Here is a 43497-nt window from a genome sequence, read left to right as displayed (position 1 = left end):
TTTACGGCTTATGCCGTGATCTCCCCGGAGACGAGTTCTTGGTTGACTCCGTCGCTGCCGTTCAGCTCTCGCCTACCCGACAGCTTGACACCTGCAACGGGTGCCAGGACCACACGGTTTTGCCGTACGCTCATCCACGCCATCGTCTCAGCGTAAACCAGCGTCCACCGCAACCCGTCCAACGTCCGTGACGACGGCCGACGCCCTCTGAGTGGGACGGGATGGCGATAGATGCGCACTGATTTGGGTCGACCGACAACAGAAACATTTTTGATTTACAGAAACTTTCTGCTTGACACGATTTCCGCAAATCAGAACTGATTTGCCCGTCGGGTCGTTTTGTCGCGGCCAGCCGTCAACATGAACGGAAGGGAATGGGCTCGCTCGCATCAAAAACCCACAAACAAATCAGATTAAAAACACACAAGGAAATCAGATTGCACCCGCCAACCAAAATACCGCGGGAACAATCCGGTCCTGTCGGCATTATCGTCAACGCTTCGAATTCCGGGAGACTTCCATGAAAACGGCAAAGATCATGCTGGCTGGACTGGCCGCCCTCACCTTCGTTTCGGCGGCCTCAGCCCAGCAAGCGATGACGGGAACGGTCACGCGAATTGACCGGACCGACGGGACGATCGCAATCCAGCTGCACCGGACTCCAACGCAGAGCGGTACCGTCGGCGCCAGCACCAGCGGCGCCAAAACAGACGGTCCGGCCGAAGAGCTCAAGACCAAGATCCAGGGCAATCTGTTGAACATCCTGCACGCCGGTGACCGGGTCAAGTTTACGCTCACCGACGCGGGTGGCAGCAAAACCATTACCAACGTCGAACGACCGTAACTGACAGGGCACGCACAGCCAGATCGAAACGCAAAAAGGGCCGCGGCAAAACCGCGGCCCTTTCTCCTGGAAGGGTCTGTCGTTACTCGGTGCAGACCTTGGTCGTCTTCATGCCGGTTTCGGCCTCCGTCTTGGTCTTGAAGATGCCGTTGTCGACGATGGTGGTGGTCATGCTGGTCGGCTTGGTTTCGACCACCGTGCACTTCTTCGTGGTGCTGTCGCGAACCACGTAATATTCGGCAGCCATCGCGGTCCCGGCTACGCTCGTTGCGGCAAACGCCAGCGCGCCGATCATCAGAAATTTCTTCAAGGTATGCTCCTCCGAGTTCTTAGTGATGCCATCAGCAACCCGCGGAGAAACCGGATGTTCCACTTTTTCCCGAATGGTTTTCAGCTCCCGGATTCCATTACGGTCTATGCGCGGCGGGCAGCTCGGAAACAGGTCGGGAATAGTCGGCAGTACCGCCCAGTAAAGACCTCAGTCTTTCCGGGGCCCCGGAACAAACATAAGACCGGGAACTTATCGACGTGATCGCAATCATGCGATGGAGGACGACTGCATGAGACGCATTGCATTGATTGGCTGCGCGCTGCTGCTGGCAATGACCGCATCCGCTTCCGCCAGGCTGGGAATTGCGCCGCTCACCGTGTCGGATGACGGGGTGACCCAGGTCAAGCACGGACGTGGGCACGGTCGCGGACATCGCGGGGGCCGGGGTCACCACCGTGGTTGGGGCCGAGGTCACCACCGTGGTTGGGGCCGCGGTCGCGGACACCATTACGGCTGGCGTCATCACCGTCGCTTCTACTGAAACTCTGATTCGTCTTGTGCTGCTTTCATCGATCCATTGCCCCGACGAAAGCAGGCAACGGCGGTATGGACGGTCGCGCCCAACAGGCGCGGCCAGTTCAGTTTCTGACACCGGTCAGCCCAGTTCCATCTCGACGGCGATCCGGATCAGGTCGGAATGGTTCTTGGCGCCGAGTTTCTGCTTCAGCAGCGAGGTGGTGTTGGCCACGGTCTTGTAGGAAATATCGAGCGCGTCGGCGACTTCGACGATTTTGTCGCCGCGGCCCAGCAGGCGCAGGATTTCCAGTTCGCGCGCGGTCATTTGCGAGGCCGGATTGGCTTTGATGGAGGCGCCCGAGAACGTCACCGCCTCCGCCAGTTGCGGCGAGATGAAATTCTCTCCCGAAGCCACCTTGCGGACGGCCTTTACCAGCGTCCGTGGATCGTCGCCCTTGGCGACGTAACCCTGCGCGCCCATTTCCACCGCGCGAACCACGAAGGCCGGGTCGTCATTCATGCTGAACATGATGATTTTCGCGTCCGGATCCTCCTTCCGGATCCGTCGCATCAGCTCAAATCCCGAGACGTCGGGAAGTTTGATATCGATGATTGTGACATCCGGCCGTCGCGTCATAAAGGCCTTGTGACCGGATTTTGCGTCCGCAGCCTCGTCAATTTTCACCGTCGCGTCCGAAGCGAACAGCGAACGGCATCCGGAAACGACCACTGGATGGTCGTCGACGATCAGGATCCTGGTTGCCGATTTGGCGATGTTCTGCATCCTTGCCGCCCCTTTTGGGATAAATAGGCATTTCGCGATGATTGAAAAGTGAAACCTGCGCTACGGGAGTTAGAATAGTCCGAATGTGGCAGAATCTTTCCCTTCGCATGCGGCTGATTCTTCCGCTCGGCACCATGTTCGTGGCCGCGCTGCTGCTCGGGGCCGTCTCGCTGCAGCTTTTCGCGCGGACCCAACTTAAGGATGAAAGCGAGCCGGCATCGCGATCGGCCAAGGTGGTTGCCGAGGCGCTCAACAGCGCGCTGCTGACGTCCGCCAACCCGCAGCAAACGCTCGACGCATTTGTGCAGGCGATGGGCTCATCCGAAGCCATCCGCTTCCGCCGTACCGGCACAGAGACGACCACGCCTTCGCCGGCGGAGACACACACTCCCCTTGGACGCGTGCCGCACTGGTTCGTCCATCTTCTCGGCCTGCCGGAGATTGGCGCCTCGTTTCCGGTGAGGATCGATGGAACGCAGGTCGGCGACATCCTGTCTTCACCCGATCTTTCAGCCGACATCTACGAGAAATGGGTCGGCTTTCTCGCCCTCGTTTCATCCGTCATCGCCCTGATGCTCGTGACCGGCATTATCGCCTATTTGACCGCAGGCACCGTGGTCGACGCACTGCGGAATCTGGGCGAAGGCCTGACCCGGATGCGGACGGGGGACTACCAGCACCTGATCGCGGCGAAGGGTCCGCCGGAGATACGCAAGAGTTCCGAATTGGCCAATGAACTCGCACGCACGCTGAACCAACTGAGCCAGGACAATCGCAGCCTGCTGCGCAAGGTCGTGTCGCTGCAGGACGACGAGCGCCGCGACATCGCGCGCGACCTTCATGACGAACTCGGGCCATTGTTGTTCGGGATCCGGGCCAACGCGGTGGCGCTACAGGATGGCGCGGCACAGCGCAGGAAACTCGGCGCTTCGGTCGAGGCGATGCTTAAATCGGTCGAGGCCCTGCAACTGGCGAACCGCCGTATCCTCGACCGGTTGCGGCCGCTTCATATCCAGGAGCTCGGGCTCGAGAAGAGTGTCCAGACCCTGCTGCAGTATGCGCGATCGCAGGCGCCCGGCCTCAAGCTGAATGTGCGGATCGATCCCCGTCTGAACGACGTCGATGGGCTGCTTTCCCAAACCATCTACCGGGTTATCCAGGAGGGCGTGACCAATGTCCTCAGGCACGCCAATGCCAGCGCGACAAGCGTCGAGGCGACGATCGAAGGAAACCAGGTATTGGTGGAAATTTCCGACGATGGTGTTGGATTTACACCGGACCAGCCCTTTGGCCGCGGATTGACGGGAATGCACGAGCGTGTCCGGGCCCTGAGCGGGACATTCGAATTCAAGCGGCAGAACAGTCGGACCTACGTCCGGTGCCGTTTGCCGGCTGGCGTGTGAGGCGCACCGCTGGGCCAGGGATGCAGCGGAGGATGCAGCGGAGGATGCAGCGCGAAAGAACATCAGGTTGAAAGCTGAAGTAGCGACCGCGTCGTCACCATGCGCGATCCCGCGCGCCAGCGCCATCCCGCGCCGTTGCCGGCGCGAACGGAGCGCAGCGGGTTTGCAGAATCTTCCCGGAAGCGTCAAACGTGAACACAATGCGAACGGGCTTGCCTTCGGAGTTCAGGTAATCGAGCATGACCCCGTCAGCAGCAGGCGTAATTTCTTCCAGTCCAAAGGCATTGGGCGAGAACGCCTGGAGCCGGGGCCGCCAATACGATTCCAGCGCAGCCCGGCCCGCATAAATGTTTGCGCCGTCGCAGTCACATTCGAGGCTTGCCTCGGACGCGTACAGGTCGAGCAGCGGGCCAAGCTCCTGTCGCCGGCAGGCATCGAGCCAATCGACGACAACAGCCACCTGATCGATATCGTTCGCGATATCCTTGGCGGTATCCTTGGCAGTATCTTTGGGCAGATTCGACATGTCCATGGGCCGCACTGACCGGTTAGCCGCAATTCAGTTTGGAACCAAAAACAAATTGGGTCCACGGAAGTTCCAGGCACGAGGGTGGTCAACCGTGCGTCACCCCGACACTCGGCGCGCTGCGTTTTCCGCGCGGGGCCGCGGCAGATGCCCGATCAGCTGATTCAGACAACCGTGCTTTCGAGCCAGCAATCTCTGGTAGCGACAATCCGTGCAAACGGTGAGCCCGCGGATGCAAGCTTGGCAGCGCGTTTGCATCGCCACTATCCTTGCAGCTCCGTCGCCTGCATACGTCCCGCGTCCGCATACGCTACAATGCCGATTGACTAGCCTCCGACGCCGCGCCCATAATCCCGATGCAAGGGGCTTTATGCACGTAGCGACCACAAGAGTCGTGACCAATCAGTGCAAAGGCGGGGGTAACAGGCTTGTCGGCATCGCGGCGTCCAATGTTCGGCGAGCAACAGCGGTTCATGCTGTTTCTCATTGCGCCGGCGGCACTTCTGATGCTGCTGTTTCAGGTGCTGCCGATCGTGATCGGCGCCAATGCCAGCTTTCGCGACTGGGCGCTCTATAACCCGAAGAAGATCTGGGTCGGCTTCAGCCACTATTACGCGGTGCTGTCGGATCCGGCGTTTCTCTACACGGTGCTGCCCAACACCTTCCTGTTCATGATCCTCAGCGTGGCCGGGGCGCTGGTGGCGGGACTGGCGCTGGCGCTGCTGCTCAACCGCCCGTTTCGCGGGCAAAAGCTGGTGCAGACCATCCTGCTGGTGCCGCTGATGGTGGCGCCGGTCGTGGCCGCGATCATGATCCGCTGGATGTTCAACGACCAGTTCGGCATCGTCAACACGGTGCTGGAGGCGATCGGGCTGGAAGGCCAGCCCTGGCTGGTGCAGCGCTGGAGCGCCTTCGGCATCATCCTGCTCACCGACATCTGGCTGTGGACGCCGTGGTTCACGCTGCTGCTGCTTGCCGGATTGCAGAGCCTGCCGAAAGAGCCGTTCGAGGCCGCCGCGATCGACGGCACCACGACCTGGCGCGTGTTCAGGTTCCTGACGCTGCCGATGCTGCGCCCTGTCATCGTGGTGTGCGTGGTGATCCGCGCCATTGATGCCTTCCGAACCTTCGACATCGTGTGGACGCTGACCGGTGGCGGACCGGGCCGCTCGACCGAGCTGTTCAGCCTCTATGCCTATGTGCACGCGTTCCTGAACCTCGATCTCGGCCGCGGCTCGGCGGCGGCGATCATTGGCGGGCTCATCATCCTCGTGATCGGCGTGGTGCTCTACCGCCTCGTCGACCGCATCGCAAAGGCATGAGCCAAGGAAATATCCCATGCCGATCGTAACCCGCCCCGATTTCCTGCCGGGATTGCCGAAATGGAGCCGCAAGACGCTGTTCGCGCTGGCGCTGTTCGGCATCTGCTTTGCGTTCGCGTTTCCGGTGCTGTGGCTGATCCTGACCTCGCTGCGGCCGGAATCCGGCGTCTATTACGTCCATCGCGGCACCGAATTCACGCTGGCCAGCTTCGCCGAGGTGCTGACCGACGACCGCATCGTGTCGGCCTTCCTCAACAGCGCGCTGATCTCGACGCTGGCGACCATCTTCTCGCTGCTGGTCACCGTCTCCAGCGGCTACATGCTGTCGCGCTTCACCGGACCGGCGTCGCGGATCTGGTTCGGCACCATCTACGTGTTCCGCTGCATCCCCTATATCTCCTGGGTGCTGCCGCTGTACTTCGTGACCCAGAGCTGGGGCCTCTACGACACCTATACCGGCCTGCTGCTGCCGCATGTCGCGGTGCATATCTGCTTCTTCTCATGGCTGATGAAGGGGTTTTTCGACGGCATCGATCCCAGCATGGAATACGCGGCGATGATCGACGGCTGCACGCGGTGGGGCGCCTTCATCCGCGTCGCCATACCGTCGGCGCTGCCGGCGATCTCGGCGCTGGCGGTGCTGTGCTGGCTGTTCACCTGGAACGAATTCCTGTTCGCGCTGATCCTGACCGGAAACCGCGTGCCGATGATCACGGTTGTCATGGCGCAGTTCGTCACCGAGATGGGGCTGCGCTGGAATTTGATGGCGGCGACCGCCGTGATGGCGCTGGTGCCGGCGTTCCTGGTGGCGCTGTTCGGGCAGAAATATGTGATCCGGGGACTGCGTATCTAACAACGACGGGGACGCTTAATACGACGAGGAAACAACACCAAAAACGAGGGAGGGAAGCGATGAAGCAACTGACCAAACTGGCTGTCGCAACGACGGTGGCCCTGTGGGCGGCCGCGGGAAGCGCGAGCGCCCAGGTGAGCGAACTGCGGATCGGCTACCAGCCGAGCCCGATCCAGGACAATTCGATTGCGATGTTCGAAGCCTGGGGCGCCAAGAACGGCGTCAAGATCGTCAAGGTGCCGAACTCCTACGGCGTCTATGTCGAGAAGATGACGGCGTCGCTGACGTCGAACTCCGATCAGTACGACGTGATCTGGCACAATGACGATTGGGGCCAGACCTGGGCGCATCTGCTCGAGCCGATGGATGACGTCGAAGCCAACAAATTTGCCTCCAAGTGGAGCATGTCACCGATCGTGTTCGGCAACGACAAGGGCCAGAACACCGTCGTGCCGATGGGCCAGACCTTCAGCGTGTTCTTCTACCGATCCGACCTCGTCAAGCCCGAGGAGGTGCCGAAGACGCTGGATGAACTCGTCACCGTGAGCAAGAAGCTGCAGGCTGACGGCAAGGTGAAGTTCGGCTATGTCGCCGGCGCGTCGATGAACAACTCCTGGTTCACCTGGTTCTGGTCGATGTGGGGCAACAATTGCGACGTGCTGCTGCCGCCCTATGAGCGCGACAACAAGAAGCTCGCCGCGAACGGCTGGAAATCGGGCATGACCGAGCCCTGCATGCAGAAGAACGTCGAATATTGGTGGGATGCGATCAACACCCACAAGATCGTGCCGCGCGGCATGCCGGCCTATGACCGCAACGAAGCCAACGCCGTGTTCATGGCCGGCGACGCCGCGTTCACGGTGGCGGATTCGCTGTGGTGGGGCACGTTCAACGATCCCGCCAAGTCGAAGATATCAGGCAAGGTGGCTGCCACGCGCTTCCCGCTCGGTCCCGACCGCGCCAAGCCGTTCGCCTGGGACGACATCTGGGGCTGGGCGATCCCGAAGTCAATCTCGCCGGAGCGTAAGAAGAAGGCCAAGGAAATGCTCAACGCGATGATGCTGGACAAGGAAGGCCAGAAGAAGCTGTTCAAGGCGACCGGCGCGCCGCCACCCAACACCGAGTTCTGGGCGGAAATCGCGGCGGAAGACGCCTTCATGAAGCTCTTGAAGGAATCGGTGCTGGATTCGCCGGACAAGGTGCGCGGCGCCTATTACTTCCCGCAATGGCCCGCCGTGCACAAGGCGTTCAACGACACCGTCACCAAGGCCGTCACCGGCAAGCGCGAGGATATCGCAAAGGTGCTGGCCGACGGCGCGCCGCTGGTCAGCAAGGCGGCGCAATAAGTCGAAAGCAATATCCCGCCGCGGGAAATCGCGGCGGGATTATTTTGGGTCAACAGGTCTTTTCCTTGACGCGTTTTCTTCACGCGAACCGGTATCCACTTCGCTCGAAAACGCTCTAGTACGGTAACGGCGGGTAAATGGCAGCGATTTCACTCAGCAAGCTCAACAAGCATTATGGCTCGCTGTTCCACGCCGTAAAGGACGTCGATCTCGAGATCGCCGACAAGGAATTCGTGGCGCTGGTCGGCCCGTCCGGCTGCGGCAAGTCGACGACGCTGCGCATGATCGCAGGGCTTGAGGACATCAGTAGCGGCGACATCCGCATCGGCAACCGGGTGGTCAACGACCTGCCGCCGCGCGACCGCGACATCGCGATGGTGTTCCAGAATTACGCGCTCTATCAGCACATGAGCGTCTACGACAATCTCGCCTTCGGCCTGCGCAACAAGAAGACGTCCGAAGCCGAGATCAAGGCTGCGATCGACCGCGCCGCGGGCATGCTCGGGCTGCACGAATTGCTGGCGCGCAAGCCGAAGCAATTGTCCGGCGGACAGCAGCAGCGCGTCGCGCTCGGCCGCTGCATCGTGCGCAATCCGGAAGTGTTTTTGTTCGACGAGCCGCTGTCGAACCTCGACGCAAAACTGCGCGCGCAGATGCGGATCGAGATCAAGCGCCTGCATGCCGCCATTCCGACCACGTCTGTGTTCGTGACCCACGACCAGGTCGAGGCCATGACGCTGGGCGACCGGGTCGTGATCATGCGCGACGGCCGGGTGCAGCAGGTCGGCACGCCGCTGCAGGTCTACGGCAAGCCCGCCAACAAATTCGTCGCCGGCTTCATCGGCGCGCCCGCGATGAACTTTGTCAGCGTCACCGTGCGCAGCGATGGCGGCGCGACGACGGTCGAGGCTGATGGCCTCAAGCTGACGGTCGGCGGCGCCGATGCGCGCGCGCTCGCGGCTTACAACGGCAAGCCCGTGATCATGGGCGCGCGGCCCGAACATCTCGCGCTCGGCGAAGGTGCGCCGGGCGCCAGCTTTGACGCCCACGTCGAAGTCGTCGAGCAGCTCGGCTCCGAGATCCTGCTCGAAACGCGTGTGGGGAGCCACGGCATCACGGTGGCCCGGGTGCCGGCAGAAACGGTGATCGCGCGCGGCGATCAGGTCCGTGTCTCGGCACAGCCCGGCCGGCTGCACTTCTTCGATCCGGAAACGGAATTGCCGATTACGACTTCGTAGGGTGGGTTAGGCGAAGCCGTAACCCACCGTGATGCCAAGAACGAAGATGGTGGGTTACGCTTCGCTAACCCACCCTACAAAGCTCACCGCTTCACCGCGCCGGTCGGACTGGCAAACCCTTCCATGGTCCGGATGCGCTTTTCGAGCCACCAGCCATATTCGGGCGCCCAGTCCTCGAATCGGCGGTTGATGCCGAGATCATGGGCCCAGTGATGGGCGATGTTGGGATTGTACTGCGATTGCCGCCCGACCGCGATCAGATCCGCCTGGCCCTTTTCCAGCACCGCTTCGGCCTGCTCGGCCTCGAGGATGATGCCGACCGCCATGGTGGCGATATCGACTTCTCTCCGAACGCGCTCGGCGTAAGGCACCTGGAAACCGAGGCCGCGCGGCACTTGGGCGGCCGTCGCCGAGCCCGAGATGCCGCCGGAGGAGCAGTCGACCACGTCGACGCCGCGCGCCTTCAATTCATGCGCCAGCGCCACCGTGTCATCCATGTTCCAGCCGTTCTGCGCGCCGTCGACCGAGGACACGCGCACGAACAGCGGCATCGTATCAGGCATTTCGCGCCGTACCGCCTCGACGATGTCGAGCGGCAGCCGCATCCGCCCCTGGCGGTCGCCGCCATACTCGTCGTTGCGGGTGTTCGAAATCGGCGACAGGAACGAGGCCAGCAGATAGCCATGGGCCATATGAACCTCGATCACGTCGAAGCCGGCCTTGACCGCGTTCTTCGCCGCGTGCGCCCAGGTCTTCACCATGGCGCGACAGTCTTCGGCGGTGAGCTGGCGCGGCGTCAGCCATCCCGGCGCCACCGGCTCGCTGGTCGGGCCGACCGGCTGCCACAGCTTGGCGCCCGCCTTGATCTCATCTTGTGTGAGCGGCCCCATGCCATTCATCGCCTTTTGCGAGGACGATTTGCGGCCGCCATGCGCGAGCTGAATTCCGATCGCGGTGTTCTCGCGCCTCATGAAAGCGATCAGCGGCTTGAAACTTTCGACCTGGGCGTCGTTCCAGATGCCGAGATCGAACTCGTTGATCAGGCCGATTTCCTCGACGCCGGTGGCCTCGACAAAGACAAGACCAAAACCGCCGAGCGCGTAACGACCGAGATGCACCTGATGAAACATGCCGCAGGTCGCCCCGGGATCGGCGCGGTAATGCACCATCGGCGGCACCACCAGGCGGTTCTTCAGCGTCAGATCGCGGATCTTGAAGGGCTGGAACAGCAGGGGGCGTGCGGGATCGGCGGAGGGCGCGTCGGACATCGGTGGCCTGTGGTTGAACTGCGGGTAGCGAATGATCCATCATTTGAAATCCACGGTCCAGCCAGCCCTTGCATGTCATGCATGCAGCAACGCTTCGGCCCCCTAGTCGCCACCGACATCGACATCGAGGCCGGCGGCCTTCAGCGAGGCGACGGTCGCCTCAAGATGGGTCCGGTCTCGGGTTTCGATGACAACCTCAAGCACCACCGCCTTGGCTGGCAGGTCGGTGAAGATGCGTTGATGCGACACCTCGACGATATTGGCGCCTGCCTTGCCCAAAACGGCGACGACCATGCCGAGCTGTCCGGGCCGATCCACGATGTCGAACTTCAGCTTCGAAAGCCGGCCTTCCCTCGCGAGTTGACGCGTCAGCACACCGGACAGCAGCCGCGTGTCGATATTGCCTCCGCTCAGCACGAGGCCGAGCGAACGGCCCTTGAAGCGGGCCTGATCGGCGAGTACCGCCGCCAGGCCCGCCGCCCCCGCGCCCTCGGTCACCGACTTCTCGATGGTGATGAAAAGGCTCAACGCGTGCTCGATCTGCTGTTCGGTGACGAGTACGATATCATCGACAAGCGCGCGCACGATGTCAGACGTGATCTGGCCCGGCGCCTTGACGGCAATGCCCTCCGCAAGCGTATCACCGCGCATCGCAAGATGTTCCCCCTTGATGAGGTTGTACATCGAGGGATAAAGCGCGGCCTGAACGCCGACGATCTCGATATCCGGCTTGAGGGTCTTGGCCGCAACGGCGATGCCGGATATCAGGCCGCCGCCCCCGATTGGAACGATCAGGACGTCGAGATCGGGCACCGAAGCCAGCATCTCGAGCGCGATGGTACCCTGACCCGCGATGATCAGCGGATCGTCATAGGGATGGATATACGTCAAACCCTGTTTTCGACCGTAGTCGGTGGCGAGCGTGGCGGTGTCCTCCAGCGTCGCCCCACCTTCGATCACGGTCGCACCGTGCCGGCGCGTGTTCTCGATCTTCACCATCGGCGTGCCCACCGGCATGAAGATGGTCGCAGGGATCGAGAGGCGGGCCGCGTGATAGGCCACGCCCTGTGCGTGGTTGCCCGCCGAGGCCGCTGCCACGCCGCGCTGCCGTTCGTCGACTGACAACGCAGACAGCCGATTGAGCGCGCCGCGCTCCTTAAACGTCGCCGTAAACTGCAGGTTTTCGAATTTCAGCCATATGTTCGCGCCGGTGATGTCGGACAATGTACGGCTGGACTCGAAGCTCGTCCGCTTCACGAAGCCGGCGAGCACGCCTGCCGCCGCCTCGATATCGCCAAGGGTAACCGGCAGGTGCGCGAGGGAGGCTTTCAACGTCTCGGTCATAATCATCTAATCTCTGCCGACCCGCTCCACGCAGTAAGGGCGCGGACGGCGGGTTACGCTACGCCAACCCACCCTATGAGCTATTTCAGGAAAAAATACAGCAGGAGATACAGCAGGGATACCGCGAGGATCACGAGAGATATCCGGCTGAGGATATCTCCGAGGGAGCTCGGAGCACGATCGGGGCGGGACAACTTTGTCCCCCGGTTGCGATCTGGCGGGAATACCCATGAGCTCATTCAGGTAAAGGACGAAGATGGTGGGTTACGCTTCGCTAACCCACCCTACGACACCACGAAGCTACGAAGCTGCGCTCCGCCTTTGCGCGCGCCACCACACGCCGAAGGCGATCACGACCGCCGCCGCCAGGCTGAACCAGGTGATGGCGTATTGCATGTGGTCGTCCTTGAGATGGACATTGAGCGGCCCCGGTTTCGGGATGCCGCTCTCGGGCACCGGTGATTCCAGATCGATATAGAACGGCGCGACCGCCTTGCCGCCCTCGCCCCAGCCGAGCGCGCGCCCCATCGCAAGATGATCGCGGGTGAACCAGAGCCGCTTGGCGATATTCTCTGACGGCGTCAGCGTGCCGGCGGCTTCGGGAAAACGAAGATAGCCGGTGAATTTGACCGGCTGGCCGGTGACGAGACGGCCGACCGCGCGATCCTGCTGCGCGCGATCCTGCATCGTGTTCTGCACGAAGCCGGTATTGACCGCGACGATTGCCCCATCGGCGCTTTGCGCCGGCAGGAACGCCCAGGTGCCTGGACCGGACACGTCGTTACGGACCGAAGAGCCGGAGCTATAGACCATCACATCGGGAAGCCGCTCGTAAGTTCCGGTGAAGCTGACGCGGCGGAATTCGTCTTTGGCTGGTGTCAGCGTGCCCCATTGCGCCTGCTCCGGCAGCGCCTTGGGCACATCGGCCAGCCTTTCGTTGAGGGCCGCGATCAGCGCGTGCTTCTGGACGCGCCGCTGCAATTGCCAGATCCCAAGGCTCAGGCAGGTCACGATCATCACGAGCGTAAAGATGGCAAAGCCGAGCGTACCACGCCGCCGCGCAACAACGCCGGTCATTTCGGCTCGCGGTCGATCAGGCGGCCGGGTGCGGCCTTGTGATGGTATTGCAGCGCGATCAGCAGCGACTTCATCGAGCGTAGCGGCAACAGCGTGGTTGCGAGAATTAATGGCAGCCACAACGCCGCATGCAGCCAGAACGGCGGCTGGTATTTTATCTCCACGACCAGGGCCGATCCGACGACGATCGCACCGGCGATCATGATGATGAAGATCGCCGGCCCGTCACCGGCGTCGATGAAGGCGTAATCGAGCCCGCAGGCCTCGCAGCTCGGCCGCAAATTGATGAAGCCCGCGTAGAGCTTGCCCTTGCCGCAGCGTGGGCAGCGGCAGGCGATGCCGCGCAATGCGCTCTCGGTCAGCGTGGGGAGTGCCTCGTCCATTTGCGTCCTCGCGCCACCTTCTCCCACAGGGGAGAATGCGCACTCCATAGCGCTCTACGCAGCCCCACGCAACCCCACGAAGTGATTGTAATTACTCAGTTTATTTCGGCTGCACTACAGTGGGATGCATATTCCTCCCACTCCATGTCCGGGACATTTTGGCGGACACCATGGCCCGCCAGGCGCGTTCTGCATGACTGGAGAATCGCACGCTGCGCGCCTTCGAGGCGACTGCCCGACGCGGCACAAGGGGAGGTGTGCGTGGCTTTAAAGGATGGAGATGTTGGAGAACTCAGTACCTTGCAACAACGGGACCACCAAACCGGTACGCTAGTCCTACCATTCCAACGTGCGTATTGAGTTTCAAATCCGTGGCTACCGTTACAACTGAAACACCGGGGGATACCAGCACCAGCGAATTGCTCCACGTTCCGAAGTCCGAGTAACGATACTCCGCACGAAGCATCCAGTTTGCGAAGATTTTGGCGTCGATGCCGACTCCGGCCGTCCAGCCCGTTCGGGTGGTGCTGTTCGTCGCCGTCGTAAGAAGCGGGATCGGCGTTGGTCCGCAAAGCGGATCCGTAAAGCTGGTCTCGCAGGTGATCGAGTTGGAGAAGTTCTGGAACGCGATACCGCCGGTCCCATAGAGCAGAACATTGGGAGTTACCAGAAATCCGAGCCGGCCCCGCACGTTCGCATCCCATCTGGCTCTCACGCTCGATACATCGAGGCCGGGGCCCGGGACACCCAAAATGCAAGTGACCGTGCAGCCGGGCGCGCCCACCGTCGTGACGGTGCCGTTAAAATACGCGGCATCGAGGACAATGCCTGCAACCCATTGAGGCGCGAACTGATAGTCGTATCCGGCAAAGCCGCCGAAGCGACCGCTTGAGGGGCTAAAGCGTCGAGGCGAGCTACCGTCTACGGTTGGGGGAGGAATTACAAAGCCCGGCGCGACAACGCCAATCGACGTCGTGGTCCAATCGGCGTTGGCCTGCTCGCCGCCGAGCGAGGCTCCAACATAAAAGCCTGTCCAGGTCGAAACCGCTGCTTCAGGCGCGTAGCGAGGAGCTTTCACAGCCATGTCGGCAGCGGACGCGCCGATTGCGCTGGACGCGAGAACGGATATTGCCAAAGCAAGTTTTTTCATAGAAAGCCCCAAGCACTCGTGGAACGGCCCGGACCAGAGCTTAAACGGGTTCATCGTGCCCAGATGTATCGTCCAAGCCACAGTCGAGACATTTCGGACTTACATGTGGAACCCTGTTCCGCGCTTGCAGCCGGACCGGCAAGGCCGTGCGGCTGCACCCCTTCCGGTAGATCAAGTCCAACGCCGACAGATCCGGAAGGCTACGGATGATGGCGGTTTGCCGCCCGTGGTGGAGCGGCCACAGGACCAGCATCAGCCTTGAGGAGCAATTTGGAGCAGCCTGAATGAAATTTCCAGGAAGCACGGCTCGAAGCAGCGGTGGCGCCTCGCAAGAATCGCCCCGACGGTCAAGTTGAGCGTCATCCGATCATATCAAGTCGCTTTGCAAAAAGCCCTTGCCGTGTAAAAAAACCGCCTCGCGCCGTGATACCACCACCCCACTCTTTCGAAGAGAAATCTGGATTCTCTTTTCGAAAGGTGAAGTATCTTCTCGTTGACAAAAACCTTGTGCGGATTTCTGGGGGCGCCATTTGTTTCGACAGGAACAAATTCGGCATCATAAATCAGCCCATGCAACTCCGCGAAGATCATGGCTTCGATGGCCAATATATCGATAAAGTATTTTTTATATTTATCATCACCACGAAATTTCGTGCTTTGCGGATGATACTTTCTGGTTGCCAGCCACGCATAGATTGCTCCTGAATCAAACAGGAAAGCGGCGGCGGCTTCCATGCCGCCCTTGTCTTTTACCGCCAGCGCGAAGGCTTTCCGACGACGGACGCCATTCTCGATGAGTGCCTCTGCAATGCTCAGCGGGGCATAACTCTGCGCACCATTGCTGGTAAGATTGCTCTGGTAAAACCTACAAAAGTCGGACGCCGAGATATCTTCTATTTTAGCTTGTTCCAATGCTGTTCTGTATCTGGTTCTTCCGTCTCTTGAGATGGCTTTCAGTACCTTGTCTCTGGCTTGTGCATACGCGTCGCGCTCATATTTTTGTTTGCTGGGTGGACGGACGTATTTGGGTATTTTGATACATTCAAACCCGGCGTTGATGAACGCATCGCGAATGATGCCTGAATCATCATCCAGGATGAATTGGCAGTGACCAATCGATCTGGGAAGCTGCTTTATGATATCGGCAATCGCGCCCCGCTTCTCTTCATCACTAATGTGTTTGTCGAGAAAGACGAATGAGCTGAGGCGTCTCCAGTTATCTAAACTTGTTATCCTTGGAAAAATGCCCAGTACGTTTGTTTGGCAATATGGAAACTCGCATATTAGCTCGCCGGTTTTGTTGAACGCTTTGGCTACCCGGTGCTCCTTCCTGTACGCAATATCCACGAACCAGGGCTGGGAAAAAATCGATACCTCGTCCGGGTGCGCGCCCGCAATCCAATCGCGCTTGCTCCGGCTCTTCGGCACGAGCGTCGCCGCCAAAAGGCTGCTCCTTCAATTCTCGAAATTCGCGATATTCAATATCGTCCAACGTTTTATCGTTCAGTCTATCGGCACGCGCGGGAACTTCCCCGACCGTCCCGGCAACCTGTTCAGAGTATTCGGAGGGCGACGCAAGAGTGAGTGCGCAGAAGGATTACCCAAACCGGCAAGCCGCTCCGGCCAGTGGTGAAGGTCTCCATGCCGTCACGATCCGAGACTTCGCCCGTCGGCGAGCGCGTCAGCATGAGGATGGTTAACGCCCGGCGACACGCATCTTGATCGTTAAAAGGCAAAGCTAAGAAAAAGGGCGGCCCAGCGGCCGCCCTTTTTTACACGTGCAGTCTGCGATCAATGCCCGGCGACGGGTCCGGCGCCGCGGAACCAGACGTAGATGCAGATGAACAGGAACAGCCACACCACGTCAACGAAGTGCCAGTACCAGGCGGCGAATTCGAAGCCGAGATGCTGGGTCGGCGTGAAGTGTCCGGCATAGGCGCGGAACAGGCAGACCAGCAGGAACACGGTGCCGACCAGCACGTGGAAGCCGTGGAAGCCGGTCGCCATGAAGAAGGTCGCGCCGTACATGTTGCCGGAGAACGCGAAGGTGGCGTGGGCGTATTCATAGGCCTGCACGCAGGTGAACAGGGCGCCAAGCACGACGGTGAGGATCAGGCCGTATTTCAGGCCCTGCCGGTCGTTCTCCAGGAGCGCATGGTGCGCCCAGGTCACCGTGGTGCCCGAGGTCAGCAGCAGCAGCGTATTCAGCAGCGGCAGATGCCAAGGGTCGAAGGTCTCGATGCCCTTCGGCGGCCAGGTGCCCGGCACGCTGCAGGCGCCCGCGGCCGTGCCGGGGCCGCAGCCGAACACCGCGTCGCGGGTGGCGTGAATGGCATCGGCCGGAAACAGCGCGGAGTTGAAGAAGGCCCAGAACCAGGCGACGAAGAACATCACCTCGGAGGCGATGAACAGGATCATGCCGTAACGGTGGCTGATCTGCACCACGCGGGTGTGGTCACCCTTGAACTGGGCTTCGCGGATCACATCGCCCCACCAGCTCGCCATGGTGTAGAGCACGCCGATGGTACCGACGCCGAACACGATCGGTGCCGCCGCATACATATGGTGCATCCAGCCGACCGCGCCGACGGCCATGATGAAGGCCGAGATCGAGCCGACGACCGGCCACGGGCTCGGATCGACGAGGTGGTAGTCGTGATGCTTCGCGTGCGCCGTAGCCATTGCGGTCTCTCCGTTAGCGGTGCCGCATCCTTCGGCACATCTTCGTCTCAAAAATCAAGGTCAGGAATTTCGGAAGGCCGAAATCCCGGAGTTACAGGCTTCCCTTGCGCTTGTCCGACTCGCCTGAAGCCACCGGCTTCGGCGCCGGATCGCGCACGGGATAGAAGGTATAGGACAGCGTGATGGTGTTCAGTCCGTCATTCTCGCTGTCGGCGACCAGCGCCGGATCAACGTAGAACACGACCGGCATCTCGCGCTTCTCGCCCGGCGCCATGGTCTGTTCGGTGAAGCAGAAGCAGTTGATCTTCTGGAAATACGCGCCGACCGTCAGCGGGGTCACGTTGTAGGCGGCCTGGCCGACCGTGGCCCGCGCCGCCTGGTTGGTCACAGTATAAAATACGGTGACGACCTCGCCGATCCTGACCTCGATTTCGTTCTGCTCGGGCTCGAACTTCCACGGCAGGCCGGCGCCGACATTGGCATCGAACCGCACCGAGATCTTGCGCGCCAGCGGGCCCTGCGAAGGCGCCGAGGTGGCGACCTGGGTGGTGCCATTGAAGCCGGTGGCGCGGCAGAACCAGTTATAGAAGGGAACGGCGGCATAGGCTGCGCCGACCATGAACACCACGACGAAACCACAGATCGAGGCCACCATCGCATCGCGCGTCAGGGCGCGGCGCGAAGCCTTGCGGCTTGCCTCCGGTTCCCTTTGCGCGATCGGTTGGTCTGCCATCTCCACCACCCTAAATTCCCAGCCTACATTTCCAGTTTACATGGGCCGAACTAGAACGGCCGGCCCCTTGACCATGGTGACGGCGAAGAACAGCACGACGAGCACGAGGAGCGCGAGCGCAATCGCGACCGACCGCTGGCGCCGGCTTCTTTTCTGCGCCTCGGTGAGGACGATTCCATCTGGCATCTGCTTGTCGTCCATTCCGGTCCCATGGGCCCCCTACCCGATCGCGGCCATGACGCCGCGCACGACAACCTCGAGCAGCAGCGTGGCGAACAGCGCGAACAGATAAAGGATCGAGAAAGCAAACAGCCGCCTGGTCGCACGCAGCGCCGCGCTACCCTCGCGGCGGCGGTAGACGTTGATCGCGAGCACCATCATGCCGGCGCCGAGCACCAGCGAGGTGATGCCATAGATCGCGTCGAAATAGCCGAGCGGCCAGGGGGCGACGGCGATCGCGACCAAAACGACCGTATAGAGCAGGATCTGCAGCCGGGTCGCGTCGGGGCCGGCAACGACCGGCAGCATCGGCACGCCGGCGCGGGCATAGTCGTCGCTGCGGAACAGCGCCAGCGCCCAGAAATGCGGCGGGGTCCAGAAGAAGATGATCAGGAACAGCAGCACCGGCTCCATCGACAGCGAACCGGTCGCCGCGGCCCACGCCACGACAGGCGGCAGCGCGCCGGCGGCGCCGCCGATCACGATGTTCTGCGCGGTCCAGCGCTTCAGGAGCATGGTGTAGATCACGACGTAGAAGAAGATCGTGAACGCCAGGAGCCCGCCCGCAAGCCAGTTGACGAGGATGCCGAGCGTCATCACCGAGAAGAACGCGAGGATCAGCCCGAACGCGGTCGCCTCTTCGCGGGTGATGCGGCCGCGCGGGATCGGCCGGTTGGCGGTGCGCGACATCTTGGCGTCGATATCGCCCTCATAGGCCATGTTCAGCGCACCGGAGGCGCCGGCGCCGACCGCGATGCAGAGGATGGACGTGAACGCCAGGATCGGGTGGATATGGCCGGGCGCGATCACGAGGCCGACTAGCGCGGTGAAGATCACCAGCGACATCACCCGCGGCTTCAGCAGCGCGAGGTAGTCGCCGACCTCAGCCTCGGAAATCCGGGGCAGTTCGATGGCGTTGTGATCGACGACCGACAAGATTGATCTCGCTTGGTTCTAGGCCGCGGCGCGCCCGCAAGAGCGCGCCGCGAGTTACAAGGTTTACTGCACCCGCGGCAGCACTTCGAACTGGTGGAACGGCGGCGGCGAAGACAGCGTCCATTCCAGCGTGGTGGCGCCGGGGCCCCACGGATTATCCGCCGCCTGCTCTTTCTTGATGAAGGCGTCGACCACGCCATAGATGAAGATCAGCACGCCGAAGCCCGAGATGTAGGAGCCGAGCGAGGACACCAGGTTCCAGCCGGCGAACGCATCCGGATAGTCGATGTAGCGGCGCGGCATGCCGGATAGCCCGAGGAAATGCTGCGGGAAGAACACCAGGTTGACGCCGATGAAGGTGACCCAGAAGTGCAGCTTGCCGATGGTTTCCGAGTACATGTAGCCGGACATCTTCGGGAACCAGTAGTACCAGCCGGCGAAGATCGCGAACACGGCGCCCAGCGACAGCACGTAGTGGAAGTGCGCGACGACGTAATAGGTTTCCTGCAGCACGCGGTCGACGCCGGCATTGGCCAGCACGACGCCGGTGACGCCACCGAGCGTGAACAGGAAGATGAAGCCGATCGCCCACAGCATCGGCGTCTTGAACTCGATCGAGCCGCCCCACATCGTGGCGATCCAGGAGAAGATCTTCACCCCGGTCGGCACCGCGATCACCATGGTGGCGGCGACGAAATAGGCCTGCGTCGCCGAGGACATGCCGACCGTGTACATGTGGTGCGCCCACACCACGAAGCCGATGCCGCCGATCGCGACCATGGCGTAGGCCATGCCGAGATAGCCGAACACGGGCTTGCGCGAGAAGGTCGAGACGATCTGGCTGATCATGCCGAAGCCGGGCAGGATCAGGATGTACACTTCGGGATGGCCGAAGAACCAGAACAGATGCTGGAACAGCAGCGGGTCGCCGCCGCCGTCGGCGGAGAAGAAGGTGGTGCCGAAATTGCGGTCGGTCAGCAGCATGGTGATCGCACCGGCGAGCACCGGCAGCGACAACAGCAGCAGGAACACGGTGACCAGGATCGACCAGACGAACAGCGGCATCTTGTGCAGGGTCATGCCCGGCGCGCGCATGTTGAAGATCGTGGTGATGAAGTTGATGGCGCCGAGGATCGACGAGGCGCCGGCCAGATGCAGCGACAGGATCGCGAAATCGACCGCCGGTCCCGGATGGCCCGAGGTCGACAGCGGCGCGTAGATGGTCCAGCCCGCACCGACGCCGTTGGCGCCCGGCTCACCCTCGACGAAGGTGGACATCAGAAGCAGCGCGAACGAGGCCGGCAGCAGCCAGAACGAGATGTTGTTCATGCGCGGGAACGCCATGTCGGGCGCACCGATCATCAGCGGCACGAACCAGTTTCCGAAGCCGCCGATCATCGCCGGCATCACCATGAAGAAGATCATGATCAGGCCGTGCGAGGTCACGAACACGTTGTAGGTATGGGCTTCGTGGAACAGCTGGACGCCGGGATACATCAGCTCGATGCGGATCGCGATCGACATCGCCGCGCCGATGACGCCGGCGATGACCGCGAACACCAGGTACATCGTGCCGATGTCCTTGTGGTTCGTCGAATAGACGAAGCGCCGCCATCCGGTCGGATGCGCGTGCGCGTGGTCATCATGGGCGTGATCGTGGTGTGTCGCTGCGCCTGTTGCCATGTTCAAATCCTGCCTTGCAGTCCTTTTGTCGGACCTTGCGGTCCTGTCGCCCTTTTCGGACCTTGCGGTCCCGTCGCCCTTGTCCCTTGCGCCTAAGCCTTAAAGCTTGCCTGAGCTTTGCGGCTTACTGCGCCACCGCGCCACCAGCCGAGGCGTACGAATTCGCCGGGTTGGTCGCATATTTCTTCTTCGCGGTTTCCACCCAGGCCGCGAATTCCTGATCGCTCACGACCCGCACCGCGATCGGCATGAAGGCGTGATCCTTGCCGCACAGTTCGGAGCACTGGCCGTAGAACATCCCGGTCTTGGTGGCCTTGAACCAGGTCTCGTTCAGGCGGCCGGGGATGGCGTCGATCTTGATGCCGAAGGCCGGCACCGCGAAGGCGTGGATGACGTCGGCGCCGGTGGTCAGAACCTTGACCACCTTGTTGACCGGCACCACCATCTCATTGTCGACGCCGAGCAGCCGGGGCTTCTTGTCCGCCGCCATCAGCGAATCGAACTCGAACTTGCCGTGATCGGGATAGGCATAGCTCCAGTACCACTGCTTGCCGGTCGCCTTGATGGTGAGATCCGCCTTCGGCACGTCGAGCTGCAGAAACAGCAGCCGGAACGACGGCACCGCGATCGCGACCAGAATCAGCACCGGGATCAGGGTCCAGGCCACTTCGATCAGGGTATTGTGGGTGGTCTTGGAGGGGACCGGGTTGGCCTTGGCGTTGAACTTGACGACGACCATGACCAGCAGCACCAGCACGAACAGCGTGATGATGGTGATGGTGGCGAGCAGCCAGTTATGGAACCAGATGATGTAGTCCATCACCGGCGAGGCCGATTCCTGCAGGGTGTATTCCCACGGCGCCGGCTGTCCCAATTCGGCTGACGCCGTACCGCCGGCGACAAGGGCCATGCCCGCCACCGCAAACCCCAGCAACCGCCGGCCAATCTGGCCCTTCGACATCTTCATGCCGCTCGCGCTCCCTTGATAAATCCCCAAAGCATCCCCACCGGATGGCCGGAAATGCCGCACGATCCGCCCCTACAAACAGCCCGCCGGAGGTGGCTTGGGAGCACACCTCAAAATTACCGGGGCCAGATCGCTAGAACGCTTCGAAATCCAGCCTCTCAAACCATAATTCGCAGGCTCTCGCAATGCAGTAGTGGGGACCAAAGCCATGCGTCACCGGCTAATCTCTGCATGTCAGGTTTTCCCGCTAAATCAGGCAAAAGCCGCCTTTTTGTCCGGCCGCGCCGCTTGACAGGCGGATTACCGGATGTACGCACAGGCAGGGTGCGCCGCGGGGACCTGATTCGCCGCTGAGGCGCTTCGAGATTTGGCGAAAGACCGCCTTCAAGGCGCCGTCATTACGTATCAGTCCGAGTAATCATTCAGAGGATCGACCCGGATGAGGCGTTCAAAACATCAGGCAGGACGCAAGCCAGGGCCAGGCCGCTGGCTGGGCGGACTGCTCGCCACAGCCTTCCTGCTCGGCCTGACCGAGGCTGCCAGCGCCCAGGGCGCGGTGCGCTCGGTCCATGGCGACTGGCAGATCCGCTGCGACACCCCGCCGGGCGCCCAGGGCGAGCAATGCGCCCTGATCCAGAGCGTGGTAGCCGAAGACCGCTCCAACGCCGGCCTCACCGTGATCGTGCTGAAGACCGCCGACCAGAAGAGCAAGCTGATGCGGGTGGTAGCCCCCTTGGGCGTACTGCTGCCCTCCGGGCTCGGCCTGAAACTGGACAACCAGGACGTCGGCCGCGCCGGTTTTGTCCGCTGCCTGCCCAATGGCTGCGTTGCCGAAGTCGTGATGGACGAAAAACTGCTCGGCCAGCTCCGCACCGCCAAGACCGCGACCTTTATCATCTTCGAGACCCCGGAAGAGGGCATCGGCTTCCCGCTGAGCCTGAACGGGATCGGCGAGGGGTATGATAAGTTGCCGTGAGGCACCGGGCGCCGCCTCAACATCCGCTTCGCTTAGTTACGCGCCACGGCACTTGCATAATAGTCGAACAACCGGCGCGCCTCGATCGAGAGCCAGTCGGCTTCACCCGTGATGTAGCCTTCGACTTGCCCGGTGACGCCGAGCAGGAAGCTGATCGGCATGCCGTAAAGCGCGAAGGGCGTGTCGACACCGTCGCTGGCGCCGGCGCGTCCCACCAGTCCGCCGGGGTCGAAGCCGATCGTAAGATGGCGAAGCTTCAACTTCTTGACGAACGGCGCGACCACCGATCGATCGCGATCGGTGGTGATGGCGACGACGGCGAGGTCGGCGCGGCGGCTTTCCGCGAGTTGATCCAGTATCGGCAGCTCCGTGCGGCAGGCCGCACACCAGGTCGCCCAGAAATTGACGAGCACCACCTTGCCGCGGAAAGACGCCAGATCGAGCGCACCGCCGCCGAGACGCGGGATCGTTACCGGCGGGACCGGCCGTGCGCCGCGAACCAGCGTGAACTGATGCCGGGCTGTTGCGAATGGCGGCGGCCCGCCGGCCGCGGCACGTCCCGGCAAGGGCGGGATCGCAAGCGAGGCGGCCGCGCCCATGACCCCCGCGACAAAGGTGCGGCGGGTCGGGCCGCGAGGCGACGTCATGTCGGATACTCCGCTGTGCAGTTTTGCATCCAGGTTCTGAATCCAAATATCACGATCGGATGTAGGACCAGCCGGCTTCCTGCAATTCGATGATGCGCCCCGGCCCGCTCGGCACGATATCGACGCCATCGATCAGCGTGACCGGACGTCCCTCCTGGCGCTCCATACCGAGCTTGGTGGCATCGCAGACCACGAAGCGGATGTTCGAATTGACCGTCCTCAGGATGCGCAGCATGTCCTTTACCGGCGAGGTGTCGGCGCGCAGCATGTGAACACCGGCGTTGTAGGCGACCACTTCGATCGTGAATGCCTCGTTCCGCTCCTGGTAGTATTTTGGAAGGTTGAGCGCGGTCGAGATCAGCGCCCGCATCGTGGTGGGATCATCGGTGTTGATCGGCAGCACCAGCCGATGCATCGCGACCGGAGCGGCCTTCGCCTGCGGCTTTGGGCTCGCCGCCTCCGATCCTGTCAGCAACAGGGTCACGGTCAGCGGCACTAGGAAGGCCAGGATGAGGCCCGCGGCAATCGTCCATTCGCGGCGAGAAAGGCGCATGGCAGCGGCCTCACAAATGCTTGTTCACAAGTGCCTGGCAAGCGATGCGATCTGGTCGCGCTTCGCATAGGCGACGATGGCGCTCAGTGCCAACAGCACCAGCGCGGGCACGGCCGAGCCGCCGACCACAAAGAGATGCGTGACGGTCGCGCCGATCATGATGCAGATCAGCAGCACGGCGCCGACGGCCGCCAGCGACGGCGTGAGGATCAGGAAAGCCCCGAGCAATTCGAGCGCCCCGGTCGCATAGCGGAACCATTGACCAAGTCCGATATGCTGAAATGACTCAACCAGCATCGGCACGCCATAGAGCTTGGCGCCGCCAGCGCCTGCAAAGGCAAGGGCCAGCAATCCCCTGACGATCCACAGACCGGCGGACTTCCAGCGCGGCGGCGCCGAGGCAGCAGCAAGTGACATTGTTAGCTCCCGATATGTTCCAGCGGTTCAGACCGAGCCCGCGAAGGCTTTCGAGACACAAAATTCGGGAGTAAGATGAAAAGTACAAGTAGGATGCTTTTTGTGAGGTAGTATGAAAAAGATGACTATTGCAGAAAGCAAGGATATTGCCGCCCCGGAACCATGCCAGCGCGGGGTGCTGGAGCAATTTCATCGTGCGCTGGGCGTTCTGGCTGGAAAATGGAAGGGCGAAATTCTCTGGCAATTGGTCCAGCGCAAGCACCGGTTCGGCGAATTGCGCCAATCGATCCCCGGCGTCACCCAGCACATGCTGACGACGCAGCTACGCGATCTCGAGGCCAATGGACTGGTGAAGCGCACGGTCTATCCCGAGGTGCCGCCGCGCGTCGAATATGAGATCACGCCCTCGGCGAGGGCCCTCAAGCCGGTGTTCGATGAACTGTTTCGCTGGTCGCAGGAGCACGGCTTTCCGCCGGCGGCGCAGCCCAAGGCTTCTTCCGCCGACAAAAAGGAGCAGCCAAAGTAGGTTTCCCGAGCCACCGGGTCGCGCGAATGCGCGCCCGATGGCTCGCAATGACGCGGAACGACACCGTGACCTCCCTCACAGCCAAGGCGACCGCCATCCTGCCAAAGGTTTCTCCATCAACGCGGAGGAGACCGCCATGACCAATGACCGTACGTTCGGGGCCCGTGCAGACGCTGCGAAAAGCGAGCTGACCGGGGAGCAACTCGACATCGTATCCGGCGGCAAATGGTTTGAAATCGTGCGCGCCGAGCACAGTGTGAAGTCCCCGCGAGACGCGGCGTCGGGATTGGCGACCGGGCGTCGCCAGCACCTCCCCTGATTTGATTGGGCGCCGTCAGGTTTTTCGGCCTGCCGCTAGAACAGCAGCCCCATCAAAATCAGATTTTCGTGCTTGCCATCGACCAGGATGGCCTCGCGCTGCACGCCTTCGATCTCGAAGCCGACTTTCTTGTAGAGCGCGATCGCGTTCACGTTGTTTTCCCGGACCGTCAGTTCGACCCGCTGCAGCCCGAAGGCCTGTGCGGCGCCGAGCGCCTGCGCGATCAGGCGCTTGCCGATGCCCCGGCCCCGGAATTGCGGCAAAAGGCCCATGCCGAGAACGCCGTTATGGGCATAAATCGGCCTTGGCTTCGGGGTCACGTCGCACCAGCCGACGACCTCACCGCCCGACAGCGCGACGAATTGCGGGTACCCCTGCTCGATGATGTCGAGAATGAACGCCCGCGTCGCCTCCAGCGGCGGGGCCTCCAGGAACGATAGATAGCGCCGCTCCCGCGCCACGATATCGAGGGTCCGGTGAAAGCTGTCGATATGACCCTGCGTTATCGGAACAATTTCGATCGTAGCCATCGTGCCTGCAACGTGTTGATCCAGCCTCTCGCGAAACTACGAGGAAACAACTATCTTGGTTGCACCCCTCCGACAACGGACTGAATGTAATGACCAACTCCCCCGCTACAACCTCCCTGATCGACCGCGCCAATCTCGACCGCGATTCCGTCCGCCGGGAGATCGCGCGCGGGCTCGAAGGCGCCGACGACGGCGAATTGTTCCTGGAATATGGCCAGACCGAAGCGCTGATGTTCGACAATGGCAGGCTGAAGCAGGCGACCTACGACACTTCGCAGGGTTTTGGGCTCCGCGCGGTCAAGGACGACGCGGTCGGGTACGCGCATTCCTCCGACGTCTCGCTGCCGGCGCTGATCCGCGCTGCGGACGCGGTCGCGGCGGTCCGTGGCGGCTATTCCGGCAACTTTGCGGCGGCGCCCGCTCACACCAATGTGAGACTCTATGGCGACGGCAATCCGCTGGATGCGCCGGGTTTTGAAGCCAAGGTGAAGCTGCTCGCCGAAATCGACGCCTATGTGCGCGACAAGGACCCGCGGGTGCGGCAGGTGACGGCCAGCCTCAGCGCCACCTGGCAGGTGGTGGAAATCCTGCGGCCCGACGGCGAAAGCTACCGCGACATCCGCCCGCTGGTGCGGGTCAATATTTCCGTGGTCGCCGGCCAGGGCGACCGGCAGGAAAGCGGCAGCAAGGGTTATGGCGGCCGCGAGGGCTATGCGCGCTTCATCGAGACCAAGGCCTGGCGCGATGCCGCCGACGGCGCGATCCGCGAAGCGCTGGTCAATCTGGAATCGGTTCCCGCGCCCGCCGGCGAAATGGACGTGGTGCTGGGGGCCGGCTGGCCCGGCGTCATGCTGCATGAAGCTGTCGGACACGGGCTCGAGGGCGATTTCAACCGCAAGCAGACCTCGGCTTTCGCCGGCCTGATGGGCAAGCAGGTCGCCGCCAAGGGCGTCACCGTGGTCGATGACGGCACCATGGCCTCGCGGCGCGGTTCGCTCTCCATTGACGACGAGGGCACGCCAACCAACCGCACCGTGCTGATCGAGGACGGCATTCTGGTCGGCTACATGCAGGACCGCCAGAACGCCCGGCTGATGAACATGAAGCCGACCGGCAACGGACGGCGCCAGAGTTACGCCCATGTGCCGATGCCGCGCATGACCAACACCTACATGCTGTCGGGCCAGCGCGATCCCGCGGAAATCCTCGCCTCGGTAAAGAACGGCATCTATGCCGCGAATTTCGGCGGCGGCCAGGTCGACATCACCTCGGGCAAATACGTGTTCCAGTGCACCGAGGCCTACAAGATCGAGAACGGCAAGATCGGCGCGCCCTTGAAGGGCGCGATGCTGATCGGCAACGGTCCGACCGACCTGCATCGCATCACCATGGTCGGCAACGACCTCTCGCTCGATACCGGCATCGGCACCTGCGGCAAGAACGGCCAGGGCGTGCCGGTTGGCGTCGGCCAGCCGACGCTGCGGATGGAGCGCATTACGGTCGGAGGAACCGGCTAGTGACCAGCGAGAACGAAACCACGGTCGCAAAACCTGCGGCAAAACCCGCAGGCTGGCGCGCGCAGGTCGCTCAACTCGCCGCCATCGTGATGGTGGTGTTCGTCGCCAAGGGCGCCTTGGCCGAACCGTTTTACGTTCCGTCCGGTTCGATGGAGCCGACGCTCCTGATCGGTGACGCGCGCTGCTGGCGTCAAAATTTCCCTATGGCTACGGCGCGGCGTCGCTGCCGATCCAGATCACGCTGCCGGAAACCGGCCGCCTGTTCGGCGAGACGCCCAAGCGCGGCGACGTCGTCGTATTCCGCTGGCCCGGCGACCGCTCGCAGGCCTGGGTCAAGCGCGTGGTCGGGTTGCCCGGCGACCGCATCCAGATGCGGCAGGGCCAGCTCTTCATCAACGACCATGCCGCGACCTTGAAGCCGGATGGCGTGGGTGAAGCCGAAGACGACCGCGGCGGCAGCAGGCCTATCGCTATGTCGAGACGCTGCCGAACGGGGTCACGCATGCGATCTTCAAGATGCGCGACAGCGGCCGGCTCGACAACACGCCAGAGGTAACGGTGCCGACGGGAAAACTGTTCGTGCTCGGCGACAACAGGGACAATTCCGCCGACAGCCGCGTCGCCGTGCGCGACGGCGGAGTCGGCCTGCTGCCGACGAGATGCTGATCGAAAGCCAACCGAAGCTGTTTTACTTCACCGACCACTATCGAGATTATCCAATCGTGCTGGTTCGCCTGTCGAAGGCCAAACGCGGCATCGTCGAGCCGCTGTTGCGCCGGCACTGGCGCACGCTGGCTTCGAAGAAGGCGGTGAAGGAATTCGACGAATCATAGATCATCCCGTCATTGCGAAGCAATGACGTGGAAAGAGCATCCATGACCCAAGACCAATTCCTCAGCCTTGCGCTGCGCAATCCCACCAATAAAATAATCGCCGAAAAACTGTTCGAGCTAAAGCTGCCGGATGCCTGGATCGTGTCGGGATGCCTGGTGCAGACGGTTTGGAACGTGCTGACCGGGCGCGCCGTTGATTACGGCATCAACGATTACGACGTGTTCTATTTCGATCCCGATACATCCTGGGCGGCCGAGGACGCCGTGATCCGCCGCCTGCACGGCGCGCTCGGCCATCTCGACGCCAGGGTCGAGGCGCGCAACCAGGCGCGCGTCCATCTCTGGTACGGCGAAAAGCACGGCCTGCCCTACCCGCCGCTGCGCTGCTCGACCGAAGGCATCGATCGGTTTCTGACCAGGAATACGCAGATTGGCATCCGTCGCATGCCTGATGGCTACGACGTCTATGCGCCCGATGGTTTCGACGATGCCGCCGGGCTGATCGTGCGGCCCAATCCGGGTCCGAATTTCTCCGCGGCGAATTATGAAGTGAAGGCCGCGCGATGGAAGAAGCTGTGGCCGGAGGTGACGGTGCTGGCGGTGGAGTAAATTTCAACCGTCGTCCCGGCGAAGGCCGGGACCCATAGCCACAGGGCATCATGAGTAAAGGAGGTCGTCGACCAGCACCCTTAATCAGAACGGCCGCGGCGTATGGGCCCCGGCTCAAGGCCGGGGCGACAAGAAAAGCTACCGCACCACGCCGGAGGTAAACCCGGCCTTGCGCCGCGGCGGCTTGATGTCTTTTTTCAGGAAGCAATGGCCTTCCTTGCCGGCGTAGCCCGGCCGCGCATAGGTCCAGGCCCGGCATTTGTTGTCGGCGGTGCAGGCGGCCTTGCAGGCGTCATCGCCGTCCTTGCTCTTGACGTCGAAATTCTTGTAGTCGCCGCCGAACCGGTCGATCGAGGTTTCGATCACGCTGTTCCTCGGCTCGACCACGCCGGCGCCGCGCACCCCGGAGACGCAGCAACTGTCCTGGACGCGTGCCGGAACGTTGCTCTTGAGCCAGCACACCGCGCCGCTGGTCAGGTCGGTCGGATAGTTGAAGCTCCACGACCGGCAACGCTTGTCGCGTTCGCACACCAGCGCGCAGTCGGCCGGATCGCCCGAGATCACCGGCGAGCTCAGATAATCGCCGCCGGGGCGGTCGAAATTGGCCTGCGCCGCAGCCTGGCGCGCGGGTGCTGCCGCCGCCAAAAAGGCGAGCGTCACCAAACACGCCCTGACGAGGCGGCCTATCCCCATGTGATTGCTTTCGAATGCGCGCGTTCCGAAGATTGCCATTGGAGCGGCATCAACCTGTACGGCGGATGAACGGCCCGGGAATGCGGCAACGAACCGAGCGTGATGATCCCATCACGCTCTATCCTTTTGTTTACGCATGATCTTTTCGGCAAAGCCGGGCACCCACCCCGCATCAAACGCGGGGCATGCTTTACCGGATCGTGCGTTAGAACGCGTATTCCTTGTAGGCCGGTTCCACGGAGCCGCCCCAGGCGCCGTTGAATTTCTCCAGCATCTCTTCGGCCGGCGTGCGGCCGGATTCGAGGATCCGTTCCAGGGGTTCGAGGTGACGGCTTTCGTCGCGGCCGAGATGATCGACATGACCACGCCGCCGCAGGCCGGCATGGGACAGCTTCAGGCATTCCTTCGCGATCTCGAACAGATAGCGGTCGCGGATCCGGGCCTTGAAGCCGAAGCGCGGCACGTCGTCGCGCAGCGCCTGACGCTCCGCCGCCGTCCAGTGCTTCACGAGATCCCATGCCGCGTCCAGCGTGGTGTCGTCGTACAACAGGCCGACCCAGAACGCCGGCAGCGCCGGCAAGCGGCCCCACGGCACGCCGTCGGCGCCGCGCATTTCCAGATAACGCTTCAAGCGCACTTCCGGGAAAATCGTCGAGAGATGATTGGCCCAATCCGACAGCGTCGGCCGCTCACCCGGGAGCGCGTTACTCTTGCCGTCGAAGAAGGCGCGGAACGACGAGCCTGACACGTCGATATAGCTGTCGCCGCGCTTGACGAAATACATCGGAACGTCGAGCGCATAGTCGACCCAACGCTCAAAACCCATGCCGTCCTCGAACGCCCACGGGATCATGCCGGAACGCGCATTATCGGTATCGCGCCAGATTTCGGAGCGGAACGACAGGAAGCCGTTGGCCTTGCCTTCGGTGAACGGCGAATTGGCGAACAACGCGGTCGCGATCGGCTGCAGCGCCACCGATACCCGCAGCTTCTTGACCATGTCGGCTTCGGAAGAGAAGTCGAGATTGGTCTGCACGGTACAGGTCCGATACATCATGTCGAGGCCGTACTGGCCGACCTTCGGCATGTAATTGGTCATGATCCCGTAGCGGCCCTTGGGCATCACAGGGATTTGCGACCGCGACCATGACGGCGTCATGCCGAGGCCGAGAAAGCCGATGCCGAGCGGGGTCGCGATCTCGCGCACCTGCGCCAGATGCGCCATCAACTCCGACTGTGTCTGGTGCACGGTCTCGACCGGCGCGCCCGACAATTCGAACTGCCCGCCGGGCTCCAGCGAAATCGCGCCGCCGCCGGTGACGTCGTACAGCCCGATAATGTTACCGCGCTCCATGATCGGCTCCCAGCCGAGCAGGAGCTGCATGCCCTCCAGCAGCGCGCCGATGCCGCGCGCGCCTTCATATGGCACGGGGTGATAGCCCTCGAGCGTGAACGGGGTCTTCTCGTGCTCGGTGCCGATGCGGAACTCCGACGGCGGCTTCACGCCGGCCGCCAGCCACGCCACGAGTTCGTCGCGCGATTGCAACGGCGTCATATCGATTTGGTCACGCGCCATAAAAAACCCGGATCTTTGGCGATTCGACCGAACGCGCCGTGTGGCAGGGAGCATTGCGGACAGCGTTATCCGCAAAAACGATAAGATGAAGGCGTATCATCGGGCGGGAACGCCGTCTCGCACAGCGGCCGCCCTGACCTCGCTGCACGAGCAGCCCAGCCGGTCGAGCAAACCGCAGAGCTTGATGGCGTCGGTGTCGGACAGTTTGGAGCCGACGTGCTTTTCGATCGCGGCGGAATAGGCGCTCCACATTTTCTTTTGCAGCTCGCGTCCCGTCTCGGTGATTTCGACGAACTGGCCGCGCTTGTCGATCTTGCATTCGCGCCGCGCCGCCAGCCCTTCGTCGACCAGCCGGTCGATCAGGCGCGAGGTCGAGTATTGCGGGATCAGCATCTGCTTCTCCAGCTCCACGGGACGCATCTCGCCGGACGGCGCGCGCGACAATTCCAGTAGCGCGTCATACCAGGCGAGCGGCGGGAAGCCCGCCTTCTTCAGATCCTGCTCGACGGCGTCGAGCACCCGGCTCTGCACCCGCATCAGGCGGATCCAGGCGTTGGTCGCCTCGGTCGATGGTTTGCGTTTCATGGTCTGATCCGTATCCGTCACAGGTCCGTGTCTGTCACAGGTTAGTGTACCGCACTAAATGCAGCTGCATCAATCTTGACTATTACATGCAGATGCATTTAGTCGTTCCGCGGCCCCAAGCCAAGGTTTCCAAAGACAAGAACTTCCAAAGGGAGAAAATCCAATGAAATTGTACTATTCGCCAGGCGCCTGCTCGCTGTCTCCCCATATCGCGCTGCTGGAGGCCGGTCTGCCCTACGATCTGGTCAAGGTCGACCTGCGCGCCAAGAAGCTGGAAAACGGCGACGACTATCTGACGGTCAATCCGAAGGGCCAGGTGCCCGCACTGGCGCTCGACTCCGGCGAATTGGTGACCGAAGGCCCGGTCATCGTCCAGATGATCGCCGACAAGGCCGCGGACAAGAATCTTGCCCCCAGCCGCGACCATGCCGATCGCTACAAGCTGCAGGCCTGGCTCACCTATATCAACAGTGAACTGCACAAGAACCTCGGCCCGCAATTCGCCCCGGCGCTGTCAGATGACGCCAAGGCCTTCTTCAAGGATCGGGTGATGGGCAAGTTTAGGTATGTCGATGGCGAGCTCGCCGGGAAAGACTACCTGATGGGCAAGCAGTTTTCGGTCGCCGACGGCTACATGTTCACGATGCTGTCATGGGCCGAACGGATGAAATGGGATCTCGCCGATCTCTCCAACCTGATGGCCTACAAGGCCCGCGTCGGCGCACGCCCGATGGTGCAGGAAGCGTTGACCAAGGAAGGTCTGCTCAAGGCGGCGTGACGTTTCGATACATAAAATGAGAACGGGGCCGGATCGATGATCCGGCCCTTTTTATTTTCGATTTGATCGTCGATCAACAAAATCGTCCGTGACGTGGCGATCGTCCAGGCAGACCGGAACATTGGCCGGGCTGATGAGTAAGTCTCCGGTCGAGAACGTGTTGCGGGTTCCGACCGCCGGCAGAGTGGTTCCGTAGTGACGGTGCTTTGGTCATCCGGAGTCTCTGCGCGAAAAACGTCACAAGAAAATCCCGAAAAAAAATCCCGAGAAAAACTCCAGAGGCACCATACCAATGGACAACTGGCTTTCGTACGTCCTCGCCCAGATCGAGCGGATTCCATCCTGGGCGATCCTTGCCGCCATTGCCGGCGTCGCGATCCTCGCGGCGCTGGCGGCTCACCGGCTGGTGTTCTTTTTGCTCGAACGGCAGTTGCGCGACAGCGAACGATTCGCATGGTTGCTGATACTGAAGAAATCGAAGGCACCGTCAGCTTTTGCCGCCGTCATGGCGGCGCTGAGCCTCTCGCTGCAATTGGGTCCGATCAGCGGAACCGCGGCGACCGGACTTACGGCATTGATGCAGATCGCATTCATTACCCTGCTCACATGGCTTGCCATTGTCACGACCGAGATATTCAGCTCCGTCTATCTCGGCCGCTTGCAGAGGGACCTCGAGGAAAACCTGCTCGCGCGAAAGCATGTGACGCAGATCAGAATCCTGACGAGGGCGGCGGTGCTGATTATCGCGCTGATCGGCCTTGCATCCGCGCTGATGAGTTTCGACGCGGTGCGCCAGTATGGCGTCAGCCTGTTTGCCTCCGCCGGCGTCGCCGGCCTCGCCATCGGTCTTGCAGCACGGCCGCTGCTTTCAAACCTGATCGCGGGCGTTCAGATCGCAATGACGCAGCCGATCAGGATTCAGGACAGCGTGATCGTCGAAGGAGACTACGGCACGATCGAGGAGATCAACTCGACCTACGTCGTGGTGCAGCTTTGGGATTGGCGGCGCCTGATCCTGCCGCTGAACTATTTTATCGAAAAGCCGTTCCAGAACTGGTCGAGGGACAGCGAGTCGATCATCGGAAGCGTGATGATCTATGTGGACTATTGCGCCGATGTCCCGGCGATCCGGAAAAAGCTCGAACAGCTCGTGAAGACGATGCCGTTGTGGGACGGCAAGGTGGTCAACCTGCAGGTCAGCGATGCGACGGAGACCTCGATGCAGCTGCGCATTCTGGTCAGCGCGCGAACGGCGGCATCTGCCTGGGACCTCAGATGTCTGGTCAGGGAAGCCTTGATCAGTTTTGTGAGCAAGGAACTCAGATATTCTCTGCCGCAACCGCGCCGCCAGATCGCCAGTCACGTCTGGCTTGACGAGGCAAGCCTGGTGCCGGAACACGCGCTGCCGTCGAAAGCCCGGGCCGGGAATGGCTGAAGCGGCGTTTCTGCCGGCGACCGCCGTCGCGCGGATTTCAGGAGCTGATGCGTTCCTTCGCCGTGAAGGTCACGGCTTCGATCTTGTTGCCGTCGAGGTCGCGGACAAAGGCGCCGTAATAATTGGCATTGTATTTTTCCCGAATGCCGGGCGCGCCTTCGTCAGTTCCGCCACTGGCAAGCGCGCTTTCGTGAAATCGCCTGACCGTTTCCCGGTCCGGCGCCAGAAAGGCAATATGGACGCCATTGCCCGGTGTTGCGGGCAAACCGTCAGCCGGGGTTTCAAGACTGAACACGATCTCGGATGCGCCGTAATGAGCGGCCTTCTCGGAAGTTTTGAGAAGCCGGAAACCGATGAGAGACATCAGCGGATCGTAAAACGCCTTGGCCCGCGTGAGGTCATTGGTGCCGACCGAAACATGATGGATCATCGGTGCATTCCCGCGTCGAACTTTTTGGGCCAGCACAGATAGGCGCGAGGCGGCGGGTTGGTTCCAAAAATCCCGTGAGAGAAAACCTGAAGGGCCGGATCGATGATCCGGCCCATTGTTTGTTCGTCATTGCGAGCGAAGCGAAGCAATCCATCTCGCAGCATAACAGATGGATGGATTGCTTCGTCGCTACGCTCCTCGCAATGACGGGGCTTATACCGCAACCGCTCCTACAGCGCGCGAAGCCATCAGAACCGCGCAGGACTGAAAGCCATCGCGTCCGTAAACGTCGCCTCGCCGCTCATCATCTCGGCCAGCAGGCGGCCTGTGGTGGGGCCAAGGGTGTGGCCGTGATGACCATGCCCGAAATGCATCCACAGGCCTTTGTGCTTCGGTGCAGCTCCCACGACCGGCAGCATGTCGGGCATGCAGGGGCGGACCCCGCTCCAGGGTTCGGCCTCCACCGCCGTGCCGAGATCGACAAGCCGCCGTGCCGCCTGTTCCGCCCGTTCGAGCTGGCGCGACTGCGACGACCTTTCCGGTCCCATCAATTCGGCGCCCGACGTAATCCGCAACCCCTTCGCCATCGGCGCCATGGCGTATGCGAATTCGGGGTCGTGCAGCGGCAGATTGAGCCTGCCGCCGCCGGTGAAATGCCGATGGTAGCCGCGCTTGCGCAGCATCGGAAAACGGTAGTCAAACTTTTGCAACAGATCGGGAGACCACGGACCCAGCGATACCACGGCCGCCTCGGCGTCGATCGGGCCATCATCCGACTGAACCGTCCAGCCGGCAGGACTCGGCGCCAACGTGGTCGCATCCCCGTTGACGAAGGTGCCGCCTGCGCGTGTGAACAGATCGGCATAAGCGGATACAAGCCCGCCCGGGTCCGAGACCGTCCATGGGTCGCGCCAGTGAACAGCCCCCGCCCCGGTCTCGTTAAGCCCGGGTTCGGCCGCGGCAAGCTGTGCCGGGCTGATAATTTCCGATCGCACACCGAATTCAGCCGCCAGCGACTCGGCGACCAGCGCCACTTCATCCAGCGCAGCCTGGGTGCGGCGCAGGGAATGATAGCCGCTTCGCTGCACCAGATTGTCCGCGCCGGCTTCCCGGATCAGCACGTCATGCTCGCTTGTCGCGCGTGCGATGATCCGCGCGTAGGCCTGCGATATGCGCTGGTGCCGATCCGGCGCGGAATGCCACCAGTACCGCAGCAAAGGACCAAGATGCCGCGGCAGCCATTTTACGCGGTAATGGACATCGTTGGCGCGCCCCGTTGCGATCGCCGCCAGCGTCGCAAGATCGCGCGGCATCGGATAGGGCCGCACCGCTTCGGCCTGAATGAAGCCGGCGTTGCCGTAGCTGGTCTCACGGCCGGGCTGATTGCGATCGAGCAGCACGACCGACCAGCCGCGGCGCTGTAACTGCAGCGCGGTTGCAACCCCGACCATTCCGGCACCGAGAACGATAACACTTGGCATTGTCGCGATCACCTTTGCATACGTCAGCGACCTGTCGCCAAGTCCTGCTTCAAAGTCCTGCTTCAACTAATCTACGAGCAGCTGCAACAGATCGCGACAGTGGAAAAGGCGCGGATGCCCTGCGCAGAATGACGCTTGACGCTCAAGCCGCGCCGGGTCGCGTGAGCTCGCTCAAAAATCGATTCACAAAATAAAGGCCGGATCGATGATCCGGCCTTTATTTGTTTTGCTCAGAACTTTCAACCCGTCGTCCCGGCCTTGAGCCGGGACCCATAACCACAAATGCTCATGGTGAAAGAACGCTGCCGTTGTGCCCATTCCATAGGACACGGCGTATGGGTCCCGGCTCAAGGCCGGGACGACGATTTCCCTTACGCCGCCAGCTTCTTCGGCGGGAAGCGACCGTAGAACGTCTCGCCCTTGGCCGCCATGTCCTCCAGCAGTTTCGGCGGCGTGAAGCGGGAGCCGTATTTGGCTTCCAGCTTGTGGCAGAGTTCGACGAACTTCCTGGTGCCCATGAAGTCGATATAGGACAGCGTGCCGCCGGTGAACGGGGCAAAACCGAAGCCGAGGATCGAGCCGACGTCGGCCTCGCGCATGTCGGTGATGACGTGATCTTCCACCGTGCGCGCGGCTTCCACCGCCTGCACCACCAGGAAACGCTGCTTCAGCTCCTCGATGTCGAGCGTGTCGGGGTCGAGCTTCTTCGGCTGCAGATCGGCAAGTCCGGTCCACAGGCTCTTCTGACCCTTGCCCTTCTCGGGATAGTCGTAAAAGCCCTTGCTGTTCTTGCGGCCGAGACGGCCCTGCTTCTCCACCAGCTCCACCATCAGCTTCTTCTGATCCGGGTTGATCGAGTTCGGCCCGAGATCGGCCTCGGTTGCCTTCATCACCTTGAGCCCGAGGTCGAGCGCGACCTCGTCCGACAGCGACAGCGGGCCGACCGGCATGCCGGCCATCTTGGCGCAGTTCTCGATCATCGCCGGCGGCACGCCTTCAAGGAACATCTCGTTGCCTTCGGCGATGTAGCGGCCGACGCAGCGGTTGGCGTAGAAGCCTCTGCTGTCGTTGACGACGATCGGCGTCTTGCCGATCATCCGCGTGTAATCCAGCGCGGTGGCAAGCGCGGCATCGCCGGTGTTCTTGCCCACGATGATCTCGACCAGCATCATCTTCTCGACCGGCGAGAAGAAGTGGATGCCGATGAACTTGCCCTGGTCCTTGAATTCCTCGGCCAGCGAGTTGATCGGCAGCGTCGAGGTGTTGGAGGCGAAGATCGCGCCATCCTTCAGGAGCGGCTGCGCCTTGGCATAGGTTTCGGCCTTTACTTTGCGGTCCTCGAACACGGCCTCGATGACGAGGTCGCAGTCTTTCAGCACGCCATAGTCGGCGGTCGCGCTGATGCGCGACATCACGGCGTCGCGGTCGCTTTCCTTGGCGCGGCCCTTCTTGATGAGATCGTCGATCACGGTCTGGGCGTGGCCCTTGCCCTTGTCGGCGCTGGCCTGATCGCGGTCGATCAAGACCACGTCGATGCCGGCGCGCGCGGAGACGTAGCCGACGCTGGCGCCCATGAAGCCGGCGCCGATCACGGCGAGCTTTTTCACCTTGGTCGGCGGCACGTTTGGCGGCCGGCGTGCACCCTTGTTCAGTTCCTGCATCGACAGGAACAGGCTGCGAATCATCGCGGCGGCTTCGTTGGAGCGCAAGATCTGCGTGAAGTAGCGCGACTCGACGCGGAGCGCCGCATCGATCGGCAACTGCAGGCCTTCATAGACGCAGCTCATGATGGCGCGCGCCGCCGGGTAATTGTCGTAGGTCTCGCGGCGGTAGATCGCGTTGCCCGCCGGGAACATCTGCATGCCCGCCTTGGAGAACACCGGGCCGCCGGGAAGCTTGAAGCCCTTCTCGTCCCAGGGTGCGACGGCCTTGCCACCGCCCTTGATCCAGTCCTTCGCCGCCTTGATCATGTCGGCGGGCGGGACGATGGCGTGAATGAGGTTGAGCGCCTTGGCGCGGGTGAGGTTGATCGCCTCGCCCTTGAGCAGCAGCTGCATCGCATCGGCAGGCTGCACGATACGCGGCACGCGCTGGGTGCCGCCGGCGCCGGGGAACAGGCCGACCTTCACCTCGGGCAGGCCGAGCCGGGTCTTCGGGTTGTCGGCGGCGACGCGGTAGTGGCAGGCCAGCGTCAGTTCAAAACCGCCGCCGAGCGCGAGACCATTGATCGCGGCGACCCACGGCTTCCCTGAAATTTCGATATTACGATAAACCTGCGAGAAGCGGCGGCTCTGGTCGAACAGCATCTGGTTGGCGGCCTCTTCGCCCTTGGCCTTGAGCAGATCGGCATATTGGTGCGCCATGCCCTCGAGCATCGACAGGTCAGCACCGGCGCACAGCGCTTCCTTGCCCGAGGTGATGACGACGCCCTTGACGGCGGCGTCGGCGGTGGTCTGCTTGACGATCTCCTCAAGTTCGGTGGCCGAGGTCTCGTCGAGCACGTTCATCGAACGGCCGGGCGTGTCCCAGGTGACGAGCACGATGCCGTCGGAGTCGGTTTCCAGCTTGAAATTCTTGAAGGCCATGTTGGTCGCTCCCAATGCGATTGCTGCGTAGGGTGGGCAAAGGCGCGCTTCGCGCCGTGCCCACCATTTTCATTCGGTGCTTGTGATGGTGGGCACGCTTCGCTTTGCCCACCCTACGAATTGCCGTCGCCTAGACCCGCTCGATGATGGTCGCGGTGCCCATGCCGCCGCCGATGCACAGCGTCACCAGCGCGGTCGACTTGTTGGTGCGTTCGAGTTCATCGAGCACGGTGCCGAGGATCATCGCGCCGGTGGCACCGAGCGGATGCCCGAGCGCGATCGCGCCGCCATTGACGTTGATCTTGGAAGAGTCGATGTCGAAGGCCTGCATGTAGCGCAGCACCACCGAGGCGAAGGCCTCGTTGAGTTCGAACAGGTCGATGTCCGACTTCTTCATGCCGGAGCGCTCGAACAGCTTTTCGGTGACGTCGACCGGGCCGGTCAGCATCATCGCGGGCTCGGAGCCGATATTGGCAAAGGCACGGATTTTCGCGCGCGCCTTCAGGCCGTGCTTGACGCCGGCTTCCTTGCTGCCGAGCAGCACGGCGCCTGCGCCGTCGACGATGCCGGAGGAATTGCCGGCGTGGTGCACGTAATTGATGCGCTCGACTTCGGGGTGCGACTGGATCGCGACCGCATCGAAGCCGCCCATCTGGCCCATCGCCACGAACGATGGCTGCAACTGGCCGAGCGACTGCATCGTCGTGGTCGGGCGCATGTGCTCGTCCTTGGCGAGGATGGTGAGGCCGTTGATGTCCTTCACCGGCACCACGGAATTCTTGAAGCGGCCCTCGTCCCAGGCTTTCGCGGCGCGCTGCTGGCTCTGCACGGCGTAGGCGTCGACGTCGTCGCGCGAAAAACCGTATTTGGTCGCGATCAGGTCGGCCGAGACGCCCTGCGGCATGAAATAGGCAGGCACCGCCATCGAGGGGTCCATCGGCCAGGCACCGCCGGAAGCGCCGATGCCGACGCGGCTCATGGATTCGGCGCCGCCGCCGATCACGAGCTCATGCTGGCCGGCCATGACCTGGGCGGCGGCAAAATTCACGGCATCGAGGCCGGAGGCGCAGAAGCGGCTGATCTGTACGCCGGGGACGGCCTGGCCGAGCCCGGCCTTGAGCGCCGCGAAACGCGCGATGTCGGAACCGGCCTCGCCGACCGGATCGACCACGCCGAGCACGACGTCGTCGACGACGTCGACGCCGAGATTATTGCGCTCTTTCAGCGCCCGCAGCGGCACGGTGGCCAGCGCCAGCGCGGTCACTTCATGCAGCGAGCCGTCGGCCTTGCCGCGGCCGCGCGGGGTGCGAACGTGATCGTAGATATATGCCTCAGGCATCGTTTTCTCCCGGTTCGGTCCAGGCTCTCCTCGAGCCAGACGAATTTCAGAACAGTCAGATCGTTGGGTCGTCATTGCGAGGAGCGAAGCGACGAAGCAATCCATGCTTCCGTTGTGGGTCTATGGATTGCTTCGCTGCGCTCGCAATGACGATAGAATTTTGCAGAACGCTTCAGAACGCTTCCGCCGCCAATTCCATTGTCGTCGCGCAGCCGGTCTGGATGCGCGCAAGGTGCACCGTGGTTTCCGGCAGCATCCGCTCCATGAAGAAGCGGCCGGTCACGAGCTTGGTGGTCAGATAGGGCGTGGCGCCAGAGGACGCAATCTTGTCCTGCGCCACCTTGGCCATCCGCGCCCACATATAGGCGAAGGTGACGAGGCCGAACAATTGCATGTAGTCGGTGGCGGCGGCACCGGCATTGTCGGGCTTGGTCAGCGCGTTCTGCATCAGCCAGCCGGTGGCCTGCTGCAGATGGCCGAGCGCGGTCGAGAGCGGCGTCACGAACGGCTTCATCGCCTCGTCGGCGCCGTGCTCCTTGGCAAACGCCCCGACCTCGCCGAAGAACGCCATCACGGCGCGGCCGCCGTCGCGCGGCAGTTTGCGCCCGACGAGGTCGAGCGCCTGAATGCCGTTGGCGCCTTCATACAGCATGGCAATGCGCGCATCGCGCACGAACTGCTCCATGCCGTGTTCGGCGATGTAGCCGTGGCCGCCATACATCTGCTGCGCCAGCACCGAATTCGAGAAACCGACATCGGTCATCACGCCCTTCATGACCGGCGTCATCAGGCCCATGTGGTCGTCGGCCTCCTGGCGATCCTTCGGGTCGCTTGAGCGGTGGGCGACGTCGCTCTTCAGCGCGGTCCACACTACCATCGCGCGGGCCGCCTCGTTGAAGGCGCGGATCGTCAGCAGCACGCGGCGCACGTCGGGATGTACGATGATCGGATCGGCCAGCTTGTCCGGATCTTTGGCGCCCGTCAGCGACCGTCCCTGCAGCCGCTCGCGCGCGTAATTGACCGCGTTCTGATAGGCGACCTCGGATTGCGCGAGGCCCTGCACCGCGACGCCGAGGCGGGCCTCGTTCATCATCACGAACATGCCCTGCATGCCCTTGTTCTCTTCGCCGATCAGCCATCCGGTGGCACCGTCGTAATTCATCACGCAGGTGGAGTTGCCGTGAATGCCCATCTTGTGCTCGATCGAACCGCAGGACACGCCGTTGCGTGCGCCGAGCGAACCGTCGGCATTGACCAGCACCTTCGGCACCACGAACAGCGAGACGCCCTTGATGCCGGCGGGCGCACCTTCGATGCGCGCCAGCACCAGATGGATGATGTTGTCGGCGAGATCGTGCTCGCCGGCCGAGATGAAGATCTTGGTGCCCGTGATCTTGTAGCTGCCGTCGGCCTGCTTGACCGCCTTGGTGCGGAGCAGACCGAGATCGGTGCCGCATTGCGGCTCGGTGAGGTTCATGGTGCCGGTCCACTCGCCCGCCACCATCTTCGGCACGAACATCTTCTTCTGTTCGGGCTTGCCGTGCACCATCAACGCGGCGGTCGCGCCCATGGTCAGGCCGCCATACATCGAAAACGCCATGTTGGCCGAGCTCTGGAATTCGGTCACGACCTGGCTCAGCGTGACCGGCAGCCCCTGCCCGCCGTATTCTGAAGGCGCTGATAGCCCGAGCCAGCCGCCTTCGGCGACCTGCTTGAAGGCCTCCTTGAAGCCCTTCGGCGTGGTGACGCGGCCGTCATCGTGGCGGACGCAGCCTTCGAGGTCGCCGACCCGGTTCAGCGGCTGCAGCACTTCTTCGCTGAGCTTGGCGGCTTCGCCGAGGATCGCTTCGCGGACATCCGCGGAAGCGTCAGTAAAACCCGGGAGATTGTCATAGCGGTCGATCTGGAACACATCGTTGAGCAGGAACGTGACGTCTTCCACGGGGGCTTTGTAAGTCGGCATGGTGTTCTCCCGGCAGGGACAGAATGAATTGGCGGATACGTTTCAGATGAAGCTTGGCAGGCCAGCGGGCGCTTCAGGGTTCAAAGCCGGACCTTATCCGGTTCCGGACGACGCGGCGTCACTGTTTTGCGAGTTGCGCTCCCATCAGCTGGTGCAGCAGGTTCATCGCCTTGAGCGGCCGCACCATCACCTTGAAATGCGTGATCTTGCCATCCGCGAAGGTGATGATGTCGACGCCGTTGATCACGATGCCGTCGATTTCTTTTTCGAATTCGAGCACGGCGCCATTGTCGCTGCGCCATTCGCCGACATATCTGAATCCCGGGCCGCCCAGCACTTTCTCGGCGCTCGACAGATATTTGAAGGTGATGTCACGCCCGCGCTGCGGGGTATGGACCACGGGACTCTCGAACACCGCGTCGGGGTGCAGCAGATCCCAAAGCGCCGCCTGGTCGTGCGACTTCATGTAGCCGTACCATTTGTCGAGTGCAGTCACGGTCATGATGCGTCTCCGATCGGCTCGATACGGGTTAGCCTAATCTTTATGCATGTTGACGCATATGCAACTTTATGCATAAAGTCAACGCGACAATTTGGTCGGGAGACTGGGCCCCTTCTACCTTGCATGGGGTTGTTTTCGCGATTTTTGAAAGGGTCGGCGTTTGGCGCTCGGTGACGCAATCCTTGCTTGTCTGACGGAACGTCCGATGTCGGGCTATGAGCTCGCCAAGACGTTCGATTCCTCGATCGGGTTTTTCTGGAAGGCCGACCACCAGCAGATCTATCGCGAACTCTCGAAGCTCAGGGATCGCGGCCATATCCAGGGCCACGAGGTGGTCCAGTCCGGCAAGCCCAACAAGTTGGTCTATACGCTGACACAGGAGGGCCGGGCCGCGCTGCGGCACTGGGGCGCCCGGCCGAGCAGCCCGCCGATGATGAAGGACGACCTGCTGGTTCGGCTGTGCGCGCTCGACAGCTTCGATATCGAGCCCTTGCGCGCCGATCTGATGGCGCGGCTGGAACATCACCGCGACCGCTACGCCCGCTACGAGCGAATTCTGAACAAGCTGTTTCCGGACGGCAAAGCCACCTCCGTCGCCGATACCGGCAAGCTGCTCGGGCTGCGCATCGGTCTGCGCCACGAACAAGCCGTGGCGGAATGGTGCGAAGAGGCGATCGAGACCCTGGCCGCCGTCGCGAAACCTGCTCCGGTCCTGCTGCTCGAAGACACCAGCCGTGAAAGCAACGGCTGAGCGGCAGCGGAACCGGCTGTTCGGGTTCCAAAGTTAACTTTAGGGCCGCCCGGTCCCATTCCTTAACCCGTTATTTACCGTAACGCGAAAAAGTCAGGTTCTGAGGCAGACGACCTGCGCGAAATTCGATTGTCTCCAAGGTGGGACGCGCGGGGAGGCTGAAGGCGCAGGAAGCGCCGGAGTCAGAACCGGACGAGAGCATGAATTCGCGCGTATCGTGGAGTGTTGAGGGCATCGATCCGTCGGTCCGCGAAAGGGCCGAAGCGGCCGCGCGGCGCGCTGGCATGTCGCTGAGCGACTGGCTCAATTCCACCATCGGCGATTCCGCCCCGCCAAATTTCCGTGCGCCCTATGACGAGCAGCCGGCGATGCCGAGCGCGGAGAGCCGCGAGGTTGCGGACATTCACCAGCGGCTCGATTCGATCACCCGGCAGATCGACCAGATTTCACGGTCCCCCGCGCGGAGCGACGCGCCCCGAACCGAAGCGCCCCGCGCTGAGCCGACCGTCGCGCGGCAGCTCAATGACGCCATTTCGCGCCTCGATGCGCGGCTGTCGCAGATTTCAAGCCACGCCCCGCGCCAGCCGACGGTGCAGGAGCGGCAGCGCCAGACCGAGATGGTCGAACGCGCCGCGGCGCAGGTCTATCGCCCCTCGCCGCCGCTGAGCCCGGCGTCGTTTGATTCGGCGATCGCCGAAATCGCCGCGCGCCAGAACGAACTGGACGGGGTGCCGTCCCGACAGATGCCGCCGCGCAGCACGCCGCCGATGGCGGCAGGTATGCCGCCGATGGCGCCAAGCGCCCGTGCCATGGCTTATGCGCCACCGATGCCGCCGCCTGCACCGGCGCCCGCACCTGCTCCCATCCCCGCCGGTCCGGATTTTTCGTCGCTGGAACGGCATCTGCT

43 protein-coding genes and 2 pseudogenes (1 of these 45 cut by a window edge) are annotated in these 43497 nt (G+C 62.3%); 17 read left to right on the top strand and 28 right to left on the bottom strand.

Annotated elements, in window-relative coordinates:
• The first annotated feature begins 520 nt into the window (after positions 1-520).
• Complete coding sequence (locus JQ558_RS32900; RefSeq protein ID WP_212211219.1) at positions 521-844, top strand: hypothetical protein; 324 nt, start codon at positions 521-523, stop codon at positions 842-844.
• Between the two features lie 82 nt (positions 845-926).
• Here JQ558_RS32900 and JQ558_RS32895 read toward each other — a convergent pair whose 3' ends face one another.
• Together JQ558_RS32895 and JQ558_RS32890 are read right to left on the bottom strand one after the other, a co-directional pair.
• Positions 927-1154, bottom strand: coding sequence for a hypothetical protein (locus JQ558_RS32895; protein WP_212296347.1), 228 nt, complete (start codon positions 1152-1154; stop codon positions 927-929).
• Positions 1155-1770: 616 nt separating this feature from the next.
• Positions 1771-2415, bottom strand: a complete 645-nt coding sequence (locus JQ558_RS32890; protein WP_212036681.1) for a response regulator transcription factor — start codon at positions 2413-2415, stop codon at positions 1771-1773.
• Positions 2416-2549: 134 nt separating this feature from the next.
• Here JQ558_RS32890 and JQ558_RS32885 point away from each other — a divergent pair, with 134 nt between their 5' ends.
• A complete protein-coding gene (locus tag JQ558_RS32885; RefSeq protein WP_312014604.1) occupies positions 2550-3818 on the top strand; it encodes an ATP-binding protein in 1269 nt (422 codons plus the stop codon).
• Positions 3819-3912: 94 nt separating this feature from the next.
• Here the strand turns inward: JQ558_RS32885 and JQ558_RS32880 are convergent, their stop codons facing one another.
• The gene (locus JQ558_RS32880) at positions 3913-4350 is read right to left on the bottom strand and encodes a nuclear transport factor 2 family protein (protein WP_249142742.1); all 438 of its coding nucleotides are present in this window, start codon (positions 4348-4350) and stop codon (positions 3913-3915) included.
• A gap of 443 nt (positions 4351-4793) precedes the next feature.
• Here JQ558_RS32880 and JQ558_RS32875 point away from each other — a divergent pair, with 443 nt between their 5' ends.
• The 4 genes from JQ558_RS32875 (at position 4794) to JQ558_RS32860 (ending at position 9103) form a co-directional block, all read left to right on the top strand.
• Positions 4794-5666 carry a carbohydrate ABC transporter permease gene (locus JQ558_RS32875; RefSeq protein WP_212211224.1) on the top strand — a complete coding sequence of 291 codons (873 nt, stop codon included), beginning with the start codon at positions 4794-4796 and terminating at the stop codon, positions 5664-5666.
• A 16-nt stretch (positions 5667-5682) separates the two neighbouring features.
• Positions 5683-6519 carry a carbohydrate ABC transporter permease gene (locus tag JQ558_RS32870; protein ID WP_212211225.1) on the top strand — a complete coding sequence of 279 codons (837 nt, stop codon included), beginning with the start codon at positions 5683-5685 and terminating at the stop codon, positions 6517-6519.
• A 59-nt stretch (positions 6520-6578) separates the two neighbouring features.
• Entirely contained in the window at positions 6579-7865 is a 1287-nt protein-coding gene (locus JQ558_RS32865; protein ID WP_212296346.1) for an ABC transporter substrate-binding protein, read from the top strand.
• A 137-nt stretch (positions 7866-8002) separates the two neighbouring features.
• On the top strand, positions 8003-9103 hold the full coding sequence (locus tag JQ558_RS32860; RefSeq protein ID WP_212211229.1) for an ABC transporter ATP-binding protein: 1101 nt from the start codon (positions 8003-8005) through the stop codon (positions 9101-9103).
• Positions 9104-9186: 83 nt separating this feature from the next.
• Here the strand turns inward: JQ558_RS32860 and JQ558_RS32855 are convergent, their stop codons facing one another.
• From JQ558_RS32855 to coxB, 12 genes are all read right to left on the bottom strand, one after another.
• The gene (locus JQ558_RS32855) at positions 9187-10371 is read right to left on the bottom strand and encodes an NADH:flavin oxidoreductase/NADH oxidase (protein WP_212296345.1); all 1185 of its coding nucleotides are present in this window, start codon (positions 10369-10371) and stop codon (positions 9187-9189) included.
• A 102-nt stretch (positions 10372-10473) separates the two neighbouring features.
• Positions 10474-11715 carry a threonine ammonia-lyase gene (locus JQ558_RS32850; protein WP_409410615.1) on the bottom strand — a complete coding sequence of 414 codons (1242 nt, stop codon included), beginning with the start codon at positions 11713-11715 and terminating at the stop codon, positions 10474-10476.
• A 300-nt stretch (positions 11716-12015) separates the two neighbouring features.
• The gene (locus JQ558_RS32845) at positions 12016-12792 is read right to left on the bottom strand and encodes an SURF1 family protein (RefSeq protein ID WP_212211232.1); all 777 of its coding nucleotides are present in this window, start codon (positions 12790-12792) and stop codon (positions 12016-12018) included.
• Positions 12789-13175, bottom strand: a complete 387-nt coding sequence (locus tag JQ558_RS32840; protein WP_212272714.1) for a DUF983 domain-containing protein — start codon at positions 13173-13175, stop codon at positions 12789-12791. The genes JQ558_RS32845 and JQ558_RS32840 overlap by 4 nt, the downstream gene beginning before the upstream one ends.
• A 292-nt stretch (positions 13176-13467) precedes the next feature.
• Positions 13468-14325: an outer membrane protein gene (locus tag JQ558_RS32835; protein WP_212296343.1), complete on the bottom strand. Its 858-nt coding sequence runs from the start codon at positions 14323-14325 to the stop codon at positions 13468-13470.
• Between the two features lie 372 nt (positions 14326-14697).
• Complete coding sequence (locus JQ558_RS32830; protein WP_212211240.1) at positions 14698-15768, bottom strand: hypothetical protein; 1071 nt, start codon at positions 15766-15768, stop codon at positions 14698-14700.
• A gap of 348 nt (positions 15769-16116) precedes the next feature.
• Positions 16117-17007, bottom strand: coding sequence for a cytochrome c oxidase subunit 3 (locus JQ558_RS32825; protein WP_212211242.1), 891 nt, complete (start codon positions 17005-17007; stop codon positions 16117-16119).
• Between the two features lie 91 nt (positions 17008-17098).
• Entirely contained in the window at positions 17099-17740 is a 642-nt protein-coding gene (locus tag JQ558_RS32820; protein ID WP_212272723.1) for a cytochrome c oxidase assembly protein, read from the bottom strand.
• A 36-nt stretch (positions 17741-17776) separates the two neighbouring features.
• The gene (locus JQ558_RS32815; RefSeq protein ID WP_212211246.1) at positions 17777-17941 is read right to left on the bottom strand and encodes a CoxF protein; all 165 of its coding nucleotides are present in this window, start codon (positions 17939-17941) and stop codon (positions 17777-17779) included.
• An 18-nt stretch (positions 17942-17959) separates the two neighbouring features.
• Positions 17960-18895, bottom strand: coding sequence for a heme o synthase (locus tag JQ558_RS32810; protein ID WP_212296342.1), 936 nt, complete (start codon positions 18893-18895; stop codon positions 17960-17962).
• A gap of 63 nt (positions 18896-18958) precedes the next feature.
• Positions 18959-20578 (bottom strand): cytochrome c oxidase subunit I, encoded by a 1620-nt coding sequence (ctaD, locus tag JQ558_RS32805; protein ID WP_212211249.1) that lies wholly within the window; start codon positions 20576-20578, stop codon positions 18959-18961.
• 124 nt (positions 20579-20702) lie between these two features.
• A complete protein-coding gene (gene coxB / locus JQ558_RS32800; protein WP_212211251.1) occupies positions 20703-21545 on the bottom strand; it encodes a cytochrome c oxidase subunit II in 843 nt (280 codons plus the stop codon).
• A gap of 439 nt (positions 21546-21984) precedes the next feature.
• Here coxB and JQ558_RS32795 point away from each other — a divergent pair, with 439 nt between their 5' ends.
• Positions 21985-22521 carry an invasion associated locus B family protein gene (locus JQ558_RS32795; protein ID WP_249119075.1) on the top strand — a complete coding sequence of 179 codons (537 nt, stop codon included), beginning with the start codon at positions 21985-21987 and terminating at the stop codon, positions 22519-22521.
• A gap of 32 nt (positions 22522-22553) precedes the next feature.
• On the opposite strand, the gene JQ558_RS32790 is transcribed toward JQ558_RS32795, so the two are convergent.
• Genes JQ558_RS32790 through JQ558_RS32780 form a run of 3 tightly spaced genes read right to left on the bottom strand, consistent with a single transcriptional unit; the run spans position 22554 to position 24138 of the window.
• The gene (locus JQ558_RS32790; RefSeq protein WP_212211252.1) at positions 22554-23168 is read right to left on the bottom strand and encodes a TlpA disulfide reductase family protein; all 615 of its coding nucleotides are present in this window, start codon (positions 23166-23168) and stop codon (positions 22554-22556) included.
• Between the two features lie 49 nt (positions 23169-23217).
• Positions 23218-23721 (bottom strand): DsrE family protein, encoded by a 504-nt coding sequence (locus tag JQ558_RS32785; protein WP_212296341.1) that lies wholly within the window; start codon positions 23719-23721, stop codon positions 23218-23220.
• A gap of 24 nt (positions 23722-23745) precedes the next feature.
• Complete coding sequence (locus tag JQ558_RS32780; RefSeq protein ID WP_212272733.1) at positions 23746-24138, bottom strand: DoxX family protein; 393 nt, start codon at positions 24136-24138, stop codon at positions 23746-23748.
• Positions 24139-24259: 121 nt separating this feature from the next.
• Between JQ558_RS32780 and JQ558_RS32775 the strand changes: the two genes are divergently transcribed.
• A complete protein-coding gene (locus tag JQ558_RS32775) occupies positions 24260-24664 on the top strand; it encodes a helix-turn-helix domain-containing protein (RefSeq protein WP_212211392.1) in 405 nt (134 codons plus the stop codon).
• A 136-nt stretch (positions 24665-24800) separates the two neighbouring features.
• Positions 24801-24983, top strand: coding sequence for a hypothetical protein (locus JQ558_RS32770; RefSeq protein WP_212211255.1), 183 nt, complete (start codon positions 24801-24803; stop codon positions 24981-24983).
• A 35-nt stretch (positions 24984-25018) separates the two neighbouring features.
• Here the strand turns inward: JQ558_RS32770 and JQ558_RS32765 are convergent, their stop codons facing one another.
• A complete protein-coding gene (locus JQ558_RS32765; protein ID WP_212296340.1) occupies positions 25019-25513 on the bottom strand; it encodes a GNAT family N-acetyltransferase in 495 nt (164 codons plus the stop codon).
• A gap of 89 nt (positions 25514-25602) precedes the next feature.
• Between JQ558_RS32765 and tldD the strand changes: the two genes are divergently transcribed.
• The 4 genes and pseudogenes from tldD (at position 25603) to JQ558_RS32745 (ending at position 28472) form a co-directional block, all read left to right on the top strand.
• A complete protein-coding gene (gene tldD, locus JQ558_RS32760; RefSeq protein ID WP_212296339.1) occupies positions 25603-27030 on the top strand; it encodes a metalloprotease TldD in 1428 nt (475 codons plus the stop codon).
• Positions 27030-27684 (top strand): annotated as a pseudogene (lepB, locus tag JQ558_RS32755) (signal peptidase I); the annotation flags it as partial. The gene tldD and the pseudogene lepB, both read left to right, overlap by 1 nt.
• A gap of 5 nt (positions 27685-27689) precedes the next feature.
• Positions 27690-27863 (top strand): annotated as a pseudogene (locus tag JQ558_RS32750) (MmcQ/YjbR family DNA-binding protein); the annotation flags it as partial.
• Between the two features lie 42 nt (positions 27864-27905).
• Entirely contained in the window at positions 27906-28472 is a 567-nt protein-coding gene (locus JQ558_RS32745) for a nucleotidyltransferase family protein (RefSeq protein ID WP_212296338.1), read from the top strand.
• A gap of 138 nt (positions 28473-28610) precedes the next feature.
• Here the strand turns inward: JQ558_RS32745 and JQ558_RS32740 are convergent, their stop codons facing one another.
• The 3 genes from JQ558_RS32740 to JQ558_RS32730 form a co-directional block, all read right to left on the bottom strand.
• Positions 28611-29165, bottom strand: coding sequence for a PAN domain-containing protein (locus JQ558_RS32740; protein ID WP_212296349.1), 555 nt, complete (start codon positions 29163-29165; stop codon positions 28611-28613).
• A 205-nt stretch (positions 29166-29370) separates the two neighbouring features.
• Positions 29371-30741 (bottom strand): glutamate--cysteine ligase, encoded by a 1371-nt coding sequence (locus JQ558_RS32735; RefSeq protein WP_212211265.1) that lies wholly within the window; start codon positions 30739-30741, stop codon positions 29371-29373.
• Positions 30742-30837: 96 nt separating this feature from the next.
• Positions 30838-31326 carry a MarR family winged helix-turn-helix transcriptional regulator gene (locus JQ558_RS32730; protein WP_212211267.1) on the bottom strand — a complete coding sequence of 163 codons (489 nt, stop codon included), beginning with the start codon at positions 31324-31326 and terminating at the stop codon, positions 30838-30840.
• 163 nt (positions 31327-31489) lie between these two features.
• On the opposite strand from JQ558_RS32730, the gene gstA reads away from it, so the two are divergent.
• Both gstA and JQ558_RS32720 read left to right on the top strand, forming a co-directional pair.
• Positions 31490-32104 (top strand): glutathione transferase GstA, encoded by a 615-nt coding sequence (gstA, locus tag JQ558_RS32725; protein ID WP_212211269.1) that lies wholly within the window; start codon positions 31490-31492, stop codon positions 32102-32104.
• Between the two features lie 292 nt (positions 32105-32396).
• On the top strand, positions 32397-33539 hold the full coding sequence (locus tag JQ558_RS32720; RefSeq protein WP_212296337.1) for a mechanosensitive ion channel family protein: 1143 nt from the start codon (positions 32397-32399) through the stop codon (positions 33537-33539).
• Positions 33540-33576: 37 nt separating this feature from the next.
• Here JQ558_RS32720 and JQ558_RS32715 read toward each other — a convergent pair whose 3' ends face one another.
• From JQ558_RS32715 to JQ558_RS32690, 6 genes are all read right to left on the bottom strand, one after another.
• Positions 33577-33969: a VOC family protein gene (locus JQ558_RS32715; protein WP_212276150.1), complete on the bottom strand. Its 393-nt coding sequence runs from the start codon at positions 33967-33969 to the stop codon at positions 33577-33579.
• A gap of 248 nt (positions 33970-34217) precedes the next feature.
• Positions 34218-35450, bottom strand: coding sequence for an FAD-binding oxidoreductase (locus tag JQ558_RS32710; protein ID WP_212211274.1), 1233 nt, complete (start codon positions 35448-35450; stop codon positions 34218-34220).
• Between the two features lie 371 nt (positions 35451-35821).
• Positions 35822-38035, bottom strand: a complete 2214-nt coding sequence (locus tag JQ558_RS32705) for a 3-hydroxyacyl-CoA dehydrogenase NAD-binding domain-containing protein (RefSeq protein ID WP_212296336.1) — start codon at positions 38033-38035, stop codon at positions 35822-35824.
• A gap of 130 nt (positions 38036-38165) precedes the next feature.
• The gene (locus JQ558_RS32700) at positions 38166-39374 is read right to left on the bottom strand and encodes an acetyl-CoA C-acetyltransferase (RefSeq protein WP_212296335.1); all 1209 of its coding nucleotides are present in this window, start codon (positions 39372-39374) and stop codon (positions 38166-38168) included.
• Positions 39375-39546: 172 nt separating this feature from the next.
• Entirely contained in the window at positions 39547-41337 is a 1791-nt protein-coding gene (locus JQ558_RS32695) for an acyl-CoA dehydrogenase C-terminal domain-containing protein (protein WP_212296334.1), read from the bottom strand.
• A 118-nt stretch (positions 41338-41455) separates the two neighbouring features.
• Positions 41456-41839 (bottom strand): nuclear transport factor 2 family protein, encoded by a 384-nt coding sequence (locus JQ558_RS32690; protein WP_212211282.1) that lies wholly within the window; start codon positions 41837-41839, stop codon positions 41456-41458.
• Between the two features lie 160 nt (positions 41840-41999).
• On the opposite strand from JQ558_RS32690, the gene JQ558_RS32685 reads away from it, so the two are divergent.
• The gene (locus tag JQ558_RS32685; protein ID WP_212036714.1) at positions 42000-42590 is read left to right on the top strand and encodes a PadR family transcriptional regulator; all 591 of its coding nucleotides are present in this window, start codon (positions 42000-42002) and stop codon (positions 42588-42590) included.
• A gap of 200 nt (positions 42591-42790) precedes the next feature.
• Positions 42791-43497 carry the 5' end (the start) of a tetratricopeptide repeat protein gene (locus JQ558_RS32680; protein WP_212296333.1) on the top strand. 2821 nt of this gene lie beyond the right edge of the window, so only the first 707 of its 3528 coding nucleotides appear in the window; its start codon is at positions 42791-42793; the stop codon falls past the right edge of the window.

This window comes from Bradyrhizobium sp. AUGA SZCCT0160 (genome assembly GCF_018130105.1).
In the GTDB taxonomy this organism is placed as follows: Bacteria; Pseudomonadota; Alphaproteobacteria; order Rhizobiales; family Xanthobacteraceae; genus Bradyrhizobium.
Note: the sequence above shows the minus strand (reverse complement) of the source record. Positions and strands in the feature narration are given on the sequence as shown.

Coding starts and splice junctions, on each gene's coding strand:
- JQ558_RS32900 (WP_212211219.1), top strand. CDS start 521: ATGAAAACGGCAAAGATCATGCTGGCTGGACTGGCCGCCCTCACCTTC.
- JQ558_RS32890 (WP_212036681.1), bottom strand. CDS start 2,415: ATGCAGAACATCGCCAAATCGGCAACCAGGATCCTGATCGTCGACGAC.
- JQ558_RS32885 (WP_312014604.1), top strand. CDS start 2,550: ATGTTCGTGGCCGCGCTGCTGCTCGGGGCCGTCTCGCTGCAGCTTTTC.
- JQ558_RS32880 (WP_249142742.1), bottom strand. CDS start 4,350: ATGGACATGTCGAATCTGCCCAAAGATACTGCCAAGGATACCGCCAAG.
- JQ558_RS32875 (WP_212211224.1), top strand. CDS start 4,794: ATGTTCGGCGAGCAACAGCGGTTCATGCTGTTTCTCATTGCGCCGGCG.
- JQ558_RS32870 (WP_212211225.1), top strand. CDS start 5,683: ATGCCGATCGTAACCCGCCCCGATTTCCTGCCGGGATTGCCGAAATGG.
- JQ558_RS32865 (WP_212296346.1), top strand. CDS start 6,579: ATGAAGCAACTGACCAAACTGGCTGTCGCAACGACGGTGGCCCTGTGG.
- JQ558_RS32860 (WP_212211229.1), top strand. CDS start 8,003: ATGGCAGCGATTTCACTCAGCAAGCTCAACAAGCATTATGGCTCGCTG.
- JQ558_RS32855 (WP_212296345.1), bottom strand. CDS start 10,371: ATGTCCGACGCGCCCTCCGCCGATCCCGCACGCCCCCTGCTGTTCCAG.
- JQ558_RS32850 (WP_409410615.1), bottom strand. CDS start 11,715: ATGACCGAGACGTTGAAAGCCTCCCTCGCGCACCTGCCGGTTACCCTT.
- JQ558_RS32845 (WP_212211232.1), bottom strand. CDS start 12,792: ATGACCGGCGTTGTTGCGCGGCGGCGTGGTACGCTCGGCTTTGCCATC.
- JQ558_RS32840 (WP_212272714.1), bottom strand. CDS start 13,175: ATGGACGAGGCACTCCCCACGCTGACCGAGAGCGCATTGCGCGGCATC.
- JQ558_RS32835 (WP_212296343.1), bottom strand. CDS start 14,325: ATGAAAAAACTTGCTTTGGCAATATCCGTTCTCGCGTCCAGCGCAATC.
- JQ558_RS32825 (WP_212211242.1), bottom strand. CDS start 17,007: ATGGCTACGGCGCACGCGAAGCATCACGACTACCACCTCGTCGATCCG.
- JQ558_RS32820 (WP_212272723.1), bottom strand. CDS start 17,740: ATGGCAGACCAACCGATCGCGCAAAGGGAACCGGAGGCAAGCCGCAAG.
- JQ558_RS32815 (WP_212211246.1), bottom strand. CDS start 17,941: ATGGACGACAAGCAGATGCCAGATGGAATCGTCCTCACCGAGGCGCAG.
- ctaD (WP_212211249.1), bottom strand. CDS start 20,578: ATGGCAACAGGCGCAGCGACACACCACGATCACGCCCATGATGACCAC.
- coxB (WP_212211251.1), bottom strand. CDS start 21,545: ATGAAGATGTCGAAGGGCCAGATTGGCCGGCGGTTGCTGGGGTTTGCG.
- JQ558_RS32795 (WP_249119075.1), top strand. CDS start 21,985: ATGAGGCGTTCAAAACATCAGGCAGGACGCAAGCCAGGGCCAGGCCGC.
- JQ558_RS32790 (WP_212211252.1), bottom strand. CDS start 23,168: ATGACGTCGCCTCGCGGCCCGACCCGCCGCACCTTTGTCGCGGGGGTC.
- JQ558_RS32785 (WP_212296341.1), bottom strand. CDS start 23,721: ATGCGCCTTTCTCGCCGCGAATGGACGATTGCCGCGGGCCTCATCCTG.
- JQ558_RS32780 (WP_212272733.1), bottom strand. CDS start 24,138: ATGTCACTTGCTGCTGCCTCGGCGCCGCCGCGCTGGAAGTCCGCCGGT.
- JQ558_RS32775 (WP_212211392.1), top strand. CDS start 24,260: ATGACTATTGCAGAAAGCAAGGATATTGCCGCCCCGGAACCATGCCAG.
- JQ558_RS32770 (WP_212211255.1), top strand. CDS start 24,801: ATGACCAATGACCGTACGTTCGGGGCCCGTGCAGACGCTGCGAAAAGC.
- JQ558_RS32765 (WP_212296340.1), bottom strand. CDS start 25,513: ATGGCTACGATCGAAATTGTTCCGATAACGCAGGGTCATATCGACAGC.
- tldD (WP_212296339.1), top strand. CDS start 25,603: ATGACCAACTCCCCCGCTACAACCTCCCTGATCGACCGCGCCAATCTC.
- JQ558_RS32745 (WP_212296338.1), top strand. CDS start 27,906: ATGACCCAAGACCAATTCCTCAGCCTTGCGCTGCGCAATCCCACCAAT.
- JQ558_RS32740 (WP_212296349.1), bottom strand. CDS start 29,165: ATGGGGATAGGCCGCCTCGTCAGGGCGTGTTTGGTGACGCTCGCCTTT.
- JQ558_RS32735 (WP_212211265.1), bottom strand. CDS start 30,741: ATGGCGCGTGACCAAATCGATATGACGCCGTTGCAATCGCGCGACGAA.
- JQ558_RS32730 (WP_212211267.1), bottom strand. CDS start 31,326: ATGAAACGCAAACCATCGACCGAGGCGACCAACGCCTGGATCCGCCTG.
- gstA (WP_212211269.1), top strand. CDS start 31,490: ATGAAATTGTACTATTCGCCAGGCGCCTGCTCGCTGTCTCCCCATATC.
- JQ558_RS32720 (WP_212296337.1), top strand. CDS start 32,397: ATGGACAACTGGCTTTCGTACGTCCTCGCCCAGATCGAGCGGATTCCA.
- JQ558_RS32715 (WP_212276150.1), bottom strand. CDS start 33,969: ATGATCCATCATGTTTCGGTCGGCACCAATGACCTCACGCGGGCCAAG.
- JQ558_RS32710 (WP_212211274.1), bottom strand. CDS start 35,450: ATGCCAAGTGTTATCGTTCTCGGTGCCGGAATGGTCGGGGTTGCAACC.
- JQ558_RS32705 (WP_212296336.1), bottom strand. CDS start 38,035: ATGGCCTTCAAGAATTTCAAGCTGGAAACCGACTCCGACGGCATCGTG.
- JQ558_RS32700 (WP_212296335.1), bottom strand. CDS start 39,374: ATGCCTGAGGCATATATCTACGATCACGTTCGCACCCCGCGCGGCCGC.
- JQ558_RS32695 (WP_212296334.1), bottom strand. CDS start 41,337: ATGCCGACTTACAAAGCCCCCGTGGAAGACGTCACGTTCCTGCTCAAC.
- JQ558_RS32690 (WP_212211282.1), bottom strand. CDS start 41,839: ATGACCGTGACTGCACTCGACAAATGGTACGGCTACATGAAGTCGCAC.